Origin of the sequence: Roseateles amylovorans, assembly GCF_025398155.2 — a bacterium.
In the GTDB taxonomy this organism is placed as follows: Bacteria; Pseudomonadota; Gammaproteobacteria; order Burkholderiales; family Burkholderiaceae_C; genus Roseateles; species Roseateles amylovorans.
Genome location: NZ_CP104562.2, coordinates 2869763 through 2927433, shown reverse-complemented (window position 1 = coordinate 2927433; position 57671 = coordinate 2869763). Strand labels below are relative to the sequence as shown.

46 protein-coding genes (2 of these 46 running past the window's edge) are annotated in these 57671 nt (G+C 68.2%); 18 read left to right on the top strand and 28 right to left on the bottom strand.

Annotated elements, in window-relative coordinates; all coding sequences use genetic code 11:
* The 15 genes from tssH to N4261_RS12285 form a co-directional block, all read right to left on the bottom strand.
* Window positions 1–194 carry the 5' end (the start) of a type VI secretion system ATPase TssH gene (tssH, locus tag N4261_RS12355; RefSeq protein WP_261760435.1) on the bottom strand. The gene continues 2458 nt to the left of window position 1, outside the view, so only the first 194 of its 2652 coding nucleotides appear in the window; it begins with the start codon at window positions 192–194; its stop codon lies beyond the left edge, outside the window.
* Window positions 191–1480, bottom strand: a complete 1290-nt coding sequence (gene tssG / locus N4261_RS12350; RefSeq protein ID WP_261760434.1) for a type VI secretion system baseplate subunit TssG — start codon at window positions 1478–1480, stop codon at window positions 191–193. Before tssG ends, tssH begins: the two co-directional genes overlap by 4 nt.
* The gene (gene tssF / locus N4261_RS12345; RefSeq protein ID WP_261760433.1) at window positions 1477–3381 is read right to left on the bottom strand and encodes a type VI secretion system baseplate subunit TssF; all 1905 of its coding nucleotides are present in this window, start codon (window positions 3379–3381) and stop codon (window positions 1477–1479) included. The genes tssG and tssF overlap by 4 nt, the downstream gene beginning before the upstream one ends.
* Window positions 3382–3384: 3 nt before the next feature.
* Window positions 3385–3879 carry a type VI secretion system baseplate subunit TssE gene (gene tssE / locus N4261_RS12340; RefSeq protein WP_261760431.1) on the bottom strand — a complete coding sequence of 165 codons (495 nt, stop codon included), beginning with the start codon at window positions 3877–3879 and terminating at the stop codon, window positions 3385–3387.
* Between the two features lie 4 nt (window positions 3880–3883).
* Window positions 3884–4399 (bottom strand): hypothetical protein, encoded by a 516-nt coding sequence (locus tag N4261_RS12335; RefSeq protein ID WP_261760430.1) that lies wholly within the window; start codon window positions 4397–4399, stop codon window positions 3884–3886.
* Entirely contained in the window at window positions 4384–5001 is a 618-nt protein-coding gene (locus N4261_RS12330; protein ID WP_261760429.1) for a hypothetical protein, read from the bottom strand. Before N4261_RS12330 ends, N4261_RS12335 begins: the two co-directional genes overlap by 16 nt.
* A complete protein-coding gene (locus tag N4261_RS12325; RefSeq protein WP_261760428.1) occupies window positions 5002–5793 on the bottom strand; it encodes a type VI secretion system accessory protein TagJ in 792 nt (263 codons plus the stop codon).
* Window positions 5794–5801: 8 nt separating this feature from the next.
* Window positions 5802–6299 (bottom strand): Hcp family type VI secretion system effector, encoded by a 498-nt coding sequence (locus tag N4261_RS12320; RefSeq protein ID WP_261760427.1) that lies wholly within the window; start codon window positions 6297–6299, stop codon window positions 5802–5804.
* 109 nt (window positions 6300–6408) lie between these two features.
* Entirely contained in the window at window positions 6409–6888 is a 480-nt protein-coding gene (locus N4261_RS12315) for an Hcp family type VI secretion system effector (RefSeq protein ID WP_261760426.1), read from the bottom strand.
* Window positions 6889–7100: 212 nt separating this feature from the next.
* Window positions 7101–8600 (bottom strand): type VI secretion system contractile sheath large subunit, encoded by a 1500-nt coding sequence (tssC, locus tag N4261_RS12310; RefSeq protein WP_261760425.1) that lies wholly within the window; start codon window positions 8598–8600, stop codon window positions 7101–7103.
* A 38-nt stretch (window positions 8601–8638) separates the two neighbouring features.
* Window positions 8639–9142, bottom strand: coding sequence for a type VI secretion system contractile sheath small subunit (tssB, locus tag N4261_RS12305; protein ID WP_261760424.1), 504 nt, complete (start codon window positions 9140–9142; stop codon window positions 8639–8641).
* Window positions 9143–9318: 176 nt separating this feature from the next.
* Complete coding sequence (tssA, locus tag N4261_RS12300) at window positions 9319–10344, bottom strand: type VI secretion system protein TssA (protein WP_261760423.1); 1026 nt, start codon at window positions 10342–10344, stop codon at window positions 9319–9321.
* A gap of 173 nt (window positions 10345–10517) precedes the next feature.
* Window positions 10518–12296, bottom strand: coding sequence for an ATP-binding response regulator (locus N4261_RS12295; RefSeq protein ID WP_261760422.1), 1779 nt, complete (start codon window positions 12294–12296; stop codon window positions 10518–10520).
* Window positions 12297–12361: 65 nt separating this feature from the next.
* Window positions 12362–13066, bottom strand: coding sequence for a response regulator transcription factor (locus N4261_RS12290; RefSeq protein WP_261760421.1), 705 nt, complete (start codon window positions 13064–13066; stop codon window positions 12362–12364).
* Between the two features lie 475 nt (window positions 13067–13541).
* The gene (locus tag N4261_RS12285) at window positions 13542–14042 is read right to left on the bottom strand and encodes a DUF4148 domain-containing protein (RefSeq protein WP_261760420.1); all 501 of its coding nucleotides are present in this window, start codon (window positions 14040–14042) and stop codon (window positions 13542–13544) included.
* 509 nt (window positions 14043–14551) lie between these two features.
* Here N4261_RS12285 and N4261_RS12280 point away from each other — a divergent pair.
* Together N4261_RS12280 and N4261_RS12275 are read left to right on the top strand one after the other, a co-directional pair.
* The gene (locus N4261_RS12280) at window positions 14552–15904 is read left to right on the top strand and encodes a glycoside hydrolase family 53 protein (protein ID WP_261760419.1); all 1353 of its coding nucleotides are present in this window, start codon (window positions 14552–14554) and stop codon (window positions 15902–15904) included.
* Window positions 15905–15983: 79 nt separating this feature from the next.
* On the top strand, window positions 15984–18656 hold the full coding sequence (locus N4261_RS12275) for a TonB-dependent receptor (RefSeq protein ID WP_261760418.1): 2673 nt from the start codon (window positions 15984–15986) through the stop codon (window positions 18654–18656).
* A 261-nt stretch (window positions 18657–18917) separates the two neighbouring features.
* Here N4261_RS12275 and N4261_RS12270 read toward each other — a convergent pair whose 3' ends face one another.
* The 8 genes from N4261_RS12270 to N4261_RS12235 all read right to left on the bottom strand — a co-directional run bounded on the left by N4261_RS12270 (window position 18918) and on the right by N4261_RS12235 (window position 30372).
* Entirely contained in the window at window positions 18918–20087 is a 1170-nt protein-coding gene (locus N4261_RS12270) for a beta family protein (RefSeq protein WP_261760417.1), read from the bottom strand.
* Between the two features lie 424 nt (window positions 20088–20511).
* Complete coding sequence (locus tag N4261_RS12265) at window positions 20512–21654, bottom strand: glycoside hydrolase family 53 protein (RefSeq protein ID WP_261760416.1); 1143 nt, start codon at window positions 21652–21654, stop codon at window positions 20512–20514.
* Between the two features lie 198 nt (window positions 21655–21852).
* Window positions 21853–22911 (bottom strand): galactose-1-epimerase, encoded by a 1059-nt coding sequence (locus tag N4261_RS12260; protein WP_261760415.1) that lies wholly within the window; start codon window positions 22909–22911, stop codon window positions 21853–21855.
* The gene (gene malG / locus N4261_RS12255) at window positions 22911–23801 is read right to left on the bottom strand and encodes a maltose ABC transporter permease MalG (protein ID WP_261760414.1); all 891 of its coding nucleotides are present in this window, start codon (window positions 23799–23801) and stop codon (window positions 22911–22913) included. Before malG ends, N4261_RS12260 begins: the two co-directional genes overlap by 1 nt.
* A 21-nt stretch (window positions 23802–23822) precedes the next feature.
* On the bottom strand, window positions 23823–25382 hold the full coding sequence (malF, locus tag N4261_RS12250) for a maltose ABC transporter permease MalF (protein ID WP_261760413.1): 1560 nt from the start codon (window positions 25380–25382) through the stop codon (window positions 23823–23825).
* Window positions 25382–26683 carry a maltose/maltodextrin ABC transporter substrate-binding protein MalE gene (malE, locus tag N4261_RS12245; protein WP_261760412.1) on the bottom strand — a complete coding sequence of 434 codons (1302 nt, stop codon included), beginning with the start codon at window positions 26681–26683 and terminating at the stop codon, window positions 25382–25384. The genes malF and malE overlap by 1 nt, the downstream gene beginning before the upstream one ends.
* Window positions 26677–27834 (bottom strand): ABC transporter ATP-binding protein, encoded by a 1158-nt coding sequence (locus N4261_RS12240; RefSeq protein WP_261760411.1) that lies wholly within the window; start codon window positions 27832–27834, stop codon window positions 26677–26679. Before N4261_RS12240 ends, malE begins: the two co-directional genes overlap by 7 nt.
* Before the next feature lie 3 nt (window positions 27835–27837).
* Window positions 27838–30372 (bottom strand): beta-galactosidase, encoded by a 2535-nt coding sequence (locus N4261_RS12235; RefSeq protein ID WP_261760410.1) that lies wholly within the window; start codon window positions 30370–30372, stop codon window positions 27838–27840.
* Window positions 30373–30744: 372 nt separating this feature from the next.
* Here N4261_RS12235 and N4261_RS12230 point away from each other — a divergent pair, with 372 nt between their 5' ends.
* The 4 genes from N4261_RS12230 (at window position 30745) to N4261_RS12215 (ending at window position 36305) form a co-directional block, all read left to right on the top strand.
* Window positions 30745–32811, top strand: a complete 2067-nt coding sequence (locus N4261_RS12230; protein WP_435532062.1) for a beta-galactosidase — start codon at window positions 30745–30747, stop codon at window positions 32809–32811.
* Between the two features lie 133 nt (window positions 32812–32944).
* On the top strand, window positions 32945–34009 hold the full coding sequence (locus N4261_RS12225) for a UDP-glucose--hexose-1-phosphate uridylyltransferase (RefSeq protein WP_261760408.1): 1065 nt from the start codon (window positions 32945–32947) through the stop codon (window positions 34007–34009).
* Window positions 34010–34059: 50 nt separating this feature from the next.
* Window positions 34060–35283: a galactokinase gene (gene galK / locus N4261_RS12220; protein ID WP_261760407.1), complete on the top strand. Its 1224-nt coding sequence runs from the start codon at window positions 34060–34062 to the stop codon at window positions 35281–35283.
* Window positions 35280–36305 carry a LacI family DNA-binding transcriptional regulator gene (locus N4261_RS12215; protein ID WP_261760406.1) on the top strand — a complete coding sequence of 342 codons (1026 nt, stop codon included), beginning with the start codon at window positions 35280–35282 and terminating at the stop codon, window positions 36303–36305. The genes galK and N4261_RS12215 overlap by 4 nt, the downstream gene beginning before the upstream one ends.
* 186 nt (window positions 36306–36491) lie before the next feature.
* On the opposite strand, the gene N4261_RS12210 is transcribed toward N4261_RS12215, so the two are convergent.
* The gene (locus N4261_RS12210; RefSeq protein WP_261760405.1) at window positions 36492–36935 is read right to left on the bottom strand and encodes a DUF4148 domain-containing protein; all 444 of its coding nucleotides are present in this window, start codon (window positions 36933–36935) and stop codon (window positions 36492–36494) included.
* 324 nt (window positions 36936–37259) lie between these two features.
* Here N4261_RS12210 and N4261_RS12205 point away from each other — a divergent pair, with 324 nt between their 5' ends.
* Window positions 37260–38738 (top strand): heavy metal sensor histidine kinase, encoded by a 1479-nt coding sequence (locus N4261_RS12205; protein ID WP_261760404.1) that lies wholly within the window; start codon window positions 37260–37262, stop codon window positions 38736–38738.
* 139 nt (window positions 38739–38877) lie between these two features.
* The gene (locus tag N4261_RS12200) at window positions 38878–40290 is read left to right on the top strand and encodes a 3-oxoacyl-ACP reductase (protein ID WP_261760403.1); all 1413 of its coding nucleotides are present in this window, start codon (window positions 38878–38880) and stop codon (window positions 40288–40290) included.
* 255 nt (window positions 40291–40545) lie between these two features.
* Here N4261_RS12200 and N4261_RS12195 read toward each other — a convergent pair whose 3' ends face one another.
* Window positions 40546–40701 (bottom strand): DUF3309 domain-containing protein, encoded by a 156-nt coding sequence (locus N4261_RS12195; RefSeq protein WP_261760402.1) that lies wholly within the window; start codon window positions 40699–40701, stop codon window positions 40546–40548.
* Between the two features lie 333 nt (window positions 40702–41034).
* Between N4261_RS12195 and N4261_RS12190 the strand changes: the two genes are divergently transcribed.
* Entirely contained in the window at window positions 41035–43017 is a 1983-nt protein-coding gene (locus N4261_RS12190) for a RecQ family ATP-dependent DNA helicase (RefSeq protein WP_261760401.1), read from the top strand.
* 195 nt (window positions 43018–43212) lie between these two features.
* On the opposite strand, the gene N4261_RS12185 is transcribed toward N4261_RS12190, so the two are convergent.
* Window positions 43213–44322 (bottom strand): NAD(P)/FAD-dependent oxidoreductase, encoded by a 1110-nt coding sequence (locus N4261_RS12185; RefSeq protein WP_261760400.1) that lies wholly within the window; start codon window positions 44320–44322, stop codon window positions 43213–43215.
* A gap of 309 nt (window positions 44323–44631) precedes the next feature.
* Between N4261_RS12185 and N4261_RS12180 the strand changes: the two genes are divergently transcribed.
* The 7 genes from N4261_RS12180 (at window position 44632) to paoC (ending at window position 52207) form a co-directional block, all read left to right on the top strand.
* On the top strand, window positions 44632–44901 hold the full coding sequence (locus N4261_RS12180) for a type II toxin-antitoxin system TacA family antitoxin (RefSeq protein ID WP_261760399.1): 270 nt from the start codon (window positions 44632–44634) through the stop codon (window positions 44899–44901).
* Window positions 44902–44927: 26 nt separating this feature from the next.
* Window positions 44928–45410: a GNAT family N-acetyltransferase gene (locus N4261_RS12175; protein ID WP_261760398.1), complete on the top strand. Its 483-nt coding sequence runs from the start codon at window positions 44928–44930 to the stop codon at window positions 45408–45410.
* 144 nt (window positions 45411–45554) lie between these two features.
* Window positions 45555–47645 carry a sensor domain-containing diguanylate cyclase gene (locus N4261_RS12170; protein WP_261760397.1) on the top strand — a complete coding sequence of 697 codons (2091 nt, stop codon included), beginning with the start codon at window positions 45555–45557 and terminating at the stop codon, window positions 47643–47645.
* Between the two features lie 114 nt (window positions 47646–47759).
* Window positions 47760–47942, top strand: a complete 183-nt coding sequence (locus N4261_RS12165; RefSeq protein ID WP_261760396.1) for a DUF3606 domain-containing protein — start codon at window positions 47760–47762, stop codon at window positions 47940–47942.
* A 316-nt stretch (window positions 47943–48258) separates the two neighbouring features.
* Window positions 48259–49041, top strand: coding sequence for an aldehyde dehydrogenase iron-sulfur subunit PaoA (gene paoA, locus N4261_RS12160; protein ID WP_435532038.1), 783 nt, complete (start codon window positions 48259–48261; stop codon window positions 49039–49041).
* Window positions 49038–49994, top strand: a complete 957-nt coding sequence (locus N4261_RS12155) for an FAD binding domain-containing protein (protein ID WP_261760395.1) — start codon at window positions 49038–49040, stop codon at window positions 49992–49994. The genes paoA and N4261_RS12155 overlap by 4 nt, the downstream gene beginning before the upstream one ends.
* Window positions 49991–52207 carry an aldehyde oxidoreductase molybdenum-binding subunit PaoC gene (gene paoC, locus N4261_RS12150; RefSeq protein ID WP_261760394.1) on the top strand — a complete coding sequence of 739 codons (2217 nt, stop codon included), beginning with the start codon at window positions 49991–49993 and terminating at the stop codon, window positions 52205–52207. The genes N4261_RS12155 and paoC overlap by 4 nt, the downstream gene beginning before the upstream one ends.
* A gap of 71 nt (window positions 52208–52278) precedes the next feature.
* Here the strand turns inward: paoC and N4261_RS12145 are convergent, their stop codons facing one another.
* Both N4261_RS12145 and N4261_RS12140 read right to left on the bottom strand, forming a co-directional pair.
* On the bottom strand, window positions 52279–53658 hold the full coding sequence (locus N4261_RS12145) for a hypothetical protein (protein WP_261760393.1): 1380 nt from the start codon (window positions 53656–53658) through the stop codon (window positions 52279–52281).
* A gap of 102 nt (window positions 53659–53760) precedes the next feature.
* Window positions 53761–56040: an ATP-binding protein gene (locus N4261_RS12140; RefSeq protein ID WP_261760392.1), complete on the bottom strand. Its 2280-nt coding sequence runs from the start codon at window positions 56038–56040 to the stop codon at window positions 53761–53763.
* A 127-nt stretch (window positions 56041–56167) separates the two neighbouring features.
* Between N4261_RS12140 and N4261_RS12135 the strand changes: the two genes are divergently transcribed.
* Both N4261_RS12135 and N4261_RS12130 read left to right on the top strand, forming a co-directional pair.
* The gene (locus N4261_RS12135; protein WP_261760391.1) at window positions 56168–56860 is read left to right on the top strand and encodes a heavy metal response regulator transcription factor; all 693 of its coding nucleotides are present in this window, start codon (window positions 56168–56170) and stop codon (window positions 56858–56860) included.
* Window positions 56861–57179: 319 nt separating this feature from the next.
* Window positions 57180–57671 carry the 5' portion of a Crp/Fnr family transcriptional regulator gene (locus N4261_RS12130; protein ID WP_261760390.1) on the top strand. It continues 300 nt past the right edge of the window, so 492 of the gene's 792 nt are visible here — the first part of the coding sequence; the start codon lies at window positions 57180–57182; the stop codon falls past the right edge of the window.

Sequence of the window (57671 nt, the reverse complement as noted above, 5' to 3'; positions counted from 1 at the left end):
GCCGCATCCAGGCCGTACTGCTTGACGATGCGGTGCACGTCCGAGTCCGGCGTGTTGAGGATCTGATAGAGCCAGTGCTGCAGCTCCACATACGGATTGCCGCGCAGCTTGCAGAAGACGGTGGCGCCTTCGATGGCCTTGTAGGCCAGCGGATTGAGTTTGCCGAACAGGCTGGTGCGCGAGATTTCGCTCATGGTCTTGCTCCCTGTGAGGGGCGTGGCTGCGCGCCGCCGGCACCGCCTGCCTGGGGAGCGGCGGCGGGCGTCGTCCTGGGCAGATGGTCCGGCCGCAGGCGCAGGTCGCCCCGGTCGTATCGTTGCGGGCCGTGTCCGGTGCGACCGGCCCAAGAGGTGTAGCCCAGTCGCACATGGCGACCCAGGGCGGCGGCCGGCACGGCCTCGCGCCGCAGCAGCGGGCGGATCTCCCACCACAGGCCGTGGCCCACGTACTGGCGGATCCAGTCGTTGAGCGGCCGCCAGGCGGAGCCATCCGGCAGGAATTGCTCGTACTTCTCGCGCGACAGCGGCCCCAGCACGACGCGGAACCGGAACTGCCGGTCCCAGGCCTTGTTGCCGATGCTGGTGTTGCGGCCCAAGGCCGCCGGCGTGGCGCCGATGCGCTCGCGCCGGTTGCGCGCATGGCCGAGCCGGGTGCGCTCGCTGTCTTCCACCGGCAACCAGTGCGGCACATGCTGCTCGATGCGCACCGGCACACCGAAGTGCTGGGACAGGATCTTGGCCAGGCCTTCCGGGTGGCGAGCCTGCCCGCCCATCAGGCCGGCATTGAACAGCCGCGCCGTCTGCGGCAGCGAGTCCTGCGGACGAAGCCGCCCATCCAGGCCGACCGCCGCGCCCAGCCAGGCCGCATAACGGTCGCTCTCCGGCCGGTCATGCTGCACCGCGGGCTGGGACTGCGCCCAGGCGCGATAGAAGAACAGCAGCAGCCGGTGATGGAAGACGTCAAGGAATCGGGTCAGCGTCGGATCGCCGCGCTGATGCAATCGCTCCCGCGCATATTCGGTCAGATGCAGCGGCATCGGCCCCTGCGGCCCCAGCAGCCCGAAGAAACGCACGCCCAGACGGGGCGCCGGTCCCTTGCCGGTGGTGAGACTGGCCAGCGCGGCCGGCGCGAAGTCCAGCTCAGGCTCCTCGCCCAAGCGGATGGCCTCCTGCGACGGCCGGGCGCCGCGGCCCAGGCGCGGTGCGTCCGGGGTCAAGCCCTCCACGCGGCGCAGCAACGCAAAGAAGTCATGCGCCCAGGGCGCGGCCTCCACCCGGGCGAACAGGTCCTGCAGCGCAGCCGCCTGCGCCGCCTTGGTGCCGGCCATCGACGCAGCCACAAAAGCGGCGGTAGAGGCAGACGCAGCCGCCGCGCCCACGGCTCCACCGGGCGCCTTGCCTGCGCCGCCGGGCGCCACGGCCGTTGCCGCTGCGGACGGCGGCATCGGCCCCGGTCCGGAAGCGGCCCCGCTCGCGCTCACGGCTGGCGCTCCGTGGTCACATCGTCCTGCCCCCCGACGCGCGGCGGCCACCGCTTGATCGGCCCGCGCTGGGTGGTGCGCAGGCTCAGCTGGGTGAAGGTGTTGATCGCCGCATGCCGAGCGAAGTAGCGCTCCAGCACGCTGGCGAACAGGAAGGCGCTGTGCCCCTGGAAGGCCAGTTCGTCCAGTTCCAGATCGATCTCCGAGCCGGTGCCGAAGGTCAGCGGTCCACCAAACGGCAGACGACGCACGACCGATTTCGCCACCACGGTGCGCACCCCGTCGACCTGCCGCTGCCAGGCCGCATCACCCGGCGGCCCATAGAGCAGCAGCAGGCGGCGCAGCGTGGCTGCGGCCTGCGCGGGGGCTTCATCGGCCCAGGGCAACTGGTTGAGGGTCAGCAGGCCGACCAGGCTCCAGCCCGGATCACCCGCCGGCTGGCGACTGACCGGACGCGTCGGGCCATGCATCGAATCGACCCGCAGCACCGGGCCCGCCGCATCCAGTCGCCAGGCCCCGGCGCCGCCGCTGCCGTTGTGGGGCAGCAGCATCGGCAGGTCGCGGTTGGTGACCAACGCCGACACCGACAGCTGCCGGATGTCTTCGCGATACGGCGCCTGTCGCGGATCAACCAACGAGAGGAACACCTCGTCGCCGATATAGGCGGTGCGCGGACCCTGGTCCTTCTGGCGCGAGGACATCAGCCGCGGTTCGCGCCGCGCGGTGTAGAAGCCGGGCGTGTCGGACGGGGCCTCGTGATAGGTGGCATAGAGCGGCCAGAAGCTCTGTTGTCCGATCTGGCCGGCCCCGTAGCCGATCACCGACTGCAGGCTGTGGACTTCGAAGTCCATCGGCCGGGTGCGGTCCGGCACCACGTGATATTCCCAGCTGCCCGGGCCGAGCTGGATGCGATCCAGCCGCTTCGGGAACAGGTTGATGGCCGGGGTGCAGTGCAGCGCCAGGCTGTTCACATCGACCAGGGCTTCCAGCGCCGCATCGCCGCGGTCGAAGAACAGCACCAGGTCGACCTCCTGGGCATCGATGCGGGCGAGCCGGTCGGCCAGGTCGGTGATCTCGAAGAACAGGAAGCGGCGCGGCATGGCGGCGGCTTCCTGCAGCAGCCGGCATCCGGAGAACGACCGGTGGGCTTCGGGCAGCAGCGCCTCGTCCGAGCCGAAACCGACCGGCTGCACGCTGGTCGCGGCACGCCACTGGGCCGACACGGTGGTGGCATCGATGCCCTCCCCGTACACCAGGCTGCCCATGGCGTGGCCCAGCACCAGCTCGTGCAGGCGGAAGGCGACATCGTCCGGCGCGCTGAGGTAGAGCGGCAACCGATCCAGCCGCAGCTGACGGAAGGTCAGACCGCCGCCAGTGCGCAGCCGCAGCCGCAGGCCGCCACGCTGGCCGGCGGCCTCGTACAGCCGAGCCATCGGCAGATCGGGCGCATGGGTGAAGTACTGGGCGCTGACCAGCTCGATCGGCCAGAGCGTGACCGCATGGGCGGTGCGGAATTCGCAGCGGGTGTCCTGGCCGCGCGCCAGACCGGACTGCAGCACGCTGTCGCGCGGCACCGGATAGCCCTTGGAGAGATTCGGATCGGTGGTGTCCACCGCAAAGCGGGCCACCATCATCGACGGCACCGGCGCGAGGAAATTCGGATAGATCGATTCGAGCAGGTGCGAGATCAGCCGCGGATGCTCGGCATCCAGCTTCAGTTGGACGCGGGCGGCGAGGAAGGCGAAGCCCTCCATCAGGCGCTCGACATACGGGTCCGCGACCTCGTTGTCTTCCATGCCCAACCGGGCAGCGATCTTGGGGAATTCGCGCGCGAACTCGGCCCCCACCTCGCGCAGGTGGGTCAGTTCATCGCTGTAGAGACGCAGCAGGCGCGGGTCCATGGCTCAGGCCTCCCGCACCTCGACCTGGCCGGCTTCGAGATCCATCTGCGTGCGCAGCAGGATCTCCAGCGGCACCGGCTGGGCCCAGAGGTGACCGCGGATATCGAACTCGATCACGTTGTGGGTGTCCAGCACGCTGCTGGCTTCCAGCGCGCGCACCTCCAGCGACTCCGGCAGGATGCGCGGCTCGAAGCGCAGGATGGCCTGGCGAATCGTCTTCTCCAGCAGGCTGACGTCCACCTTCGATGCCAATTGCCCCGACAGCGCCGGCAGGCCGAAGTTCAGCACACTGTCACCCACCTGCGGATGCTGCTCCATCAGGCGGCCGAGCGGCTGCACCGCATTGAACAGCCAGCCCAGGTCGCGCAGCACCGCCTGGCGCAGCTGCGACTTGGTCATCATCCGACGCTCTTCCGCCTCTTCGCGGCGGTAGGGGTCGTCATCGGTCAGCCGGTCCAGCAGGGCCGGTTGCAGGCGATCGCGGGTGATCGTGTTCACGCGATCACTGGCCTGCGGCGGTGTCCAGGCGCCAGAACTTCACTTCGGCGAACTTGGCGTCGTTGGCCCAGGAATCCCACACGGTCTTGTCGCCGTTGCTCTTGGCGCCGGCCCAGCCGCCCAGCGAGGTGGACATGGCCCGTGCGTACATGCCGCGCGAACGCATGGTCTGCGAGCGACCACCCGAGGTGTAGGCATAACCGCCCGCTGGCTTGGGCTGACCCGGATAGACCACGATCACATGGCCGTTCGGATTGGTCTTCAGCCCGCCGACGATCAGCTCGCCGCGGCTGGCGCGCTCGGCCAGCTCGGCCACCGGCACCGACTTCCAGCGACGGTCCTGGTCCAGCGCATTGACCAGGTCATTGGCCGTGCGATAGGGCTGATCCGGCACGAAGGCCTTGATCACATGCCAGGCGGCGTGGCTGCACGACGCCGGGTACTTGGAGACCGCTTCGGCGGCCGCCGTCTTGAGCTTGTCGACGGCGTCTTGTTGGGGAGCGCTCAGGGCGTCGGACATGTGGGATCCTCGTCGGTCTTGGGCCCGGAGGCCTGGTAGAGATGTTGTTGGGCGTCCCAGCGCAGCACCGGCAGCGCGTAATCGCCGCCGACGGCCGGGTTGGAGACCTGGACGCGGATTTCCTGCGGCACACCGGCCTTCCACAGGCCGTGCCGCAATTGGAGTTCGCGCGGCTGGTCGTACGGATAGAGCTCCCGCAAGCCGCCCAGGCAGCGGAAATCGCGGTCGACCAGCATCGGCTTGGGGAAGTTCTCCCACGGGGCGTTGTCGGGCTTGCCGCGATAGAAGTCTTCAACAAAGACCGAAATCAGCGACACCTGCGCCGGGCCGCCGGCCGGGGTCAGGTCGCAACGGCGTGCCGCGCCCAGGTACGGGCCCCACGCATCCGGCATGTGCTTGCCTTCTTCAGCGCTCAGCGGCTTGCAGCTGGTCGGTGTCAGGGTGCGCCAGGCCGAGGCCTTGGTGCCGGCCTTGGCAGAAGCCTTCGCCGGCGCGGCATCGGCCATCGCGGCGCTCGGCGCCAGTCCGGCCGCCAACGCCACGGCGCTCACCAGGGAAGCAACGGCCAGGGCGGCCACGGGACGGGGAGACGGAGCGCGCATTCAATTCCTCAATTCGATGAGACGGACATCCAGCAATCCTGCCTCACCGTGGTCGGTCATCAGCACGCGCTGGCCGACGCCGGCGAAATGGTCATCGGTGATGGGTTGCCACTCGGTCAGCCGCGCCATCCAGGCGCGCTCATCGCCGAGTGCGGCGCTGCGCGGATAACGCGTCGGAATCAAGGCGACCGAGGCTCCACCGTTGGGGAATTCAAGGTGTGCCGGGATCCAGACCAGGTCGCGCAGATCCTCCGGCGGCTCGATCTGGATCTTTGCGAGCGCCGCATACGGCACCCAGCAATAGCGTCCGTTGATGACCGCCTCCAGCAAGGGGCCGAGGCGGGAATCGCCGTCGCACAGCCATTCGAAGGGCTGTCCGTCCAGCGTGCCCGGCGTGGCGGGCGCCTGCGCCAGGGCCTGCGCGCGCAGCGTGGCCGCGGCGGCGGTGTCGCCGTCGGCATCCATCTTCAGCGACTGGATCAGCGAGACCACCCATTCGGCGGGCTCGCCCATCACCATCGGCGTGGTCTTGCCCTCGAACACCGCCTCGCGGACCAGCTCGCACTTGAGCGCCTCGCGGTAGGTGTTGACCATGGCCAGGGTGCTGTCGTCCAGCTCACCGCAGACTTCCAGCTGCGCTGCGGCGCGCGGCCATTGGCCGGACACGGCCAGCAGCTGGAACAGCAGCACGCGCAGCTTGGCGTCCTGCGGACGCTGGCGCACCAGCTGCTGCAGCTCGGCCAGCGCGGCCGTGGGCTGCCCGGCAGCGATCAGTTGCTCGACGGCGCTCATCGCAGTCCTCAGGTCAGGTCGTCGTTGAAGCTGTGGGTGCCGCCGACCTGGCCGGTCATGCCCTGCACACGGTATTCGATGGCGACCTTCTGGAAGCTCAAGGTGATGCGTTCGACGGGTGAGCCGTCGTCCGCGGATTCGATGTCATAAGCGGCCACACGGGCCTTTTCCAGCGTCAGGGTGAAGTAGTCCTGCTGCTCGCCGCCGGCCTTGCGCAGGCACAGCTTGGCGCTGCGGACTTCGTCATTGCTGGCCACGGCGCTCATCAGCGCGGTGCTGGCACTGTCCAGCCCCTTGGTAATGACCAACTGGCGATAGCTGCGACGTCCGGTGCCTTGACCGACGACCGCATCGCCCGCCGCACCCACGCCCCAGCTGAAGCCGTGCACGACGATGTCGTTGGCATGGCCGGTGGAGGTGGACTCGCCCTTGACCTTGCCGGCCCGCTTGAGGGTGAGGTCCAGGTACATGTCGGCGCTGGCGGCGCCGCCGGTATTCATCAGCATGTCTTGCTCCGGCACGGCGACGCGAGGCCGCCATGCGCGAGGGCGGCCCGCCCGGTGGGGCGGGCCGCATGGGGTGTCGTCCAGGGCCGCTCACGCGGCCCCGCCGTCATCAACGGGTTTCGGTGGTGGCGACGTTCCAGCCGAACTTCACCGCACCGCCCAGGCCGCCCTTGGGGTCCTGGGCCTTGTATTCGAACTCGATGTCGGCGTAGCTCAGCGAGACGCTTTCCGAGATGTCGCCGCCGCTGCTGGCGGACGGGGACACCGAGGTCACCAGCACTTGCTTGAGCGTGACCTTCAGGAAGTCCTGCTGGCCTTCACCGGCCTTGCGGCAGGTGATGACGGCGGTGTCGAAGTGCTTGCCGTTGGCGCAGAACTTCGCCAGGACCGGGGAGGCCTTGTCGTAGTAGTGCGCGAACACCAGTTGGCCGGGAATGCCCTTGCCCTTGCCCGAGCCGGAGCCCGAGGCAGCCGTGCTTTCCTGGCGCACGTCCCAGGACCAGGCGAGCAGATCGATCTCGCCCTTGTGGTCCTTGTGGGTGGATTCGCCTTCAACACCGGCGAGCTTCAGATTGGCGTCGATCGTCATGGTCGGTCTCTCCTTGATGGACTCGTGGGAACGAGCCCCGCGTCAACGCGTGCGGGGCTCAAAAAACGGGCCGGGGGGCCCGGAACCTTGAACATGCCCGGACCGGAATGGCCGGGCATGAGGGGAAGTGTGGAAACGTCGTCGTCAAACGGGGGCGGCAGCTGCCGCCGGGTGAAGCCACGGCACGGTCACGATGCGACCGCGCCCTCGCCTCACTTGCCCTTTTCCGACGGCAGCTTGGAGACCAGTCGCAGCGACACGGTCAGGCCTTCGAGCTGGTAATGCGGACGCAGGAAGAATTTCGAGGTGTAGTAGCCGGGGTTGCCGGGGATCTCCTCGACCAGCACTTCGGCCGCGGCCAGCGGCTTCTGTGACTTGGTGGTCTCGGACGAATTCGCCGGATCGCCGTCGACGTAGTTCATGATCCACTTGTTGAGCCAGCGCTCCATCTCGCTGCGCTCCTTGAAGGAGCCGACCTTGTCGCGCACGATGCACTTCAGGTAGTGAGCGAAACGGGTGCACGCAAACAGGTAGGGCAGCCGCGCCGCCAGATTGGCATTGGCGGTGGCGTCCGGATCGTCGTACTCGGCGGGGCGCTGCAGCGACTGGGCGCCGATGAAGGCGGCGAAGTCGGAGTTCTTGCGGTGGACCAGCGGCATGAAGCCGTTGCGCGCCAGCTCGGCCTCGCGGCGGTCGCTGATCGCGATCTCGGTCGGGCACTTCATGGCCACGCCGCCCTCGTCGGTCGGGAAGGTGTGGGCCGGCAGGTTCTCGACCGCGCCGCCCGATTCCACGCCGCGGATGCGGGTGCACCAGCCGTAGCTCTTGAAGGACCGGTTGATGTTGGCCGCCATCGCATAGGCCGAATTGGCCCAGGTGTAGGCGTTGTGGTTGCCGCCGCCGGTCTCTTCCTCGAAGTTGAACTCCTCGACCGGATTCGTCTTCGCGCCATAGGGCAGGCGCGCCAGGAAACGCGGCATGGCCAGGCCGATGTAGCGCGCATCGTCGGATTCGCGCAGCGACTTCCAGGCGGCGTATTCCGGCGTACCGAAGATCTTGGTCAGGTCACGCGGATTGGCCAGCTCCTGCCACGAGCCCATCTGCATCAGTGACGGATTGACCGCTGCGATGAAGGGCGAATGCGCGGCCGCGGACACCTTGGCCATTTCGCCCAGCAGCTCGACATCCGGCGGGCTGTGGTCGAAGTAGTAGTCGCCGACCAGGCAGCCGAAGGGCTCACCGCCGAACTGGCCGTATTCCTCTTCATAGACCCGCTTGAACAGCGGGCTCTGATCCCAGGCCGCGCCCTTGTAGCGCTTGAGCGTCTTGCCGAGGTCGTTCTTCGAGATGCTCATCACGCGGATCTTGAGCTGCTCGTCGGTCTCGGTGTTGTTGACCAGATAGTGCAGGCCGCGCCAGGCGCTTTCCAGTTGCTGGAACTCGGCATGGTGCAGGATGGCATTGACCTGGTCGGACAGCTTCTTGTCGAGCTCGGCGATCATCGCCTCGATCGAGACAATGATGTCGCTGCCGATGAGTTGCGTCTGCGACAGCGCTTGCTGCGCCAGCGTCAGCACCGCCTGTTCGACGGCGGACTTGGCCTCATCCGTCTTGGGCTTGAATTCCTTGTTCAGCAGCTGCGCGAACTCGCCGCCTTCGTACTCGATGCCTTTGAGTGAGGCGGCTGATTGGGCGAGGGTCTCTTCGGCCATGGTGGGTGCTCCCGATGCGTGCAGGGGGATGGTGGGCGTTATTGCGCGTCAGGCTTTTGCGGTGCGGAAGCCAGGGACTTCAGCAGCGCCTCGTCCTTGACGACCTTGGCGATCAGTTGCTCGGCGCCGGCCTTGCCATCCATGTAGGTGATCAGGTTGGCCAGTTGCTGACGCGCTTCCAGCAGTTGCTTCAGGCCGTCGACCTTGCGCGCCACGGCGGCGGGCGAGAAGTCGTCCATGCTCTCGAAGGTGACGTCCACCATCAGGTTGCCCTCGCCGGTCAGCGTGTTGGGCACGGCAAAGGCGACGCGGGGCTTCATCGCCTTCATGCGGGCGTCAAAGTTGTCCACGTCGAAATCGAGGAACTTGCGGTCCGACACCGGCGGCAGCGGCTCGGACGGCTTGCCGGACAGGTCCGACAGCACGCCCATGACGAAGGGCAATTGCACCTTCTTCTCGGCGCCATACAGCTCCACGTCGTATTCGATCTGAACGCGCGGGGCGCGGTTCCTGGCAATGAACTTCTGGCTGCTGGTGGCCATGGCTGCTCCTTGGGGTGGGTGTCGTCGGGCGGCGTTGTTGTTGGAAGGGTGATCGGTCGCGGGTCGGCTATCGAATCGGGCGGTCGGGCGGTCTGGGTTGAGGTCGTCGCTGGGTGCGTGATCCGGGAGGCGGGATCAGCACGCGGCGCCGCTCAGGCACAGGACCGCGGTTCGGCTCATTCGGGACTGCCGGCCAGCTTCTCGATCTCATGCAGGCCGTCCGGCACGAGATCTCGAATGATGTCCATGAAGTTCTTGCTCATCAGGCGCTGTGCGCGGCGGATCAGCAGCGGCGCCGGATTGCTGGGCTCGTTGTGTTCGATCCATTCGCAGACGCGCTGCAGCGCCCGCATCGCATCCTCGCGGCTGGCAATGACGCCACTGCCGCCGGCCACGACGCGTCCCGGCGTGGCCACGACATCGGCAGCGCCAACGCCGTCCGCGCCACCGTCGGTCGCGGCCTGGGCGGCACCGCCACCCAGTTGAGCCGCCACCGCAGCCAGCGGCTTGAGCAGGCGCACCAGCGGCGCGATGTCCGGCCCTTGTCCAGGGCCGAGGTGTTGTTCAATGGCCGCGCCCAGCGCCTGCGCCGCGGCCACGCCGGCGGACAGGCGATCCACCAGCGAGGGATCCTGCGCGGCCTGGGCGGACAGGCCGTCCAGCAGGCCTTGGGGAGACGGCACGGATTCACCGTCCATCGGATCGGCGCCACCGAAGGCGAGTTCGATGTCGCGCACCCGGGGACCGCCGCGCTGGCCGGTCAGGCTGGCGGCACGCAGGTCGGCCAGGGCGCCCGCGTTGCTGACCAACGGCAGCAGCGCATTCAGACGCATGGTGGGATCGTTGCCATCGCTGGCATCGAGCTGCGGATGGACATGGGCCCAATGCTGCTCCAGCAGCCCCTGGGTCAGTCGCAGGGCCTGCAAGGCAGCCCCGTAGCCCTGAAGCCGGGCGGCGCTGCGGACCAGGTAGACCGCGATGCGCAGGTCGCGCGTGCGCTGGGCCAGGGCCAGGGCTTGTTCCTGGACCTTGATCCAGTCGGGCTCTTCGGCGGGGATGACTGTGTCGCCGTACTGCTGTTCGGGTTTGCCCTCACCGGCGGTCTGAAGCGCCAGGAAGGCAGCGTCGTACTCCAGGTCCGGGCCGCAAGGGGCATCGTCCTGGAGGGAAACCAGCAGCGCGTCGAGATCAAGGTCAGCCATTGGAGGCGATAAGCACAGGTCAAAGAGGATGTGCTGGACTCTATTGATCCCGGCCGCAAAGCGCAGTGGTCGAAAGTCACTTTCTGAGGGGATCACCCCTGACAGGGTGGTCAATCAGGCGACAAGAGGCCCCGCCTCGCCCCGTTCCGGGGCCGAATCAGGCCCGGCACCGCTCAGGAGACCATGCCCCGGAGCGCATTGAACAGCTTGCGCGGCTGCAGCGGCTTGAACAGCACGGTGTGTCCGCTGTCGGTCGCGCGGCGCAATTCCTCCCGGCTGGTGTCGCCGGTGACCAGGATGGCGGGCACATCGCGGCCCAGCAGACGCCGCACGCCCTGAATGGCGGAGATGCCGTCCGGCCCCTCCCCCAGGTGGAGATCGGACAGGATCAGGTCCGGCACCATGGCGCGAGACCGCACGATCTGCTCGGCTTCCTCGGCCGTGGCCGCCTGTCGGGATTCATAACCCCACTCTTCCAGCAGGATCCGCAAGCCCTCCCGGATTGGCTCCTCGTCATCGATCACCAACACCGAGCGCGGCTCCATCACCGGCATGGGGATGGTGTCGGCGGCGCCGATCACATCCTGGATCTCGGAGAGTTCCCCGATCGGAATGCCGATCCGGAACATCGTGCCCTTGCCCGGGCGCGACGAGACCATCAGCGGATAGCCCAGCAGATGGGCCAGTCGCTTGACGATCGCCAGGCCCATGCCCAGCCCCTGCGCGCGACTGCGCTCGCCATGACCGATCTGGTAGAACTCCGCAAAGATGCGAGGCAGGTCGGCCGGCTTGATGCCGATGCCGGTGTCCCAGACCTCGACATTGATGTGCGTCGCCGTGGTGCGAGCCACCACCACCACGCCGCCGTGTTCGGTGTATTTCAGCGCGTTCTGCACCAGGTTGCCGAGGATGCGCTCCAGCAATTGCGGATCGCTGCTGATCGATTTGCCGCCCGGCGAAAACCGCAGCCCCAGGCCGGCGGCTTCCGCCTGACCGGCGTAATGCATGTGCAGCCGGCGAAACAGGTCCCGCAAGGGGAAATGCTGGATGTTGGGCTCGACGGTGCCGGCGTCCAGTCGCGAGATGTCCAGCATTGCATTGAACGAGCGCTCCAGCCCTTCGATCGAGCGCATGACATTGCGCACCAGCGGCTCTTCCGCGCTGCCCTGCAGGCGGCGCTCCAGCGTCGCGGCAAACAGGCCCAATGCGTGCACCGGCTGGCGCAGGTCATGGCTGGCAATCGCCAGGAAGCGGCTCTTGTCCTGATCGGCCCGCAGGGCATCGTCGCGCTGCTGCCCCAGCTCGATGACCTGGTCATCCCGTTGCATCACCCAATGCTGATTGCGGTGCCAGCGGTGGTGCTCCAGCAAGGCCAGTCCGGCCACTGCCGTCGCTGCGGCGAACCACGCCGCGCCCTGAAGTGGCCGTTCCAGACCGCCGTCCTGCATCAGCCGGGCCAGGCCTTCGGAGGCCGGCAGCAAGGCCACTGCCGCCGCGCCGCGCCCCATCGGCGCCAGCAGGACCGCCATCACCGTGGAGGCGGCGGCCAGCAACGGCCCGGCCAACGGCGCCCGGGCGCCAGGCATTTCGGCGACCCAGGGATGCAGACAGAGCAGCGCCAGACATCCGGCGCCCTGCAGCAACATCAGGCGCCGCCCCTTGGGCGTGTGCAGCGACGCGCGGACACCCGGGCGCGACAGTCGATGAGACATGTCCCGCGCGGTCCAGACACATCCGCTGGCCAGCAGTGCGACGCCCACAAACCAGAGCAGTAGTCCCGACGAGATGGTGCGGCCCGCCGCAGAGACGACGAGCGGCAAGGCCACCGCCGCGAGCAGCCAGGGCCAATGGGCCCAGGCCTCGTCAAAGGCGGCATCCTCCAACCGGCGCGCCAGGGCGCGCCGTTCCTGCTTGCGACCCTCCTGCAACGATTCATCGCTGTCGCGGGACACGCCCGCGACCGCAACAAAGACACCGTCAGGAGAAGGTCGACCCTCCCGCTTCGAAGCCAAGCGGCTCAGCGGAACAGGCTGATCATGTGCGAGCGCGACTTCACGTCCAGCGCCAGCAGCAGCGAGGACACATAGTTCTTCACCGTGCCCAGCGACAGCAAGGTGGAATTGCTGATCTCCTGATTGCTGCAGCCCGACAGCACCAGCTCGAGGATTTCCAGATGGCGCGGGCCCAGTTCAGCCACCCGGTCGTACATCGCCGAGGACGGGAAGCGCGGGAACAGCGAGCCGCCTTGGGTCGCGGCGCGACGCTGTCCATCACCCAGCAGCGCCCGCAGCGTGCTGCGCATTTCCGACATCAAGGCACCCTTGGGCAAATAGCCGACGGCGCCCAGCGCCCTCGCCTGCCGCACCACGAATTCGTCCTGCGTGCCGCTGAACACGACCACGCGAGCATCAGGAAAGGTTTCCATGAACTGGCGCAGGCCCTGCAGGCCCTTGCAGTCGCCCAGGTTCAGGTCCAGCAGCACGGCGTCCACGCCGGCGCCTTCCATGCAATCGGTATACGCCTGAAGGCCTTCCTGCAGCGAGGATGCCTCGACCCAGTCGATGCTGATCTCATCCAGGGACTGATAGAGCGTGCGGATGCCCGCGCGGACCAGTTCATGATCGTCAACCAGCAACACACGACGCTTCACCGGCACCGCGGCCAACGCCGACATCGCGTAACCGGTGTTTCCGCCCAAAGCGAACACTCGTGGATCGGACATGACTTCCATACGGCCTCCCTGCCTGTCGTGGCTGATCTCGTTGCCCGGCCAGATCGCCACATTTCCTGCTTCACCGGGACCGGAGGCATCTTAGGCCGGTGGGGTCACAAGACACCCCCTAAGAAGGGGGAAGTCCGGAAGGGGAGACGCAACAGTTGTTACTGGATTTCTCTCGGACTCATCTCTCGCACAAAAACCTCGGATAACTCTCACTGGAAAATGATTGAAAACAGGTTTTTTAGTGGGTTTTTGAGCTTACGGTGTAGAGCAAAAGGTGGGGTTGCAGCGGACTGGCGCTGTCTCTCGCACTGCTGATCGTGTAAGGGCTGATTCGGTGTGCCTGAGCCGGCGCTGCGACCCCAAAAAAAGCGACCGAAGTCGCTTGAGGGATTGGAGAAGGCAGGATCAGGACGGCGGTGTCACTCGTCGTTCAAACGAGGTGACGGATGTCGCCATCCGTTCGATCTCCATGCGTTCAACGGCGATCCGCCACGGCACGAGACCGCTGGGCCGGGCGCCGGGTCGCTGATTCGAACTCCGGGGCGTAGCCGCCTTCGCTGTGGATCTGGTCCAGCGAGCCATCGGCGCGGGCACGCGCCAAGGCTTCCAGTACCTCTTCGCGGGACAGCCCGCCATCGGTGCCTTGAGCGGCGGCGACAAACTCGGGCGCATAGCCGCTGTCGCTCTGCATTGCGGCCAGGCTGCCATCGGCACGCGCACGTTCGGCGGCATGAATGACTTCTTCGCGGGATTTTTTGATGGTCGAACGCTTCGTGGCGCGCTCGAATTCCAGGGCATAACCGGCTTCGCTCTGGATCTTGGCCAGAGAGCCGTCCGCGCGAGCGCGGGCGATCTCGTCAATGACTTCGGCGCGCGTCTTGGCGCCGTCCGGCTCCGGCGTCGCCGCCAGGACGGCGAAGGGGGCGCCAGCGACCGACAGGACCAGCATGGACAGGGACAGGGCTTTCTTGTACATCAGGGGGAACTCCATGGTTGAGGCAACAGAAACAACAACAGCCGCCTCACAAAGCAAGGCGATTGACGTGGTGTAGTCACCTGTTCCGCCGCTCCGTGTCGCCCCGAGCGCCTGTGCCAAGTCCGTAACCTGATTTAGATCAACGCATGGCGTCGCGCGCCGGAACCCGGCACCTCACTGGCGCGACCGGTCGCGTCTGGTTACCTGGCGGGCACCGCGGTTGACCGACACTTCACGGCCCTGACGCGCCCTCCCCGACGGCGCACCGGGCGCTGCGACGCACGTCAGCGAGCTCTTGCCGCGACGCGCCCCGCCCGTCACTAGCCCCGCCAACACGGCGCTGGCAGCGGGTGCGAGCACAGTCCTCCGCCGCCTGCCTTCCGGGAAAGCCCTCACTGCCGACGAATGACAAATCAACGACACTACGATCAGGTTAAGCGATTAACCTATCGAACCGAAAAGCAACTACAAGGGGCCCGTCCACGGGCGAGCTCCGGAGTGAGACAGACTTGAACGACCCCCGCCTACAGGACGGCACTCCCTTCGGCGCCGTAACTCGACGAAACTTGCTGCTCGCTGGCGCGGCACTGCCCTTCGCCGTTCCGGCGTCGGCGGATGTCGTCCCCGGCGGCGCCACTGCCACAGCCTCCGGCCCCGGCCTGGCATCTGCTGCGGGGAGCGCCCCTGTCGCGGCGGCCTGCACCCCAGGGCCGGCCACGCGCCACGCCCGTGACTTCATCCTGGGCGCCGATGTGTCGACCCTGGACGTCGTCGAACGTGGCGGCGCCCGGTTCACCACGGCGGACGGTCGATCCGGCACCGCCCTGCAGATCCTGCGCGCGGCGGGCGTCAACTGGGCCCGGCTGCGGCTGTGGCACACACCGGTGAATGCGGCCGATGTGATCGAGGGCGACCGCATCATCTCCCGACACGGCGAACCGGTCGGCGGCGGCAACAACGGTCTGGCGCTGACGCTGGCCTTGGCCAAGCGCATCCAGGCACAGGGCATGAAGTGGCTGCTGGACATCCACTACAGCGACTTCTGGACCGATCCCGGCAAGCAGGCGAAACCGGCAGCCTGGGCCAAGCTCAGCGGCAAAGCCCTTCAGGACGCGGTTGAACGCTATACCGTTGAGGTGCTGACCGCCCTGCACCGCCAAGGCACCGATCCGGACATGATCCAGGTCGGCAATGAAATCAATGGCGGCATGCTCTGGCCGGATGGCAAGACCTGGCGCGAAACGCCCGACGAAAAAATCGGCGGCCACGACGCGTTTGCGGCCCTGCTGGCTGCCGGGATTCGCGGCGTTCGGGCCACCGACACAATGCGCGGCAAGCGCCTGCCGGTGATGCTGCACCTGGCCCACACCGGGGACGGCAAGAGCGGCGAGCTGTTCCGCCGCGTCTACGACCAGTTCGAAGCGGCCAAGCTCGACTACGACATCATCGGCCTGAGCTGGTACCCCTACCACCACGACGACTTCACGCAACTGCGCGCCAATCTGCGCGATCTGTCCGACCGCTACCGCAAACCGCTGGTGGTGGTCGAAACCGCCTATGGCTGGCAACCGGAAAATCCCGGCGGCGGCCCGGCGGTCTTCAATCCTGAAGGCGCCCAGCGCGGCGGTTATCTCGCCACCCCACAAGGCCAGGCCGACATGCTGCGTGACCTGGTGCAGGCGGTGGCCGCCGTGCCCGAGGGCCTGGGCGTCTTCTGGTGGGAACCCGCCTGGCTGAATGTCCCCGGCGCCGGCTGGCGCACCGGCGAAGGCAACGGCTGGGCCAACCAGACCTTGTTCGACGCCCAAGGTCGCGCCCTGCCGGCCCTGAAGGTGTTCCGCGATTCAGCCCCTTGCCGGTGAACTGATCCGCCTTCGTTCTGCGCGCCGTCCGCGCCACCGCGTCACCCATACCAACGATCAACAATTTCGGAGACCTCCCATGACCCGTTCCACCTCCCGCACCCCCGGCGATCACGTCCACCAGCCCTCCCCGGCCACCCTGCTGAGCGTCGCGCCGGTGGCGCTGGCCTGCGCGGCCCTGATGTCCCCGTTCGCCGCCGCCGCACAGCAGGCCGCCACGCCGCCCGCGGCAGCCGCCTCCGAGGCCGGCCAGTTGGACACGGTGGTGGTTCAGGGACAGCGCTCCAGCCTCATCAAGGCCCAGGACATCAAGCGCAATGCGGAACAGGTGGTGGACTCGATCGTGGCCGATGACATCGGCAAGCTGCCGGATGCCAACGTGGCCGAAGCGCTGCAGCGCATCACCGGTGTGCAGATCTCGCGCAACCGCGGCGAGGGCGACCGTGTCCAGGTCCGCGGCCTGCAACAGACCCAGACCCTGCTGAACGGCCGGGTGATCTTCTCTGCGGGCAAGGAACGCGGCCTGTCCTTCCAGGACGTGCCGGCCGAGCTGCTGGCCGGTGCGGACGTCTACAAGACCCCGACGGCCGAGCTGATTGAAGGCGGCATCGGCGGCGTCATCGACCTGCGCACCCGTCGCCCCTTCGACTTCGCCGGTTTCAAGCTGGCCGGCTCGGTCAAGGCCACCCAAGCGGAACTGGTCGACAAGAACAATGCCGAAGGCTCGGTGCTGGTGTCCAACCGCTGGCGCACCGCCAGCGGCGAATTCGGCGCGCTGCTGAGCGTCTCCGCACAAAAGCGCAATTACCGTTCCGACACCCAGGAGCTGGACAACCCCGCAGCGCTGGCCGACGGCTCCGGCACCGTGGCCCCGCTGGGCCACTGGCTGGCCTATGAGTTCGGTGAGCGCGACCGCAAGGCCGCCAGCGCCTCGCTGCAATGGCGCCCCGACGCCCGCAGCGAATACACGCTGGACCTGAACCATACCCGTCTGAAGAGCCGCACCGATGTGTTCGGCCATTACGCGTCGCCGTTCTGGGCCAACTTCAGCGCGACCGCCAACCAGGGCCAGCTCTGGCCCAACGGCGAGATCAAGATCGACAGCAACGGCCGCTTCGTCTCGGGCACCTTCTGGGGCGCGAGCATGAGCACCTCCGGCTCGGTGGCCGACGAGGACACCCGCATCAACCAGATCGCCCTGGCCGCGAAGTGGAAAGTGGCCGATGCCATCGTGCGCAGCGACCTTAGCCACACCACCAGCAAGTTCGACCGCTTCTACCAGGAAGTGCGCCTGGGCACCTTCAGCGACGATCCGGCCACCTACAGCTATGACCTCAGCACCAAGCTGCCGTCGGCCGGCTCGGCCACCTCGCAGCTGAGCAATCCGGCGAACTACTGGGCCGACAAGGCGCTGTACTTCCGCATCAAGAACACCGGCCGCGAAACCGCCTGGAAGACCGATGTGGACAAGCCGGTCGACCTGGGCATCGTGACCAAGCTGCGGGGCGGCGTGCGTCTGGCCGACCGTCGCGCCGACAGCGCCGAGATCAACACCATCGACGATCTCTGGATGTTCAACCTGTCGTCGATCCCGAACATCGGCCTGCTGCCCTACAACGACCTGCTGAAAGACGCGGGCCACGGCAACATCGCTCGCCAATGGCTGACGGTGACCAACACCGACTGGCTGCGCGACGCCGCCGCGGTGCGTGGCACCTTCAACCTGGGCATTCCGGACTTCGACCCGGCCCAGACCTTCAACTACAAGGAACGCAGTGGCGCGTTCTATGTCGCGAGCGACTTGGACACCAGCCTGGCGGGTCTGCCGCTGACCGGCAACGTCGGTCTGCGGGCCGTCAAGACCAAGACCGCACGGGACTACTCGACCGTGGCTGGCGACCGTGTGAGCCTGGACAAGAGCGATACCGACTGGTTGCCGTCGCTGAACCTGCGCTTGGAGTTGCGTCCGGACCTGCAAGCGCGCCTGGGCCTGTCGCGGGTGGTGACCCGCCCGAACTTTGACCAGCTCACGCCCAGCCTGAGCCTGAATGTCAACGATCGCACCGGCTATCAAGGCAATCCGGAACTGGACAAGCTGCGGGCCAACCAGGTCGATACGACGCTGGAGTACTACATCAGCCAGAGCGACAGCGTCTACGGCGCCGCGTTCTACAAGGAGGTCTCCGGCTTCATCCAGACCTCCAGCACCCAGAGCACCATCAACGGCACGACCTACACCGTCACCACGCCGACGAATGGCCGCGACGGCCGCATCCGCGGCCTGGAGCTGGGTTACCAGGGCTTCTTCAACAAGCTGCCGGGCCTGCTGCGTGGTCTGGGCCTGCAAGCGAACGTGACCTATGTGGACAGCGCCGCTCCCAGCCCGATCGACGGCCGCAGCGCGCCGCTGGAGGGCTTGTCCAAGCGCAGCGCCAACCTGGTCGGCATGTATGACCTGGGCGACTTCTCCGCACGGCTGGCCTACAACTGGCGCAGCGCCTACGCGATCGGACCGCGCCTGAGCTATCCGACCAACGACGGCGTGACGGTGCAGACGCCGGTGTCGATGAAGGCCTACGGCATGGTCGATGCGTACTTCAGCTATGCCCTGACGCCCAAGCTGCGCATCGCCATCGAAGGCAACAACCTGACGAAGACGGTTCGCCGCAGCACCTACACCGACTACAACCTGCCGCGCGGCACCTACACCGACGATCGCCGCTTTGCGATCAGCCTGCGCGCGGAGCTCTGAGACGAGGCCCGGCGGAGAACAGGCCGCATCGAAGGAGCGGCGGTGGAGGCCTGCCATCAAGCGGCCTCCCTTCACGAAACGGCCGCGACACCGCTCACCAGCGGGGTCGCGGCCGTTGTCATTGCGAGGTTCCTTGCGCCTTCGGCGCGCGGACGCCGACTGCTCACCGCCAGCCGCCAGCCGCAACCGCAACAGCAACAGCAACAGCAAGCGCAGCCTGAAACCGGCGCCTCCCGAAGCCACGATGGGCGGGCGTCCCGCTCAGGCCTCCAGCAGATCCTCGACGCCGCACTCGTGCCACTCCAACGGCTCCTGGCCTCTCCCTCCGATGATGCGGGCGGGGGACGGCCGCATCGACAGCTCCACCTGACGCGCCAGGTGAATGTTGATCCGCACCGCCAACCAGGCCGCCGGACCGCGGGCGAACACCTCACCCTGCGCCGCCTCGACGATCATCCGTTCCCCCCAACAATCCAGCTCGCCCATGCCGGGCTCTGACGCCATCAGCGCGCTGGCCACCATCGCATAGCCCGCACGGCTCTGGTCATTCAAGCGGCGGTGGAAGACCCAGCTCGTCTCCTTCGGATAGTCGATGCGGGCGGTCCAGTCGCTGCCGTCCGCCGTGGGGCGCGGCTGTGGATGCAAGGCACCATAGTCGCCGTAGGCCACCAGGGCATTCCCACCCAGGCGCGCGTGCAGGCTGCGCTCCTGGATCTCCAGCACCCCGCGCTGCGCGCCGCCCGTGCCCATCGTCCCCATCGTCCCCATCGCCCCCATCGGGCCCAGCGCGCTCAGGCTGAACTGCTGCACCGATGCCGGGAAGCTCGTCCCCAGCATCACCACGATCAAGTCCGGATAGGCCATGCGCAGCCGGATCAAGGCCTGGGTCAATACCCGCCAGCTCTCGAACAGCGCGCCGCGCAGATACCCGCAGTCGAGATAGACGACCGCGTTGTCCGTATCGTCCAGCGCATGCAGCGCGCCCAGCACCTGCTCGATCTCGGTTTCGGGATGGCGCACCCGAAACGCCAGGCGTCCCAGAACCCGCTCCACCAGCACCGCCTGCCGCACCAGCGCACGCCGGTCTCCTCGCGTCTCGAACTGCATCACGGGAATCGCGCCCTCCAGGTCGCCGACAAAGCTTCGCCACGCGAGGAAGGCCTGTGCCGGATCGAACAAGGGGGCGACCGAATCTCCAGCGGGCTGATGCGGGCTGCCCACGTTCAGCAGATAAGGTCGACCCCGCATCAGGTCACCGATCCGATCCACCGCCCGTCGGGTTTCCTGGGCAGGCACCCAGCCGCCCAAGGTCATCATCGGCAAGATCTGGTCCAGCCGCTCGTCATCCATCTCGGTCAGGGCTCGCATCTCGGCCTGCCGGGCCCGCAGCGCGGGAAAGTAGGCGAAGTCTTCGAATCTCATGTCCAGCATCGTGATCTCCTTGCGTCAACCGCCACACCATGTCGCGGTCTTCGCACCGTAGAGAACGACGCCTCGCCTGTGGAAAAAAGCGGGCCGCGCATTGACGCACCACGCCTGCACCCCCTCCAGGGTCGGATCGAATCGGTCCGCTGAGCGGCCGTGTGTCCCCCGCACAGGGGTAACTCGGCGGCATGGATTCGCGCGCGCCCCACAGGAGCGCCGAGGGAAGCCGCCGGAAGAACGGCCGTCTCCCGACGGCCGCTCGACAGGATCAAGGCGGTATCGGCGGGCGCCACGGCCACAACAGCCACAACGGCCACAACGGCCACCGCAGCCACAGCGGGCTCGACAGTCGCAACTGCCGCAGCGCCCACGAAGGACCCGCAGGCCACGACCGCCTCGGCCTCAGCCGTCAGCCGTCAGCGGTCAGCCCTCAAAACGGATCCAGCGCCGTGGTGAATCGTCCCGATCCATCCAGCGCGCCCCAGGTATAGCCCTGCCAGCCCGGATAAGCCTGCGGCTCCCAGTACAGCACGCCCAGTCCCTTGGCACCGAGTGCGGACACGCGGGTCAGCACATCGGCCAGCATGGCCTTGGAGGCCGCCGCCTGCTGCCAGTCCATGCCGGTCTCGGCCACCACCACCGGCTTGCCATAACGCGAGACCATGTCGGCCATGTTGGTCGACAGCGCCGCATTGCGGCTGCTCCAGTTGCTGGCGGTCGGATAGTGGGACAGGCCGATCACGTCGTAGCGGGCACCGTGGTTCTTCATGCCGTCGAAGAACCAGCGGAACAGCGCGTTGTCATGGCCGTTGGACAGATGCAGCACCACCTGGGCGCCGGAGAACACCGCCTTGGTCGCCTCAAAGCCACTGTTGATCAACTGCACCAGGTTGCCGAAGTTGCTGCCGGAGGCTTGTCCGGTGGGCCACAACATGCCGCTGTTGATCTCGTTGCCGACCTGCACATAGTCGACATTCACGCCGTTGTTCTTCAGGTAGCTGAGGATGCCTTGGGTATGCGCATACACATCGGTGACCAACTGGCTCAGCGAATGGCTGGACCAGGCGGCCGGCTTGGTCTGCTGCCCGGGGTCGGCCCAGCTGTCGCTGTAGTGGAAGGTCAGCATGATCTTCTGACCCTGCGCCATGGCGCGCTTGGCTTTGTAGAGCGTGTCCGCGCCGTCGCACCAGCCGCCCGAGGGATTCACCCACACCCGCAGCCGGATGGTGTTCACCCCCAGGTCCTTGAGCAGCTTGAACGGATCGGTCTTGGTGCCGGCGGCGTTGTAGAAGCTGTAGCCGGCCGATTCCTCCTGGCTGACCCAGCTGACATCCGCGCCCTTGAGCAAGGTCGCCGCGAAGGCCGGAAACGCGGCCAGGCTGCCGGCCAGCCCGAGGCCGGCCCCCAGGCACTGGCGCCGGGTCAGTCCCGCGGCCGAGGAGGCCGCCGGTCCCCCGTCGGCCGATGGATGGCCCGTGGCATCGAGGGCGCTGATCGCGCTGTTGGCCGTCATCACGCCCGCAGGGCCGTGCGCTGCCGTGGATGGGTGCTTGAGTTCCTTCGTCTTCTTCATTCCCCTGTCTCCTTTCATGGTTGTGGTGAGGGAATCGCGAGTCTCCGAAAGTGAAATCAAATCAAATCAAGGCGACGCCGGGCAGTGGCAGTGGCAGTGGCAGTGGCAGTGGCAGTGGCAGCGGTGGCAATGGCAGTCGCAGTCGCAGTCGCAGTCGCAATGGAAACCGAACCTCCCAATGCACGGCCGATGCGGACCTCAAGCCCGGAAGCGGTAACGGATCCGATGGCTCCAGAGGCCGCCCGGTTGCAGCCAGCAATCGGGTTGCGGCCATTCCGGATGGTGCGGACTGTCGGGCAGGTACTGCGGCTCCAGGGCAATGCCACCGAAGGCCGGCCAGCACGGTGAGCAGTGCTGCGTTCCGGAGGCCAGGAACTCGCCCGTATAGACCTGCATCGCCGGCAGCGTGGTGAAGACATCCATGGCCACCAGGCCGTCGGCGGACTTCAGCGTCGCGGCCGGTCGCGCCATGGGCGTGGCAGAGGGATCGAGCAGGAAGGCGTGGTCCAAGGGCTTCTCAATGGCCCGCAAGGTGCGGAAATCGAATCGCCCGGTCGACCCCTCCTGAACCACACTGACAGGCCCACCCGTCGGCAGGCCGTGGCCGTCCACCGGCAGCACCTGCGAGGCCGCGACCTGCAGCCGTTGATGCCGCACATCGACGTCGCCATGACCGTCCAGTTGAAAATACGCATGATTGGTCATGCCCACCGGACAGGCCCGCGGCCCGCCCAGTCGTGCGCGGAGTTCGATCTCCACGCCCAGGCCGCCGAGCAAGGTGTAGAGCACCTCCACATCCAGCGCCCCCGGAAAGCCCTGATCGCCTTCTGGCGAGTGCAGCCCCAGGCGAATGCGGTGATCGGTCTGCTCAAGCAAGGTCCAATCCCGCTGATGAAAGCCGCCGGGGCCGCCATGCAGTTGGTGATTGAGGCCCGGCTCGCTGGCCAGCGTCCAGGCACGCTCCTCACGGCGCAGCTTGAGCCCGGCGATGCGGTTGGCCCAGCGGCCGATGGTGGCGCCGACATAGGCCAGATTGCGGCGCTGCGAATCCAGGTCATCAAAGCCCAGCAGCACCTCGCGCGAGGTGCCGTCACGCAGCGGCACGCGGCAGCCGACCCAACTCGCGCCGTAGCCCAGCACCCGGATCTGCAGCCCGTCCGGCCCGGTCAAGGTCCAGGCATCCGCCGCATCGGCACACCGCGTGCGCGCACCCGCGGCGTCAGGGGCCGCCGGTCCCGGCTCAAGCGTGTCGGCCATCATTCCTTCACCCCGCCTGCGGTCAGGCCGGCGACCAGCCAGCGCTGCATCAGCAGGAACATCAATGTCAGCGGCAGTCCGGCCAGCAGCGCGGTCGCGGCGAAGTCGCCCCACAGATAACGCTGATTGAACAGGAACAGCCGCGAGCCGACCGCCAGGGTCAGTTGTTGCTCATCATGCAGCAGCACCGAGGCCACCGGATACTCGATCATCGCGCCCAGGAAGGCCAGCACGAACACCACCGCCAGCACCGGCTTGGCCAGCGGCAGCAGCACCATCACGAAGGACTGCCAGCGGCTCGCGCCGTCCACCGCGGCGGCCTCTTCCAGGTCGGGCGGAATGCTCTCGAAATAGCCCTTGACCAGCCAGATGTGCTGCGCCACCGCGCCGGTGTAGGCCAGCGCCAGGCTCCAGTGGCTGTTGAGGCCCAGCCAGGGCACCCAGTCGCCCAGCCGATCGAAGATCGCGTAGATGGCCACCAGCGCCAGCACCGACGGGAACATCTGCAGCAGCAGCATCGCTGTGAGCGTGCCCTCCCGTCCGGCGAAACGCAGACGGGCAAAGGCATAGGCGCTGGTCACCGACAACGCCAGGCAGACCGCCGCACTGATGATCGCCACCTTCAACGAATTGAAGATCCACTGCAGCACCGGGAACGGCGGTGGCGTCACATTCCCCTGGGCGTCGACCACCGACAGGCCCAGCGCCAGCCGCCAGTGCTCGAAGCTGATCTCCTTCGGAATCAGGCTGCCGCCGGCGAAGTTGCCCGGCCGCAGCGAGATCGAGACGATCATCACCAGCGGCAACAGGCTGATCACCACGAAGGCGATCAAGAAAGCATGCAAAGCCAGCACGCGCCAGCGTTGCGAGGAGGTCATCACCATGGCCATGACGGTCCGCTCCTGCCCGGCTCAGCGCCGGGCCGATTTGGCGCTCGCGAAGAAGCGCAGGTTCACATAGGCCAGCAGCGCCACGATCACGAACACGATCGAGGAAATGGCGCAGGCCAGCGCGTAGTTCTGTCCACCGTCGTTGAACGCGATGCGATAGGTGTAGGACGCCAGCAGATCGGTCGCCCCCACCGGCACCACCGTGTCGAGGTAGTCCGGTGCGCCCTCGGTCAGCAGCGCGATCAAGGTCAGGTTGTTGAAGTTGGCCGCGAACGAGGCCACCAGCAACGGCGCCATCGGCCGCGCGATCAAGGGCAGCGTGATGCGGAACAGGTTGGTCAGCGGTCCGGCGCCGGCCAGGGCGGAGGCCTCATACAGATCCTCCGGGATGGCCTTGAGCAGGCCCATCGCCAGGATCATCATGTAGGGATAACCAAGCCAGGTGTTGACCGTCAGCACCATCGCGCGGGCCAGCGTCGCATCACTGAACCAGCCGGGCCGCACGCCGAAGAGCAGGTCCAGCACCAGGTTGATCTCGCCCAGGTTCTCGTTGAACAGGCCGCGAAACACCGGAATCGAGATGAAGGCCGGCACCGCATACGGCAGGAACAGCGCGATCCGATAGGCCGATCGCCCCTTCAGCGCCGGCCAGCTCAAGGCCACCGCAAAGAACAGCCCGAGCGCGAAGGTCAGCAACGTGTTGAGCGTGGCGAAGCTGACGGTCCAGGCGAACACCCGTCCGAAGGGCTCCAGGAACTGCCGGTCGCCGAAGATCCGCACATAGTTGGCCAGGCCCACTCCGGTGCGGAAACCCGGCTCCAGGGCGCGGCCCGAGGCATTGCGCCAGACGCCGGCCGCATGGTCTGCGGTCACCAGGCGACCGTCGCGCAGATCGGTCAGGTGATCGTCGTCGACCGCCACATAGCGCGGCGACTGGTCGCTGATCCGATGCAGGCTGGACAGGCGCCACTGCCGCCCCTCCGGCGTGCGCATCACCAGCACCTGCAACTGCGGCAGCAATTCGACCAATGCCCGGCCGTCCAGTCGCTGGGTGGTGGCCAGCCCCTCGGCCGGCAGCTCGCCGGCCAGCAGCGGGACACCCGCCTTCGGATCGGGGGTGATGGTGTCGGCCGCCTTGGGCAGGTCGAACAGATCGCTGTGCCAAGCCTGCCCATCGTCGCCCATCAACTGCACCCGATAACGCGGCTGCGCCGGATTCGCCCGGTCGCGCAGCAGCGCCAGGTCCATGCCCAGGCCTTCGCTTTCGGTGCGTTGCAGCAGGATGCCGGTGGCGCGCTCGAACGACAGCAGATGGGCCGAGCTGTAGTTGGTGAAACCGATGCCCAGCGTGAAGCCCATCGGCAGCACGATGAACATGATCACGGCCAGCAGCCCCGGCATCACATAGCGCCAGGCCTGCAATCGCCGCGAGAACTGCAGCAGCACGAGCAGGCCGGCCGCGCCGAGCACCGCCATCGCCCACAGCGACTCATGCGCGCGAAGCAACTGCTGGCTGATGAACAGCAAGCCCAGCACCGCCGCCAGGTTCAGGCCGTGCAGGCCCCAGGTCACCGCGCGCATCAGCTGGACTCCTTCATGTCGCCGGCCGCACGGGTGGCGAGCTCAGCGCCCTGCCCTGCCGCGGACGAACTTGCGCCATCGCCGCCTTGCGTGCCCTTGTCGCCGGCCACGCGGCGGGACGCCCGCGCCAGTCCATCGGCCACCGTCTCGCGGCCTTGGGTCACGCTTTGCACGGCGGCATTCATGGCGGTCCAGAAACGCGCCATCTCCGGAATGTTGGGCATCGGTTCGCCCTGCTGCGCCGCGGCGCTGGTCCCCGCCACCAGCGGATCGCTCTTGAGCGCGTCCAGCACCCGCAAGTTGGCCGGCACGCCCAGCGGCACATGCGCCTGCATGGCCATCAGACCGGCCTCGCTCAGGAGGTAGTTCTCGATGAATTCGGTGGCCAGCAGCGGTTGCCGGCTGGCCGCGCAGACCATGGCGCCGAGCACACCCACCATCGGTCCACCGGGGCGCCCCTTCAGCGACGGCAGCGGCGACGCCGCCACCCGCAAGCCGCTCTTCTTGAGGTTGTTCCAGCCCCACGGACCGTTGATCGTCATGGCCACGCGGCCTTCATTGATCGCAGCCTCGCTCTCCGCGTAGGTTGCGGTGCGGGGCACCAGGCCCTCGTCCACCAGACGCTTGAGCAGACTCATGCCCTGGCGGGTGCCGGCCGTGTCGATGCCGTTGTCCGCAGCGTTCCAGCTGCCGTCCTCGCGCCGGGCGAAGGCATAGCCGCCGCCGGCCGACATCAGCCCATAGGTGTAGTAGAACTCGTTGTAGGGCCACATGATGGCCCGACGCCCCTGCGGCCGCAGTCGGCGGTCCAGCTCGAAGACCTCGTCCCAGGTGCGCGGCGGGCGCGGCACCAGATCCAGGTTGCAGATCAGCGCGACCGATTCGATGGCCATCGGATAGCCCCAGGTCCGACCGCCGATGCGCCACGGCGACCAGGCCAGCGGCGCGATCTCCTCGCGCAGCCGACGCGACGGCGCCACCGGACGGATCAGCCCGGACGCGGCCCAGCCGCCGGCGCGGTCATGCGGCCAGATCCACACATCCGGCCCCTTGCCGGCCGCGGCGGCCTGCTCGAACTTGGAGACGCCGTTCTCCGGATGCTCCACCCGCAGCGCCACCCCGGTGTCACGGGTGAAGTCCTCACCGATGCGGGTGATGCCGTCATAGCCCTTGTCGCCGTTGATCCAGACACGCAGCGGTTCCTGCCGGCCCAGCAGTCCGGCGCGGGCCGGCCCCGAGAGGGCCGCTGCGCCCAGCCCGACACCCGCGGCCAGCGCCTGTCGACGCGAGCGATTCAACATGCCGGCGCCTCCTCGTGCAGACGCAGCACGGCCTCGCCGCGCGCATCGAACACATGCAGTTGGTCGCGCAAGGCGGCCACCGGCACCGATTCACCGATCGACGGCGAGGCGGCACCTTCCGGCAGGCGCAGCACCAGCGCGCCGCCGGGGCCGCTGAGATAGGCCAGGCTCTGGTCGCCGAGATGCTCCAGCCACTGGACCTGGGTCTGCAGCGGCTCGGTCAGGCGCGGATCGTCGCCACGGACGGGACGCAGATGCTCGGCGCGGATGCCCACGGTCACGGTCTCGCCGTCGGCCAGGCCGTCCGCCCGCATCGGTGCGGTCAGGGTCGTGCCGTCGCCCAGCGCAAGCACCACGCCGTCGGCCCGGCGCTCACGCACCTGCGCCGGCAAGAAGTTCATCCGCGGCGAGCCCAGGAAGCCCGCGACGAACAGGTTGCGAGGCCGGTGATAGAGCGTCAGCGGCGCGCCGCACTGGGCCACGCTCGCACGCGCCTCAGTGGCGCCGGGGGGCGGCGGCTGCAGCAGCACCATGCGGTCGGCCAAGGTCATCGCCTCGACCTGGTCATGGGTCACGTAGATCGAACAGGCGCGGTCCTGGCTGCGATGCAGTCGGGCGATCTCCAGCCGGGTCTGCTGGCGCAGGGCCGCATCCAGGTTGGACAAAGGTTCGTCGAACAGGAACACCCCGGGCTGGCGCACCAGCGCACGACCGATGGCCACGCGCTGACGCTGGCCGCCGGACAGCTCCCGCGGCTTGCGCTGCAGCAGATGGTCGATCTGCAGCAGACGGGCGACCTCCTCGATCCGACGCCGGGCCTCGGGCTTGGGTACCCGGGCAATGCGCAGGCCGAAGCCGAGGTTCTCCGCCACATCCAGATGCGGATAGAGCGCATAGCTTTGGAACACCATGGCCACGTCGCGCTCGCCTGGGGCCAGCTCATTGACCCGGCGTCCGCCGATGCGCAGCTCGCCGGTGCTGATGGTGTCCAGGCCGGCGATCATGCGCAGCAGCGTCGACTTGCCGCAGCCCGACGGGCCGACGAAGACGCAGAACTCGCCTTCCGCGATGTCCAGCGAGACCTCATGCACCGTGGGCACACCGCCCTCGACATAGGTCTTGCCGATCCGATCCAGTTGCACGGATGCCATGCGTCAGCTCCAGGCTCGTACGTCGGACCAGGCCTCGCCCAGCACCCGCACGGTTTCGCGCCGTTCCACGGTCAACACCGCCGCGCGCAGATGGGCGCCCTCGCCGGCCGCGTGTGCCGCCGGTTCGCGGAAGACCGGCAGGTCCGCCGCCATCGGCACCACGCTCAATTCCAGGGCGGGCCAGCCGCCCTCCTGATGCCAGCGGTCCAGGCCGATCAGCCAGGGGCTGCCGTCGCAGAAGCGGTCGTCCACCACCGTTCCGTTGGCCGAGAGCCGGGCCACATCGCCCACCAGGTCCAGGCGCAGCCACAGCCGCGAGCGACCCGCGTCCGCGGCCAGCGCCGCGGTGGCTTCGGCCGGCACGGTCAGGGCCCAGCGCGCCGCCGTCAATTGGGCGGACTCGTCGGGCACCAACGGCACCGGGCCGTCACGCCAGCTGATGTGCGGTCCCCACTGGATGGCCGGCGGCGCACCGGCGATGGCCAGCACCTCCTGCTGCAGCGTCCAGGTGCGACCGGGTTCGGCCGCCCAGTGCCAGGCGGCCCAGTCCACCGCAGCCGACTCGCGCTCGCCGCCCAGTTGATCGGCCGGATACAGCCGCACCCAGCCCGCCTCATGCGTGGCGCGGTGCAGCGTGACGCTGCCTTCCGCCTCGTTCCAGGTGGCAGCGTGGCTGGACCACAGCAAGCGGTCCCGTCCGCCCAGACGCACCCGCACCGCATTCGCCGCGTCGGCCTCGGACAGCACCAGCACCTGATGGGCCCGACCCAGCGCATCGCGCAGGGTCACGCGTTGAGGCCGATGGCCGGCGGCGAAACGCAGACGCCAGCCACTGCCGTCGGACAGGCATTCGGCATCGGCGCCGTCCACCTCCAAGGTCGACAGGCCCAAGGCGTCAACGATCATTTCGGCGGTGACGCCATCGATGCGCAGGCCCACCCAGGTCACCGCACCGTCGGCATCGGTCCAGCGCGTCAGCGGCTGCACCGTGGCCTGGCGCATGCGGACCTCGCCCAGACGCTGGCCGATCGGCCAGATGAAGGACAAGCCCGGAATCAGGTCCACTGTCCCCTGCGACGGCAGGCGCAGCGGCTCGCCCGAAGCGGGCTGCAGCACGATCTGCTGGGCCGGCATCGCGGGCAGCGGATGGTGACGCACATGCTGATTGACGAACACGAAGCCGGTCATCGACGCCGCATCCGCTCCCGCAGCGCGCAGCGACACCCGCGGGCGCTCGCGATCGGCGGGATCGAACGGACCCTGCGCCGGCAGCACCGCCTCCAGCGGCGCCAGCGTGTCGCCGAAGGCCTGCATGAACTGATGCAGCATCCGCAGCCGGCCCCAGGACGGCCGCACCTGGCCGTACTGGCCCAGCGGGGCATGGAAGTCGTAACCCCATTGCGGCACATCGTTGGGATAGCCGCTGGCCTGGGTTTCATTCAGCGGACCGGTCTCGCAGACCGGGTTGGTCCCGCCGTGGTACATGTAATAGCCGTACAGGTTGGCGCCCGAGCCCAGCTGGACCAGGGTCGTCGCGTACACGTCTTCCGCGCTCACCACCGGCCGGCGGTGATAGCTCTGATGCATGCCGCCCCCGGCCTCCGCCAGGCAGAACGGATAGTGCGCGGTGTCGATCAGGCCGGCGGCGGGTGTGCCGTCCACATTGCCCATCTCGCCGATCACCCGCCGGGTGTTGAACAGGAACACGCCAGAGGGCGGCAGCGCCTCCCGCGATCCCTGCCAGAACCCGTCGGCATAAGCGCCGGACACCGGCAGCACTTCCTGCGGCGGGATGTCCAGCGTGGGCCAGCCGGTCACGGTGTAGATCGGCACCGTCATGCCGGCCTCGATCGCCAGCCGCTTCAGCGCGCTGATGTGCTCATGGCCCTGACCCGGACCGGTGGCGCCGTATTCGTTCTCCAGCTGCAGACCGATGACCGGCCCGCCGTCCGCCCACAGGCGACCCTTGACCTGCGCCGCAATCTGGCCGAACAGCCGCTTCACATGGCCCAGATAGATCGGATCGTTGCAACGCAGCGGGCCCGTCGCCGGCAGCCAGCGCGGGAAGCCGCCCAGCAGCACCTCGGCATGCACCCAGGGCCCCGGGCGCAGATAGACCAGCAGCCCGGCCTCCGCCGCCAGATCGACGAAGCGGGACAGATCACGCTGTCCGGACCACAGCCACTGTCCTTCATGCGGCTCGTGGTGATTCCAGATCACATAGCTGGCCACCACATCCACGCCGCCGGCGCGCATCTTGGCCAGCTCCGACGCCCATTCCGACTCCGGGAACCGGCTGTAGTGGAACTCGCCCATCACCGGCATCCAGGGACGCCCGTCGCGGGTGAGGTAGCGGCTGTTGACGCCGATCCGCGGCGCGCCGGCCGGGCTCGTTGCCGCATCAGCACCCGGTTCGGCGCCCGCAGGCAGCGCCTGTGATGCGTCCGGCTGGTAGTGGCCCAGGTTCAGAAAGCCGGTTTCCGGCACGGAAACGGCGGTCGGCACAGGCACGACCACCGGATGGATTGTCTCGCTCACGTTTGTACAGCCCGTCCGTTGCAGACAGGTTAATCGATTAATTTGAGGCAGTAGACCAAGCGTCCGAGGCCCCCGCAATGCGGGTAACCACCAAGATGCCGGAATGGGGTGACGTCAGCGTCGGCGATCGACGGACGGACGCCAGATGCCGCCAAGGCGCCAAACGCCGTGGCCGCTCTCTGTGGGGCGCGCCCGTGATTCTATGCGGGCGGCGCCGGACTGACCCGACCGACGGGCTGCCCGGCGCGCCCGTCGGTCGGACATTACGCCTGCGCCCGATTGACAGCATCCGGGACGCTTGCTCCAATCGGATTAATCGCTTAACTCATTCCACCCGACGCTGCCGTGAATCCTTCCCATCCGTCGACCCCGCTGCGCCTGGGCGTGTGCTACTACCCCGAACAATGGCCCCGTGAGCGCTGGCGCGACGACGCCCGCGCCATGCGCGAGCTGGGCCTGTCCACGGTGCGGATCGCCGAATTCGCCTGGTCCCGCATGGAGCCCGAAGCGGGCCGCTTCGACTGGTCATGGCTGGACGAGGCCATCGAGGTCCTGGCCCAGGAAGGCCTGCAGGTGATTTTGGGCACGCCCACCGCCGCCCCGCCGCAGTGGCTGGTGGAGGCCCATCCGGACGTCTTGCCGATGGATGCGAACGGTCGCGTCAAGGCCTTCGGCGCCCGGCGGCATTACTGCTTCTCCAGCCCGTCGATGATCGAGGCTTCACGCCGCATCGTCACCGCGATGGCGGAGCGCTACGGTCGCCATCCGGCCGTCATCGCCTGGCAGACCGACAACGAGTACGGCTGCCACGACACCATCCTGTCCTACACGCCGGCCGCCCTGGCGGCGTTCCAGCGCTGGCTGTCGGACCGCTACCGCAGCATCGAGGCCCTCAACGAGGCCTGGGGCACCGCCTTCTGGGGGCTGCAGTTCCTGAGCTTCGAGCAGGTGGGTTTCCCGGTCGGCCAGCCGACCGATCCGCTGCCGAGCCATGCCCTGGACTTCCGCCGCTTTGCCTCGGACGAAGTCATCCGCTTCAACCGGATGCAGGTCGAGATCCTGCGGGCCCATGCGGTGGATCGACCGGTGCTGCACAACTTCATGGGGCTGTTCGGGGATTTCGATCACCACACCCTCGGCGCGGAACTCGACATCGCCGCCTGGGACAGCTATCCGCTGGGCCATGTGGACACCGCCGCCCGATTCCTGACCGAGCCGGAGCGCCAGCAATGGGCCCGCACCGGTCATCCGGACCTCAGCGCCTTCCATCACGACCTCTATCGCGGCATCGGCCATGGCCGCATGTGGGTGATGGAACAGCAGGCCGGCCCGGTGAACTGGGCGGCCTGGAACGCCCTGCCGCTGCCGGGCATGGTGCGGGCCTGGACCTGGGAGGCCTTTGCCCACGGCGCCGAGCTGGTGTCGTATTTCCGTTGGCGCCAGTTGCCCTTCGGTCAGGAGCAGATGCATTCCGGCCTGAACCGGCCGGATGGCGTGCTGGACCTCGGCGGCCATGAAGCCGCTCAGGTGCGCGCCGAGATCGAGCAACTGCTCGAGGCCGGCGGCCCCGACGCGCTGACCACCGCACCGGCCCGCGTCGCCCTGGTGGTGGACTATCCCTCGCTGTGGATGAGCCAGATCCAGCCGCAGGGCGCGGACATGGCGGGCTTCGGCATGGCCGTCCGCTATTACTCGGCGCTGCGACGCCTGGGCCTGGATGTCGACGTCGTGGGCCCGCAGGACGATCTGCGCGCCTATGCCCTGGTGGTGCTGCCCGGCGTGCTGCACCTGCCCGAGTCGCTGACCCGACAGCTGTCCGGCCTGTCCGCCGTGGTGGTGGCCGGCCCCCGCACCGGCAGCAAGACGGACAGCCTCGGCATCGCCACCCCGCTGCCCCCGGGGCCGCTGTGCAAGTTCCTGCCCATCCGCGTGCGTGCGGTCGAATCGATGCGTCCGGGTCGCCGTTACGCCGTGGCCACCTCGCTTGACGACTTCGACTACCGCGTCGATGTCGCCCAGCACAACGGCCCGCAGGGCGGCCCCACCGGCGAACTGGTCGGCCACGGCCAGCAGTGGCGTGACCTGATCGAGCCGGAGGTCGACCTGCCGCCGGTCATGCGGGTGCATGAACGCTTCGAGGACGGCTGGCCGGCCCGCGTCAGCCATGGAACCTGGCACTATCACGCCGGTCTGGTCGACGAGGCCCTGCTCCAGCGCTGGATGGCCGAAGCCGCCCGCGCCGCCGGCCTTCAGCCGGTCGCCCTGGACCCGAATGCCGCCGGCCTGCGCCTGCGCCGCCGTGGCCGCTGGCAGTTCGCCATCAACCACGGACCGCAACCGGCGACCGTCCCGTCACCCGAAGGCGCCACACGCCTGCTCGGCGATGCGACACTGCCGGCCGGTGGCGTCGCCGTCTGGCGCCTGGCGGACGGCACCTGACCCCAGGGGCCGCCCGCGCTTGTCCTCATTCCACCGGCACGCTGCGTGCCGTAAGGTTCCGCCCGCGACGCCATGCCGCGCCCTGTCCGGCAAGGCCAAGCACCCGGGCTTCACCGTTTCACCGATCGATCCGATGTCCTTCGACCGCAACCGCCATTCGCACCGCCGCTACAACCCGCTCGCCGGACGCTGGGTCCTGGTGTCCCCGCAGCGCAGCCTGCGCCCGTGGCAGGGCCAGACCGAAAGTCCGGACACCGCGCTGCGGCCCAGCCATGATCCGAGCTGCTACCTCTGCGCCGGCAACACCCGCATCAACGGCGAGCAGAACCCGGACTACACCGGCACCTTCGTCTTCGACAACGACTTCGCCGCCCTGATGGCCGACGTCCCGGCGCCCGACGCGGCCGGCACCGGTGCGCCCGAAGGCGCCGACGGCCTGTTCGAGGCCATGCCCGCGCGCGGCACCAGCCGGGTGATCTGCTTCTCGCCGGACCACAGTCGCAGCCTGCCGGAGCTGGACGAGGCGGCACTGCGCCAGGTCGTCCAGACCTGGTGCGACCAGAGCGAGGAACTGGGCCGCCAGTGGCGCTGGGTGCAGGTCTTCGAGAACAAGGGCGCGATGATGGGTTGCTCCAATCCGCATCCGCACGGCCAGATCTGGGCCTGCGACTTCCTGCCCGAACTGCCGAACCGCGAGGACCAGCAGCAGCGCGACTGGCTGGCCACCCGTGGCGAGCCGATGCTGCTGGCGCTGGCACGCGCCGAGGCAGCCTCCGGCGAGCGGGTGGTGGTCCAGAACGACGACTGGCTGGCCATCGTGCCGTATTGGGCCGAGTGGCCGTTCGAGACCCTGCTGCTGCCGCGCTTCCCGGTGCAGCGCCTGGAGCAGATGACCGAATCGCAACGTGCCCGCCTGGCCGACGCCCTGCGCGAGCTGACGACCCGCTACGACAACCTGTTCCAGTGCAGCTTCCCCTATTCGATGGGCTGGCACGGTGCCCCGTCCGGGCCTGACGCACCGGACGGCGCCCATTGGCAGCTGCATGCCCACTTTCATCCGCCGCTGCTGCGCAGCGCCACGGTCCGCAAGTTCATGGTGGGTTTCGAGCTGCTCGCAGAATCCCAGCGCGACCTGACGCCTGAGCAGGCCGCTGCCCGACTGCGCGAGCAGTCCACCGTTCACTACCGCCAGCGCTGATCCGCGCGGCCTCACCGACTGCACCTCCGATGGCTTCGACCTCCACTTCCATGACCGCCCCCCCCGTCTCCGCGACCACCGGGCTGCCGCCGACCGCCGAGTCCGTCATCCGCGCCTTCACCGCGCGTCACGGCGTGGCGCCCACGGTGCTGGCCCGCGCACCGGGTCGCGTCAACCTGATCGGCGAACACACCGATTACAACGACGGCTTCGTCCTGCCCGCCGCGATCGACCGCGACACCTGGGTCGCCGCCGGCCCCCGCACCGATGGCCTGGTCGACGCCCTGGCGCTCGACGAGGAACAGGCCGACGACCGCTTCCCGCTCAGCGCCGAGCCGCCGCACTATCCCGGCGGGGGCTGGCGCGACCATGTGCGCGGCACGCTGGCCCAGCTGGTGCCCTCGCTGATCTCGATAGACGGCATGAACCTGGTGATCGCCGGGGATGTGCCGATGGGCGCGGGATTGAGCTCGTCGGCCTCGCTGGCCCTGGCCCTGCTGCGGGCGGCACAGAAGCTCGCCGGCGATCCGGAACTGAACGGCAAGCAGCTGGCGCGTCTGGCCCAGCAGGCGGAGAACCGCTTTGTCGGCTGCCAGTGCGGCATCATGGACCAGCTCGCCAGCGCCGAGGGCCGCCCCGAACATGCGCTGCTGATCGACTGCCGCTCGCTCGATACCCGTGCGGTGCCGCTGCCCGAGGGCACCACCCTGCTGATCGCGCATTCGCGGGTCAAGCGCGGGCTGGTCGACAGCGCCTACAACGAACGCCGCGCCCAGTGCGAGCAGGCCGCTCGTGCGCTCGGCGTGCCGGCGCTGCGTGACGCGACCCTGGACATGCTCAATGCCGCGCAACTGCCCGACAAGGTGTTCCGCCGCGCGCGCCACATCATCACCGAGAACGAGCGCGTGCTCGCCGCCACCGAGGCCTTGCGCCAGGGCGACCTGCCCCGTCTGGGCGAACTGATGGCCGCGTCCCATGCCTCCATGCGGGACGATTTCGAGATCACCACGCCCGCCGTGGACCAATTGGCCGCAGTGCTGCAACAGGTGGCGGGCCAGGACGGTGGCGCGCGCATGACCGGCGGCGGCTTCGGCGGCTGCTGCATCGCGCTGCTGAAGAAGGAACTCGTGCCCAAGGCGCTGGAAGCGCTGGAAGCCGGCTATCGCTCGCCGGAGGGCCTGCCCGCCCTGGTCTACCTGTGCGAGGCCGGTCCCGGCGCACGGGCGGACGCCTGGACGGACGGCACGCCGGCACGGAACGCGGCGTCGGCATGACGACGCTGGTCGAGGTGGCCCAGGCGGCGGGCGTCACGGCCGCCACCGTCTCCAATGTGTTGCGCAACCGCGGCAAGGTGGGTGAAGAGACACGCCGCCGGGTGCTGGCGGCCGTCGAGGCGCTGGGCTATCGGCCCAACCTCATGGCGCGTGCGCTGGTCGAGGGCAAGCCCCACACCATGGCGCTGGTGGTCAGCAGCATTGCCAACCCGTTCTACCCGGAGTTCGCACTCGAGGTGGAGCGGGCCGCGCGCAAGCTCGGCTACTTCCTGCTGGTCTGCAACACCAATGACGATCCGGCGCAGGAGCGAGCCTATCTCGACGCGGTCGGCGGCGCCCTGGCGCAGGGCGTGATCGTCATGAATGCGGACTTCGTCCAGCTCGACGCCTTGCAGGACCTGCGCCGACGCGGCGTGCCGGTGGTGCTGTGCATGTGGGAGCGGCCGCAGGAACCGCCGCCGCTGCCCTGCGTGGCGGTGGATCTGTACCAGGCCGGCGTGCTGGCGGCAGAACATCTGCTCCGCCTGGGTCATCGACGGCTGGGCGCGGTCTCCGGCAGCGAGCCCAGCGGCAACCACAAGTGGCGGCTGCAGGGATTCATCGACACCCTGCACAAGGCCGACGTCGACCTGCCGCAGACCCACATCCGCTTCGGCCACGACACCATCGATGAAGGCCGCAATGCGGCGCACAGCCTGCTGGCCGGCGTGCCGGGCCTGACCGCGGTGTTCGCGACCAACGACCTGCCGGCACTGGGCGTGTTGCAAGCAGCAGCAGAACTGGGCATGGAAGTGCCGCGCGACCTGTCGGTGATCGGCGTCACCGACATCCAGCTGGCGCATCAGATGCGTCCGGCGCTCAGCACCGTGGCCATGCCCACGGCGGAAGCCGCCTCGCTGGCGGTGCAATTGCTGCAGTCGGAGATCAAGGCCGAACCGGACCGCCCGCTGCCGATGCTCGTCACCGAACCGCCCAAGCTGGTGGTGCGCGGATCCACCGGCAAGCCCCGCGCTGATCGCTAGCACCTTGCCGTGCCTGCTGGCGGCCCTCTTGCAGGAGCGGCAGTTGCAAGAGCGGCACTTGCAAGAGGGGACTTGAAAGTGGGGCCGCCTGCACCGCTTTCAAAACGAACGGGGCCCCGTGAGGGGCCCCTTCATCCGAGGATGAGCACGCCGTGATGGCGGCTCCGTCGGCTCGCCGATGTTTGATCAGCGGCCCGACATCTGCGCCGTCTCCAACTCCGGCGCATAACCCGATTCGCTCCAGATCTTGGCCAGCGAGCCGTTCTCACGGGCTTGCTGCAGTTCGTCCATCACCTGGGCACGCGACTTGCCACCTGCGGCCGTCGGCGCGAATTGCAGCTCGGCCGCGCTGTTCATGCTGACCGAGGTGTCAGCCTCGGGCTGGGTGTTGGAGTAGATGACGCCACGTCCCAGGGCTTCGTCGAAGTCCGGCGCATAACCGGCTTCGCTGTTGACCTTGGCCAGCGAGCCGTCGGCGTGGGCCTGCTCCAGCTCGGCCATCACCTGATCACGTGTCTTCGGGCCCGACATGACCTCTTCTTCCACCTGCGCAAAAGCCGGGACGCTCATGGCGGCGGCGATGGCCATTGCACTCAACGGAATGGCCAGACGATTGCGGATCTTGTTCATGATGGATCTCCTGAAGGAAGTTGAAGGCAGTGCGACGGCGGTAGCGATTCAGCGAATGCGGCTGAAGCTCTGTGTCCATCGCGTTGGGATTGAATTTAGTCTCAGCACACCGACAAGCAACCAACGCGCACATGACAGTTTTGTCATCCTGGCGCGATGGCAGGCGTACCCAGGATCGGGGCCGCAATGAGATCCCTGGGCGCGCGTTGGGGACGACACGCACCACCGGTCGATCACGCGCGACCGGCGGCACTCGGCGCGAGATCCTCCGCACGACGGCGTCTGCCGTTCGCAGACAGCCTCGGCGCTCGGCTCTCCCTGTGGTTGGCCACGCAGACCTTCACCGGCCTGGCGCTGGTCTCGCTCGCCGCCTATCTGCTCACCGCCGCCAGCCTGGAACGCCGACAGGACGACACGCTCGCGCAGAACCTGGCGCAGGTGCGGCATCTGCTGGCGGCGCATCCCGACCTGGATCCGCCGGCCTCGACGATCGATCGCGATGGCGCACTGTCCCCTCCCCGCGCCCTGTCGCGGCCACCCGCGCGATCGCCTTCACCGACCACACCGCCCCCCGCCCGCGTTCAGCAGCTCGCCGACTTCCTGGATATCCACCAGGAACTCCGCCTTCGGCTGACCGATGCGGCGGGCAAGGTGCTGGTCGACCATCCCATTCCAGCGCAAGCGTCGCTCGCCGGGCGAGCGTTTCGCCCGGCCGCATGGCGGGCGCTCGATGTCGACCCGGCAGCCACCGGACTGTCCGGCACGCTGTGGCTGGATGTGCGCCGCGATGCAAGCTTTCTCCAGCGCCTGGGGCTGACCTTGATGACCGCCTCGCTCATCGGCGCGCTGCTGGTCTCGGTGGGCTGTGTGCTGCTGGTGCGGCTGGCGCTGTCGCCGATGCGGCTGCTGGTCGATCAGACCCGACAGCTCGCTGCGGAAAAACTGCATGAACGATTGGACGGCTCCCAGCAGCCCGAGGAGCTGATGCCGCTGGTGGACCAGTTCAATGCGCTGCTGGAGCGGCTCGGGCGCAGCTATGCGCAGCTCGAGGGCTTCAATGCCGACGTCGCGCATGAGCTGCGCACGCCCTTGGCCACGCTGATCACCGGCACCGAGATCGCGATGCGCCAACCCGGCGTCCCGGCCGCCACCCTCGACCAGTTGGGCTCCAACCTGGAGGAACTGCGCCGGATGGCGGGCATCGTCAACGACATGCTGTTCCTCTCCCATGCGGACAGTGGCGCCAGCGCCCGGCGACAGGCGGTCGGCAGCCTCGCGGCGCTGGCCGCCGATGTGGCGGACTATCACGAAGCGGCCATCGCCGAGGCCGGGCTCCGGCTTCGCATCGACGGCGATGCCTCGGGCGAGTTCGACGCCCCGCTGCTCAAGCGCGGACTGTCCAACCTGCTCGGCAATGCCACCCGCTACGCCACCGCCGACACCGAGCTGCGGGTGTGCATCGAGTCCGATGCGGCCGGGGTGGTGCGCCTGTCGGTGAGCAACCTCGGTCCCTGCATCCATGCCGATCACCTGCCCCGCCTGTTCGACCGCTTCTATCGCGCGGATCCTGCTCGCAGCCGCGGCGCCGATCACCACGGGTTGGGGCTGTCGATCGTGGCGGCGATTGCCCGCATGCATGGCGGCGAGCCGTTCGCGCAGTCGGCCGAGGGCGAGAACCGGATCGGCATCGCCATCGCCGGCGGCACCAAGGCCCCCGCGCGCTCGCGGCTGCGGATGCACCTTCGACCACGGCCTCGACTGAAGAAGCTGCGCCGTCGCTGGCTGCTGGCCGCGCGCCGATGAGTGCGCAGCCCTCTTTCACGCGGCGTTCTCTGAAGCGGCATCCTGTTAGGGAGGCAGTTCCACAACCGACCGCTGCGCCAGCGCCTCAGCCCTGCGCCATCGACCTACACTCCGACGCCCTCCCCTGCGCCTGACCACCATGCCTGACGACCGCCTGCTTGCCTTTGCCAACCATCCATGGGGTCGCCCGATCGTCGAGGCACTGGGGCTGCCGCAGCCTCGACCCCTGCCGCGCCGCGCCGATGCCTATGGCGATCGCGAGCTGGAAGGCCGTCGGGTGCAGATCGTGGCCATCGGCGAGGCGCCCTTGCGGGAGGCCTTGCGGCATGCCGTGGCGAGTCAGGGCGGTGAACTGATCGACAGCGGCGGAGTGCAGACGTTGATCGTCGACGCCACCGCCTGTGTCGACATCGCCGCCTTGCGCGCGCTGTTCCAGCAGGTGCAGTCGGTGCTGCCCCGGTTGAGCCTCGGCGCGCATGTGCTGCTACTGGCGGAGGATGCGGGCGATCTGGCCGTGCCCCTGCGGGCTGCCTGCGCCCAGGCGCTGCATGGCTTCACCCGATCCCTGTCCAAGGAATTGGGTCGACGCGGTGCCACGGCCAATCTGCTGGTGCTGCCCTCTCGGACGCTGGCCACGCCCGTCGCGCCGTCGTCCCTGGTCGGCGCCTTGCGATATTTCGGCAACGATCGCTCCGCCTACATTTCCGGACAGGTGCTGGCATGGCGACCGCATGAACACGCGACGGACCCGGCCGAGCCTCAGCGGCCCCTGGGAGCGACCGCGGCGCCAAGCGCCACCACCCCCGCCGCCGGCTCGAACCCGCGCCCGATGAAGACCGCCTTGGTCACCGGCGCGGCCGGCGGCATTGGCGCGGCCACGGCACGGCGCTTGGCGCGCGAGGGCCTGCGGGTGCTGTGCGTTGATATGCCGGCCACGAAGGACGCCCTGATCGCCCTCACCAGCGAGATCGGCGGAGAGTTGTTGGCGATCGATCTGGTCAGCGCCGAAGCGCCGCACAAGATCGCGGCCGCAGCGGCCCGCTTCGGCGGGCTGGAGGTGCTGGTGCACAACGCCGGCATCACCCGTGATCGCACCCTCACCCGCATGAGCGCGGCCGAGTGGGACAGTGTGATGGCGGTGAACCTGTCGGCGATTGCGACGATCGACGATCGGCTCGACATCGATGGCTTGATCGTCGACGGTGCGCGGGAGATCTGCCTCTCCTCCATCAGCGGCATCGCCGGCAATGCGGGCCAGACCAACTACAGCGCCAGCAAAGCGGCATTGATCGGCTATGTGCGCGCCCGGGCCGACGAGCTGGCCACCCGGGGCATCACGGTGAATGCGGTGGCGCCGGGCTTCATCGAAACGGCCATGACCCGACGGATTCCCCTGATGCTTCGTGAAGCCGGACGGCGGCTGAACGCCCTGAAGCAAGGCGGTCGACCGGAGGACGTGGCCGAAGCCATTGCCTTCCTCGCCGCGCCGGAGTCAGGCCCGATCAACGCCCAAGTGCTGCGGGTGTGCGGGCAGTCCTTGCTGGGCGCCTGAGCGGCCTCGAGGTCCCGCGTTCATCGGCGAGACCTGGATCACCAGAGCGCGTGAGAGCTGGAGCACGTCAGAACGTCAGAACGTCAGAACGTGAAAACGTGAGAACGCGGTCGCATGACACAGCGACCGCGCATCTGCATGTCTGGGTGTGCGCGCATCCACGGGCGCCAACGCTGCCGTACGAATGGCTTCGGACGCGGTGACGCTGTGGCGACCGTCCGGACACTGGCCGGCCCGATTCACCACAGCGGTGGGTCAGATGTAGCCCATCAGCAGCAGGATCACCAGGATCAGCACCACCAGGCCCAGACCGCCGCTGGGGTAGTAGCCCCAGCTGCGACTGTGCGGCCACGACGGCAGTGCGCCGATCAGAAGCAGGATGAGGACGACAAGCAGGATCGTGCTGATCATGAAATTTCTCCATTCGCGTTGTAAGCGGAGGGACGCGCCACTGCGTCCCGGCTAGGCTGCTGATGGCAACCGATGTGCCCGTCGACGACCCGGCGGCGGCACCCGGCGCGGCTGTCCCCTTGATCCTCGACGTGAGGGCCCCGCGATCACGGGAGCGCAGATTGCTTGACGGAGCGACATCAGGGGGCTCGGATCGGTCGCGATGGCCGATCCCACCGGCCGGGCGCAAACGGCGGTCGGTCCAGCCCATGTCCACCGCTTGACCACCGCTTGATTGCTCCGCCCATGCCGATCGCCCAGCCTCGTCCTGTCCAGCCGTCCCAGCCGTCCCAGATGTCCTTCCGTCCCGGTCGCCTCCCCAGCGCGCGCACCCTGCAGCAGCAGTTGCGACGATTCGGCCTGCGACGTTGGCGGGCCGGCCAGCAGGAAGTGGTGGAACGGGTGCTCCGAGGCCTCAACACCTTGGCGGTGATGCCCACCGGCGCGGGCAAGTCGCTGTGCTATCAGTTGCCTGCCAGCCTGCTGCCCGGACGCACGGTGGTGGTGTCGCCTTTGATTGCCCTGATGGAGGACCAGTGCCGCCGGCTGGAGGCCATCGGACTGTCGGCCGCGCAGTTGCACAGCGGCCTGGATGCCGCCACGCTGGCCCGGGAAAGCGCCGCGGCGCTGGACGGCAGCGCCCGCGTGGTGATGATCACGCCGGAGCGCCTGGCCGATGCCGACTGGCTGGCCGCGCTGCAAGCGCATCCCACTGACCTGCTGGTGGTCGACGAGGCGCACTGCATTGCGGAATGGGGCCACGACTTCCGGCCCGCCTTTCTTCAATTGGGCGAGGCGGTGAAGGCGCTGGGCAAGCCGACGGTGCTCGCACTCACCGCTACGGCCAGCGACGAGGTCATCGCGGAGATCGCCGAGCAGTTGAACATCCCGCGCTCCGGCCGACTGGTCGCCGGCAGCTACCGCCCCAATCTGCACTACCGGGTCGAGCCGCTGGCGGACGACGAAGACAAATGCCGCCGCCTGCTCGCGTTGCTGCAAGCCCCGCCCGATCAGGCGGCGCCCGGCGCGTCCATCGTCTACACCGCCACGGTCAAGGCCGCCGAGGCGGTCCATGCCAAGCTGCGTGACAGCGGCATCGAGGCCACGCTCTATCACGGCCGCCTGCGCGCCAGCCTGCGACACGCGGCCCAGGACGCCTTCATGACCGGCCAGGCCTCGGTGATGGTGGCGACCAATGCCTTCGGACTCGGCATCGACAAGGCAGAGATCCGACAGGTGATCCACTACCAGTTGCCGGCGGGCCTGGATGTCTACTACCAGGAGTCCGGCCGCGCCGGCCGCGACGGGCTGCGGGCGGACAACACCCTGCTGTTTGTGCCCAGCGACCGCGCGGTGCAGCAGTTCTTCCTCAATGGCCGCTATCCGGTGCCCGAGGACGCCCAGGCCGTGCTGAATGCGCTGGCCACAACCGCGCCGGACCCTGCAGGCTGGACCCTGGACGCCTTGCGTGACCGACTGAAACGTCCGCTCAACAAGCTGCGGGTGCTGTGCGGCTTGTTGCGACGAGAGGGCTGGGTGGCCGTGAACGATCAAGGCCATTGGCAGCTCACTGACCGCACCGACCACGACCTGGCCGAACTCACCGACGCGCTGCGCCGCTACGAGGACAAGGCTGCCCTGGACCATCGGCGGCTTGAGCAGATGGTGTTCTATGCACAGAGCGGCCTGTGCCGATGGCGCGTGATGCTGGAAGCCTTCGGAGAGAGCGACGGATTTGACCGCTGCCACGGTTGCGACAACTGCACCCGCATGGATCAGCATGAACAGGCGTTGCAGCGCGCGGCCACCGCTGGCGCCGCCCAGGCGGAGCACCTGCAAGACAGCGATAGCGACGCCGCGCAGGAAGCGACAAGCGCGACGAACAAGGACCGGCGCGGGGACGCGAACCGGGCCGCAAGCAGGGAAGCGAGCAGCGAATCGAGCAGGGAATCGACGCCAGCCGCCAAGCCCGTCCCCATTGCACCGGTGTTCGACATCGGCGAGATGGTTCGCGTGCCGCGCTATGGACTGGGCCGCGTGGTGGCGGCTTCCAAGGACAGTGTCACGGTGGCCTTCGGCGACGCCGCCCAGCCACCCGCCGAGGCACCGCAAGCGTCAACCATCGGACAGATCGGAATGGATGCGGCGGAGGCAGTCACCGGCCTCGCAGTGGCCAGTCGCCGATCAGACCAGAAGTCGGCGGAGACCCGTACCTTCCTGCCCGCCTATGTCCGCAAGGCGCGCCCGCGCGCGCCGAGGACCCCGAAGGCGGCGTGAACGCATCGCACGGCATGCGGGCCATCTCAATGGGATGGCCGCGCGGTCCGAGATCACGCGCACCCGCCTATCCCGCCTATCCCGCTTATTCCGCTTATTCCGCTCATCCCGCTCATCCACGTCATCCCGGCTACCGGACCGCTCTTCGATGAGCCCTTGGCTTCGCCGTTCGATGCGGCACCGCCCTTCCCCGATCTACACCGCGGCAGACACCGCCTCGGCAATCGCCAGGCAAGCGGTCAGTCCCGGCGATTCGATGCCGAAGAGGTTCACGAGTCCCCGCACCCCATGCGCTGACGCGGTCTGGATCATGAAGTCGGCCGCGGGCTCCCCCTGGCCGCTGAGCTTGGGCCGAACGCCCGCGTAAGCCGGCTGCAGCGCCCCATCAGGCAAAGCGGGCCAGTACCGGCGAATGGCGCCGTAGAAGGCATCGGCCCGTCGCGAATCCACGCGGTAGTCCAGGCGGTCCGGATCCGGCGCCACCCACTCGACATCCGGACCGAAACGCGCCTGCCCCGCGAGGTCCAGGGTCAGATGCACGCCCAGCCCACCGGGCTCGGGCACCGGATAGATCAGCCGAGAAAACGGCGAGCGCCCCGCCAAGGCGAAATAGCTGCCCTTGGCCAGATGCAAGGCCGGCACCTGCAGCGCAGGCATGCCGGTCAACGCCTGCGCCACCGCCTGCGCGTGCAGACCCGCACAGTTGATCACCAGACCGGCGGCGATCTCCATCGGCTGCTCGCCACCGATGTGCAGGACCAGGCCATCCGGACCAACATCCCCACCCAGCACCGGGGCGTCGAAGGCCAGCATGGCGCCATCCGCCTCGGCGTCTCCCTGCAGCGACAGCATCAGCGCATGGCTGTCGACAATCCCGGTAGAGCCGCTCTGAAGGACAGCCACGCCCTGGAGCTGTGGCTCCAGCGTCGCGGCGGTCGCGGCACTGATGAGCGTCAAGTCCTCCACGCCGTTGGCCCGCCCGGCGTCCAGCAGCGCATGCAGCGCCTGCTGCTGTCCGTCGCTCGTGGCCACGATCCACTTTCCGCAGCGACGGTGCGCAATGCCGCGCGCAGCGCAGTAGGCATACAGCAACGCCTTGCCCCGCACACACCAGCGGGCCTTCAGCGAGCCTTCCGGGTAGTAGATGCCGGCATGGATCACCTCGCTGTTGCGCGAACTGGTGCCGGTGCCGATGGCGCGCTCGCGCTCCAGCACCACGGTCTCCAGCCCACGAGCCGCCATCGCCCGCGCCACCGCCAGGCCCACCACCCCGGCACCGATCACGATGCAGTCCACGCGTTCCATCAGCCGGTCTTCCTTTCGATCCTCGTCACGCCCGAGCGCCCACCGTCCTGTCTCGGCCCACCGGCAACGATAACCGACGCCCTGCGCCCGGCACCCCGCCTGGAAGCCGCTCGACCGGCGCGCCGGGCCCGCACCCGAGCCCGCGCCCGCGACCACCATCACGCCTGAATGGAGGCGCCGAACGACTCAATGAGGTCAGTGCCCCACGCGATCAAGCGTATTGACAGTGTACGTACAAAGCTCGGAAGATCAGGCTCTGACAAATCGGGTTACAACCCCGCCTGAACCCCTTGAGGACGGAGCCACACCATGACGGCATCTACCACCACCATCAACTTCCGAGCCACCACGGACTTCCGCGATCTGATCGATCGCGCTGCCACCGCCCAAGGCAAGACCCGCACGGACTTCATCATGGCCGCGTCGGAGGCGGAGGCACAGCGCGTGCTGCTGGACCGCGCCTTCTTCCAACTGGACGAAGCGCAGATGCAGGCCTTCCAGGCCGTGCTGGACCAGCCGATCGACCAGAACGCGGCCGTCAATCGGTTGCTCGCGAAAAAAGCGCCATGGGATCAATGAGGCATCCATCACTCCGTCCACCGACCTTGATCACCGCCGCGCATGATTGCTCGGCCTTCACCTGCACCCATACCCCGCTGACTGATTGGCTGCAGCGCCGCGCACTGCCCAATCAGGCGGCCGGCGCATCGCGGACCTATGTGGTCAGCACCAGCGATCAGCAGGTTGTCGGCTACTACGCCCTGGCGCCGGGTGCGGTGGCTGCGGACGCCACACCCGGTGCCCTGCGCCGCAACATGCCGCAACCCATTCCGGTGTTCGTGCTGGGTCGGCTGGCGGTGCATTCAGCCTGGCAAGGCCTGGGCATCGGCAGCGGACTGCTGCGGGACGCGGTGCTGCGCAGCGCCGAGGCCGCTCAGATCGTCGGGGGCCGCGCCCTGCTGTGCCATTCCATCGATGAGCAGGCCAAGGGGTTCTACTGCAAGCACGGCTTTGTCCAGTCCCCGATGGAGCCGCTGACCGTCATGCTGGGCCTCAAAGCATCATCGACCGCACCGCCCAACGCCTGACCGCCGTGCGGGTGCGGGTGCGGGTGCGGGTGCGGGCGGGCACGGGCCCTGCCTCGATCGGTCTCGGCCCGTCATGCCGTTAGGATGGGTGCGATCAACTCCCGCGCCCCGATGGACCGCCTGCATCTTCCCGCCCCCCGTCCCTTGCGACGCCTCGCTGCCTGGTTGGTGGCCGGCAATCTGATCGTGGCCCTGTCGGTGGTGCTGGCCACGGTGCTTGCGCTGCGGGCCAGCCGGGAGGCGGACGAGGTCCGCGCCCGCGAGACCACCGAGAACCTGGCCAGCAGCCTGTCGATCGAACTCGGCGCCGAACTCAAGCAGGTGGACAACGCGCTGGCCACCATCGCCCTGCAGTACCGTCGCGTCCGCGGCACCGAGGCCGAGCTGCGTCGCGCGATGGAGCGCGCGATTGCCGACCAACGCAGCCTGCTGCCGCAGGTGGACGTCATCCGGATCACCGACGCCTCCGGTCAGGTCGTCTACGGGCTGGCGGCCGAAGAACACCAGCTCAACGTCGCCGACCGCGATTACTTCTCCCTGGCGCGCAACGGAGCGGGCATGGTGGTGTCCGAACCCTTGTACGGGCGGCTGCTGGCGCAATGGGGCATCGTGGTGGCGCGTCGGCTGGAAGGCGAGAACGGCCAGTTTGCGGGCGTGGCCTACACCGTGCTGTCCACCGATCACTTCGTCGACAACTTCCGGCATCTCGCCATCGGGCCGGAGGGCGCCATCTCGCTGCGCTCGTTGTCGATGCGGCTGATTGCTCGCTACTCGGCGGCCGAGCCCCAATCCAACCGCGGGCTGGGCGAGATCATCGTCTCCGAAGATTTTGTCCGGCAGTTCGCCCGCGACCCGACCCGTGGCTGGTACCTCACCCCTACCCGCATCGACAACATCGAACGCATCACCGCCTACCGCCAAGTGCGGGGTTATCCGCTGATCATCCTCACCGGCACCAGCACCGCCGATTTCCTCACCGCCTGGCGCAGCGAGGCCCAGCAGCAGAGCCTGCTGGCGGCCATCGTCATCCTGACCGCCCTGGCCTGCTCCTATGTCGTGTACCGACAGCAGCGCCGCGAGCTCCGTGCCCGCGAACAAGTCTCGCGGCTGGCAGCGGAACAGAGCCTGATGCTGGACAACGAGCTGGTCGGCATGGCGCGGGTGCGCGGCGAGCTCATGACCTGGAAGAACCGCGCCCTGGATGCGCTGTTCGGCTATGACAGCCAGGCGTTGATCCAACAGCCCACCCGTGCGCTCTACCTGGACCAGGCCTCCTACGACCACGTCGCACAGCAGGCGCAGGACGCCTTCGCCCAGGGCCGGCGCTACCGGCAACAGCTGCGCATGCGGCGCAAGGATGGCTCCGCATTGTGGATCGACCTCAGCGGCGCGCCGGTGTCGGCACAGGAGTCGATCTGGATGATGGTCGACGTCAGCGCGCTGAAGGAGAGCGAGGTCAACGCCCAGCACCTGGCGGTGCATGACGCCCTGACCGGTCTGCCCAACCGCGTCCGTTTTGCCGACCGGCTCACCGGTGCGCTTTCGCTGCTGGACGACCGCAGCAGCCTGCTGGCGGTCTGCTATGTGGACCTGGACGGCTTCAAGGACGTCAACGACCAGTTCGGCCATGACGCCGGCGACCTGGTGCTGCGGGTGGTGGCCCAACGGCTTCAGGCCGGCGTCCGCAGCCATGATCTGGTGGCCCGGCTGGGTGGGGACGAGTTCGGCGTGCTGCTGGCCTCGCTGCGCAGCGAGGCGGAGGCCGAACCCGCGCTGCACCGCCTGCTCAACGCCTTGCGCGAGCCGATCCGGTTGCCCGACGGCGGCGAAGCAGCCGTGGGCGCCAGCATCGGCATCGCGTTTGCCCCTCGACATGGCCGCCAGTCCGACTTGCTGATGCGATCGGCAGACGCCGCCATGTATCAGGCCAAGCGCAACGGCAAGCATCAGTTCGCAATGGCCACCACCGGGGCTCCCGTCATGACCTCATCGTCCGATTTCCCTGCCGCCACCCGACCCACCGAGGATCCCGCTGCCGACCGCGCCGACCCGCCACATGCCGCTGGCCCCGCACCCGCCGCCCCGTCCCCCGCACCCAGCGTCCGTCCGACACCGGTGCCGGAGCACGCCTTCGAGGAGTCGGTCGCCGGCGAGGAAGACCCGGGTGCAGGCATGGACAACGATGAAAATCGCGTGCCGCCGTCCACGCTGGTGCGCGACGATCCCTCGCATTGAGCCCGACGGTCATGACGATCACATCATGATCGACAGCGATGCCGGGGGTCGTGACAATGCCGCTCAGCCGGTACGTCGATGGCTGCGCTGCGGCTCACCCTACGGGAGACTGTCATGCCTGAAGAGACCTCCAACACCCACGGCTCCGACCGCAACCATGTGAACGTGCTCGACGACTACGAGCTGCGCTACTGGGGCGAACGCTTCGGCGTCTCCGACACCCTGGTCAAGCATGCGGTCGACGCGGTTGGCACCAGTGCGAAGTCGGTGGAGGAGTGGCTGCAGGCCCATCGCTGACCGCCCGCCGCAGGGCCGGCAGGTACAGGGATTGCCATCTTGGCGAGGTGCCGCACGACGGCCACACCTCGGCCGCAGTTCGGCCGCCTCCAGGAGAGCCATCGCCATGCCATCCGCATCTGCCCCGGACTGTGTCCGCTGTGACGCCAGCCCCTCGCACGGCCCTGAATTGCCGTCAGATCCCCTTCACGCCGCTTCCACCATGGCGACCGGTGCGGGCGATCCATCGTCGCCCATGTCGCCCATGTCGCCCATGTCGCCCATGTCGCCCGTGTCGCCCGTGTCGCCCGTGTCTTCCGCACCGACGGTGTGGCCTGTGACGTACGGCGCCGCCCCGCACAGCAGCGAGAATGCGCCGACCCTCGCGACGGACGGCGCGGCCGACGTGGCCCTCGCCGTGTGCGGCAACGGCGATCGCCGGACCGCCGCCGCTCCCCGCGATGGGTTCGAGATGCTCGATCCGCAGCTCTCCCGGCGACACCTGCTGATCGCCGGAAGCGCCTGTGCGGCGGGTGTCGGTCTGTCTACCGAGGTGGTCGCCCAGGGCGGCCCCCGCAACGCCCACCCGGCGCAGGAGAAGCTCGTGGCCATGTCACGCGTCACATTGCAGGTCAACGGCCAGTCGCACACGCTGGAGTTGGACAACCGCACCACCTTGCTGGATGCCCTGCGCGAACATCTGAAACTCACCGGCACCAAGAAGGGCTGCGACCACGGGCAATGCGGTGCCTGCACCGTGCTGCTGGACGGTCGTCGCGTCAATGCCTGTCTCACGCTGGCGGTGATGCATGAAGGCGCCCAGCTCACCACGATCGAAGGCCTCGGCCAGCCCGACAAGCTGCATCCGATGCAGGCGGCCTTCGTGCGCCATGACGGCTACCAGTGTGGCTACTGCACCCCCGGCCAGATCTGCTCGGCCGTGGCGGTGCTGGATGAACTCCGGGCCGGCGTGCCCAGCCATGTCAGCCAGGACCTCACCGCCCGGCCGCTGCTGTCCGCCGAGGAATTGCGCGAGCGGATGAGCGGCAACCTCTGTCGCTGTGGGGCCTACGCCAACATCATCGATGCGATCACCGAGGTCGCCGGGAGGCCCGCATGAAGCCCTTCACCTTCGAACGCGCCAACAGCCCGGCGCAGGCCGCCGCCGCAGCGGCCCGCCAACCCGGCGCCCGGTTCATCGCCGGCGGCACCAATCTGCTGGACCTGATGAAGCTGCAGGTCGAGACGCCGCCCCACCTCATCGATGTGAACGGCCTGGGCCTGGACAAGATCGAGCCCACGCCTGAGGGCGGCCTGCGCATCGGCGCGCTGGTGCGCAACACCGACCTGGCCGCGGATGACCGGGTGCGGCGCGATTACGGCGTGTTGTCGCGGGCGCTGCTGGCCGGTGCCTCCGGCCAGTTGCGCAACCGCGCCACCACCGCCGGCAATCTGCTGCAACGCACTCGCTGCCCCTACTTCTACGACACCCACCAGCCCTGCAACAAGCGCCAGCCCGGCAGCGGTTGCGGCGCGCTGGACGGTGTGAGCCGCCAGCATGCGGTGATCGGCGTGAGCAACCGCTGCATCGCCACCCACCCCAGCGACATGGCGGTGGCGATGCGGCTGCTGGATGCGACGGTGGAGACGGTGCGGGCCGACGGCCAATCGCGCCGCATCCCGATCGCGGATTTCCACCGCCTGCCGGAGCAGACGCCAGAGGTCGAGACCCAACTCGCGCCCGGTGAGCTGATCACCTCGGTCACCCTGCCCCGGCCGATCGGCGGCATCCATCTCTATCAAAAGGTGCGGGACCGAGCGTCCTATGCCTTTGCCCTGGTGTCGGTGGCGGCGATCGTCCAGCGCGACGGCAGTGGCCGACTGGCCGTGGGCGGCGTGGCGCACAAACCCTGGCGCGTGGAGGCGGCCGAGGCCGAACTGCCGCGCGGGTCCCAGGCCGTGGCCGCCCGGCTGCTGGCAGGCGCCAGCCCCACGCCCGACAACGCCTACAAGCTGCCGCTGGTGGAACGCACCATCGCGGCCGTGCTCCATCAAGCGAGGACGCCGGCATGAAGTTCGATACCCCCGCCACCACCAACCCGATCGATCAGCTCAAGGTCATCGGCCGACCCACCGACCGCATCGACGGCCCGCGCAAGACCACCGGCACCGCGCCCTATGCCTATGAGCGCCACGATGTGGCGGCGAACCCGGCGTATGGCCACATCATCGGTGCCGGCATTGCCAAGGGACGGATCCTGCGCATCGACCTGACAGCCGCGGAAGCGGCGCCGGGCGTGCTGACCATCGTCACCGCCGACAGCGCCGGCAAGCTCGGTCACGGCAAGTTCAACACCGCCAAGCTGCTCGGCGGGCCGGAGGTCCAGCACTACCACCAGGCCGTGGCCATGGTGGTGGCCGAGAGCTTCGAGCAAGCCCGCGCGGCTGCGGCGCTGGTCCGCATCGAGTACGCCCCCACCGCCGGCTCGTTCAGCCTGGATAAGGCCAAGGGCGACGCCAAACCGCCCAAAGGCGATGACAGCACGCCGCCCTCCACCCAGGTCGGCGACTTCGACGGCGCCTTCGCCAAGGCGGCCCTGAAGATCGACGAAACCTATACCACGCCCGACCAATCGCACGCCATGATGGAACCCCACGCGACCATCGCGGTGTGGGCCGGCGACAAGCTCACCGTCTGGACCTCCAACCAGATGATCGACTGGGGACGCGGCGACCTGGCCCGGACCCTGAACCTGCCGCGCGCCAATGTGCGCCTGATCTCGCCGTTCATCGGCGGTGGGTTTGGCGGCAAGCTGTTCCTGCGGGCGGATGTGGTGATGGCTGCGCTGGGCGCCAAGGCCGCCGGCCGGCCGGTGAAGGTGGCGCTGCAGCGGCCCCTGATCATCAACAACACCACCCACCGGCCCGCCACCATCCAGCGGCTGCGCATCGGGGCCGAGCGCGACGGCAAGATCACCGCCATCTCGCATGAAAGCTGGTCCGGCGATCTGCCAGGTGGCGCGCCCGAAACCGCGGTCGCCCAGACGCGATTGCTGTATGCCGGCGCCAACCGCTACACCGCGATGAAGCTGGCGGTCCTGGATCTGCCGGAGGGCAATGCGATGCGCGCCCCCGGCGAGGCGCCCGGCCTGATGGCGCTGGAGATCGCGATGGATGAGCTCGCCGAGCGGGTGGGCATGGATCCGGTGCAGTTCCGCATCGTCAATGACACCCAGGTCGATCCCGAGAAGCCGGAGCGGCCCTATTCGCAACGCCATCTGGCCGAGTGCCTGCGCACCGGTGCGGAGCGCTTCGGCTGGGGCCGTCGCGCCAGCCGTCCGGGTGAGCGCCGCGAGGGTGACTGGTGGATCGGCATGGGCGTGGCCGCGGCCTTCCGCAACAACCTGGTGATGAAGTCCGCCGCCCGGGTCCGTCTGGACAGCCGGGGCATGGTCATCGTCGAAACCGACATGACCGACATCGGCACCGGCACCTACACCATCATTGCGCAGACGGCGGCCGAGATGATGGGGGTGGGCCTGGACCAGGTGATCGTGCGACTGGGCGACTCGGCGCTGCCCGTGTCCGCCGGTTCCGGCGGCCAATGGGGCGGCAACAGTTCCACGGCCGGCGTGTACGCGGCCTGCGTGAAACTGCGGGAGATGGTGGCGCGCCAGCTCGGCCTCGATGCGAAGGAGGCGCAGCAAGCCGTCTTCGCCGACGGTCAGGTGCGCGCCGACCGCAAGTCCTTCGCCCTGGCAGACGCTGCCGGGCCGGACGGTCTGGTCGCCGAAGACCACATGGAATACGGCGACCTGGACAAGAAGTTCCAGCAATCCACCTTCGGCGGCCATTTTGTGGAGGTGGGGGTGCATGCCTATACCGGCGAGGTCCGCGTGCGCCGCATGCTGGCCGTGTGCGCCGCCGGCCGCATCCTGAATCCGAAAGCGGCCCGCAGCCAGGTCATCGGCGCGATGACCATGGGCGTGGGCGCGGCCTTGATGGAGGAGCTGGCGGTGGACGAGAAGCGTGGCTTCTTCGTCAACCACGACCTGGCGGGCTACGAAGTGCCGGTGCATGCCGACATTCCGCATCAGGAGGTGATCTTCCTGGACGAGACCGATCCGCTGTCCTCGCCGATGAAGGCCAAGGGCGTGGGCGAGCTCGGCATCTGCGGCGTGGCGGCCGCAGTGGCCAATGCGGTCTACAACGCCACCGGGGTGCGGGTAAGGGACTATCCGGTCACGCTCGACAAGCTGTTGGCCAAGATGCCGAAGGTCGCCTAGGCGCGCAGCCGAACGACCGCCAACTCATGGCGCCATCTGATGGCGCCTTCCTCATGGCGCCTTCCTCATGGTCACCTCCCCGCAGGGGGGCTTTGGAAGGCGTCCATCATGCCCATCGCCAGGGCCAGCGGCGGCAGCTGACGCATCCGGATCCGCCACCCCTGTCCCGGGTGGTCGGCAGGATCCGACGGCTCCAGCAGGTCGATGCGGTCGAGCACGTCCTGGACCTGCTGAGGACTGACGCCGCTGCGTCGGCACATGTCTTCGGCATCTTGCTTCAGTTGGGGATCAACGTCCCATGCGCGGAGGTTCAGGGCGGTTCCCACCAAGGCGGCCAGTCCCGCGGCGCGCTCCTCCACCGGACACCGCCGATGACGAGCCACCACCGTATCCACCGAGACCCGCTGCAGTTCCCAGAGCATGGCTTGTCCCAGGAGCCAGATCAGGTGCAGACGGGTCCCGTCGCTCACCTCATGAGTGCCTGATGCCGTGCTGCGAGGTTGGCAAAGTTGCCTGGCCGCACGCAGGCGACTGCGGTGCGCGCGCTCGGTCACCTCCCTCAGATCCGGGATGTTCAAGGTCCGCTGCACCTCGTCTGACTCATGCAGGAGCCGGGAGACAGGTGGCGTGAAGGGGATCGGTGCCATGCCGGACTGGCGCAGCAGCGCCACACCGGCCGGCAATGAGTTCTCGATCACCGCATCGCGATGCGCCAGCAAGGTCAGCGGGCGCCGGGCCTGAACCTCGACAATCCGCACGCCTTCATCCAGCACGATGGTCATCGGCGAGCGCTTGGCCGCGTGCGGTGCGCCGGGCGGGAGGTCCGCATCCAATGTGGGCTCAGCGCGCAGCACGTCGACGGTGGTGCCCCGCCCCAGCCTCACCTCGCCGCCATACAGCCTCAGCCGACCCTGGATGGTCGCTCCGTGGGTGTGCAGGCGGGCGGTGCTGCGCACCTGCACATCGCCGCAGATGGCCGAACCGCGACCGAGAAAGATCTCGCCGCCGCTCGCGCCCAGGCCGCCCTCGATGACGGCGCCGCACAGATGCAGCACCCCGTCATCCACCACCACGGTGGGACGCCCCAGTGGCGATGTCGAGGTGACGCGGGCACCGTCCAGCACCTGCAGGTGACCGCGTGCCGTCAGCAGCCGGCCTTTCAGCTCGGCGTTGGTCAACAGCAGCTCCCGGACGATCACCATGTCGCCAGTCACCCGGCCGCGGGTCACGGCCAGGTGGCGTCGCCACACCAAGGGGCCGTCGTGCGCCGCGGCCGGCAGGTCTTCAGCAGGCACCCAGCTGGGCGACGCGGTCAGGTTCCGCCGCCGCCCGGCCAGCATGAAATCACGCGCCTCGGCGATCGCGTCGGCGTCTGCGTCTGCGTCGGCGCGAGTCTGCTCCCGCAGCGAATCACTGCGGTTCAGCAACGCCGTCATCACGGTCCCGGACACCCTTGATCCAAACGTTGGCACCATCAAGCCTCGCTCCGAAAGCGGGCTCAGTCTGTGGGTCCCGACTCGGGTTCCAGGCTGAAACGCGCTGGGGGTCGCGGCTCAGGTCCCAGGCAAAAACTCGCCGGTGTTGGCCGCTACACCGGCCTGGTTCATCGCCTCGGCCAGCTTGGCCGCCACGGCGTGGATCTCATACGGTTTGGCGACGAGCGGAACATCGGGCGCCTCCTCGATCCGCACCGGATGGCCGCTGGCCAGCACCACCGGCAAGGTCGGCTTGAGCACCCGAAGGGTCCGCGCCAGGTCCACGCCGCTGCGGGTCCCGGGCATGACGATGTCGGACAGCACCACGTCCACCGGCGTCCCACCGCGCAGCAGGTCCAGCGCCTGGTCGGCGGTCGGCGCGGTCACCACGCTGAAGCCCAGGTCCTCCAGAGACTGCGCCGTCAGCTCCCGCACCGAGGCATCGTCTTCCACCAGCATCACCCGCCCGCGGTAACGGCGGTTCTGTCCCGGCGCCGCCGCAGCGGGTGCGTCGTCCAAGAGCGCCAGGGTCCGAGGCAGCCAGACCGCGACCTCGGTGCCCAGGCCGACCTTGCTGTGGATCGTTGCCGCACCGCCGGCACCGCGCGCCAGCGCATACACCTGCGCCAGCCCCAGCCCCGTGCCCTGGCCCACCGGTTTGGTGGTGAAGAAGGGTTCGAAGGCTCGGCTGATCTGTTCGGCATTCATGCCGTCGCCGTTGTCCGTCACCACGATGCGCACATACTCGCCCGGCGTCAGGTCATGCACCTGGCCCGCCTGGACACACTGGTTGTCCGCAGCGACCGACAGCCGACCGCGACCATGCATCGCATCCCGCGCGTTGAGCGCCAGGTTCAGCACCGCCAGCTCCAGCTGGACCGGATCGGTCTTCACTGACCAGAGCGCGTCGTCGACCTTGAAGTGGACCTCCACCGCGCTGCCCACCGCCCCGCCGACCAGTTCCATCAGATCGGGCAATTGCCGCCGCAAATCGATGACCGCTTCATGCCCGACCTGCTGCCGACCGAACGCCAGCAACTGACGAGTCAGTTGCGAAGCCTTGCCGGTCGCGCGCTGACAGGCGGCCAGGGCGGCATCGCCTCGCGGCTCTGAATTGAGACGGCGGGCCAGCTCCAGGCCGGTCGTCATGGTCTGAAGCAGGTTGTTGAAATCATGCGCAATGCCGCCGGTCAATCGCCCCAGCGCTTCCAGCTTCTGGCTGCGCAACGCCGCCTGCTGCGCGCTGCGCGTCTCGGCCACCGCCGCGTCGATCTCCGCCCTCAGCCGATGCTCGCTGCCGGCGCGCTCGCGGCTGGCAGTGGCCAAGGCATGCTGGACCGTGTCGATTTCTTCCACGCCGGTGGGACCGTCCGCCACCGTCTCGCCACCACCCATCCGGATGGCGTCCTCACGGAGCTTTTGCAGGGGCTCGACGATGTCGCGGGCCATCCGGCGCACCATCCACAGCGCCACCAGGATGAAGACGGTGGAGATCGAGAGGGTCAATGCAAATGCGGCCCAGGCGGACTTCGCCAGCTCCGCGCGGTCCAGCCCGATCAGCACCACCCAGCCGGAATCCGGCGCACGGCTGAACACGGTGAAGACCGGCACGCCGTCCAGCGTGCGGGCATCGACCACGCCGCGGTCGGTGGTGGCGATGGCCTGGCGCATCGCGTCGCTGGCCACCTGCCCCACCCGTCGCTCCGGATCCCGCGTCCGCGCCGCCACCCGGCCTTGGCGATCCAGCACCACCCCCAGCCAGCCTTCCGGCAGCGGCTGATCGCGAAAGATCTGCTGCAATTCCGTCGCCGGACTGCCGTAACCCAACAACATCGCCTGACCGTTGACCGTCACCGGCACCCGCACCGCAAAGGTGTAGCGCTCATCCACCGGGCCGTGGAAGAGATCGGACACGATCAGCCGCCGCCCGCTCTGCATGCCGGTGGCGAACGCCGGCGAGCGCGTCAGCGGCTGCCCCCAGGGAATCCGGGTGTTGATCAGTTGCTGCCCGTCGGGCGTGACCAGCACGATGGTGTTGGTGGAGCCGTCCGCCAGCCGAGCGGCCTCGCGGTAGAAATCCTGCAGGCGACCCTCTCTCAAGCTGGGAGAGACGGTCAACGCCTTTAGCAGCGCGGTGCGCACCGCCATCTCGCGGTCGGTGACCAGGCTGAGCGCCTCGGCGGTTTCCAGTGCGGCATTCACCACCGCGCGGCGCTCGGCCCGGAACACGGCGATGCCGGCAATCACCGACAGCAGCAGCGTCGGCAGCACCATCAGCCACACGATGGTGCGCAGTTTGGCGGTGATGGATCCCCCGGCGCGAAAGGACAGTGAGAACGGCGGGGACCAGATGGGCATCGGGAAATTCTAGAGCGAGGCACTGTCCTTGCAGTGCGAAGCTCAGTCCGTGCGCGATAGGGGTAAACGCGTGCGGATGACAAAACCGTCATCCACGAACTGATGCGTCGCCGGTAGGATCGGCTGCATGAAGCTTTTGGTGGTTGAAGACGAGATCAAATTGGCGGACTACCTGCGCAATGGCCTGACGCAGGAGGGCTTTGTGGTCGACGTGGCGCATGACGGCGTCGACGGGCTGCATCACGCCACCGAGGGCCAGTACGACCTGATGGTGCTCGACGGCATGCTGCCCGGCATTGACGGCATGGCGGTGCTGGCGGCGCTGCGGCAGTCCGACCGCACGCGTCGGCTGCCGGTGCTGATGCTCACCGCGCGGGGTCAGGTCGAGGACCGGGTGCGCGGCCTTCAAGGCGGCGCGGACGACTACCTGGTCAAGCCCTTCGCCTTCTCCGAACTCGTCGCGCGACTGCATGTGCTGATGCGCCGCGCCGACAGCGCTCCCACCACGTCGGCCACCGTGCTTCGCCTGGGCGACCTCGAGATCGACCTGCTGCGGCGCAAGGCCCACCGCGCCGGCCAGCGGCTGGACCTGACCGCCAAGGAATTCAATCTGCTGACCCTGTTGCTGCGGCGCACCGGCGAGGTCTTGTCCCGCACCGAACTGGCCGAACAGGTCTGGGACATGAATTTCGACAGTGAAACGAATGTGGTGGAAGTGGCCGTTCGTCGACTGCGGGCCAAGCTGGATGTGCCCTTCGAATCGCCGCTGCTGCACACGGTGCGCGGCATGGGCTATGTGCTTGAACAGCGTGTGACCTGAGACCGTCACCGGCACGGCGGACGAAGAGATTCCGATCTGGAGTGACCGTGGAGTCGCCGTGGAGTCGCCGTGGAGTCGCCGTGGAGTCGCCGTGGAGTCGCTTCTGATTGTCACGGCGCGCCCGGCTCGCTGGCCGCCAGCCCCGTCGCCAAGCGGGATGAGCGACGGATGGTCCTTCTCGACCGCACCGATGGCGATCGATGAAACGCCTTGAAACTCAATCGGGCACGCAGTTTGCCATCCTCTTCCCTTGGAACCTTTCGAATGGCGGCGACCGGCTGCCAGGGGGAAAGGCTCATGGATCCGATGGAGTTCGCCGATGGCGCTTTCACTTGCCTCTACCGCCCCTGCCGCGTCGATGCGCGGCAATCTTCTGCTGTCGCAATGGCCGCCGGAAGACCTGTCCCGCTGGATGAACCAGTTGGAAGCGGTGGAGCTCCTGAAAGGCCGTGTGCTGTTCGAGGCCGGATCTCCGTCGGCCCATGTCTATTTCCCCACCACATCGATCGTGTCCCTGATCTACACGACGCATTCCGGCACCTCGTCGCAGGTGGCAATGGTCGGTCCGGAAGGTGCGGTCGGTCTGGCGGTGCTGATGGGGGGGGAATCGCCGGCCTGCCGGGCAGTGGTTCAACGCTCCGGCCTGGCCTGGCGCATGCGCAGCCAGACCTTGCGCGACGAATTCCAGCGCGGTGGCGCACCGGCCCAATGGCTGCTGCGCTATCTGCAATCGCTCATCACCCAGATTGCGCAGGCGGCCGTCTGCAATCGGCATCACTCGCTGGAACGGCAGTTGTGCCGCTGGCTGCTG

Bases quoted from the DNA above. Each gene is read 5' to 3' on its own strand.
- N4261_RS12195 (WP_261760402.1), bottom strand. From the start codon at position 40,701: ATGATCAGCACGATCCTGCTTGTCGTCCTCATCCTGCTTCTGATCGGC.
- malF (WP_261760413.1), bottom strand. From the start codon at position 25,382: ATGCGCGCGGTGACCTGGGGCCTGCACGGCCTGAACCTGGCGGCGGTG.
- malG (WP_261760414.1), bottom strand. From the start codon at position 23,801: ATGGCCATGGTGATGACCTCCTCGCAACGCTGGCGCGTGCTGGCTTTG.
- N4261_RS12190 (WP_261760401.1), top strand. From the start codon at position 41,035: ATGTCCTTCCGTCCCGGTCGCCTCCCCAGCGCGCGCACCCTGCAGCAG.
- N4261_RS12140 (WP_261760392.1), bottom strand. From the start codon at position 56,040: ATGCCCATCTGGTCCCCGCCGTTCTCACTGTCCTTTCGCGCCGGGGGA.
- N4261_RS12260 (WP_261760415.1), bottom strand. From the start codon at position 22,911: ATGGCCGACACGCTTGAGCCGGGACCGGCGGCCCCTGACGCCGCGGGT.
- N4261_RS12180 (WP_261760399.1), top strand. From the start codon at position 44,632: ATGACGGCATCTACCACCACCATCAACTTCCGAGCCACCACGGACTTC.
- N4261_RS12225 (WP_261760408.1), top strand. From the start codon at position 32,945: ATGTCCTTCGACCGCAACCGCCATTCGCACCGCCGCTACAACCCGCTC.
- N4261_RS12165 (WP_261760396.1), top strand. From the start codon at position 47,760: ATGCCTGAAGAGACCTCCAACACCCACGGCTCCGACCGCAACCATGTG.
- N4261_RS12285 (WP_261760420.1), bottom strand. From the start codon at position 14,042: ATGTACAAGAAAGCCCTGTCCCTGTCCATGCTGGTCCTGTCGGTCGCT.
- N4261_RS12335 (WP_261760430.1), bottom strand. From the start codon at position 4,399: ATGTCCGACGCCCTGAGCGCTCCCCAACAAGACGCCGTCGACAAGCTC.
- N4261_RS12240 (WP_261760411.1), bottom strand. From the start codon at position 27,834: ATGGCATCCGTGCAACTGGATCGGATCGGCAAGACCTATGTCGAGGGC.
- N4261_RS12210 (WP_261760405.1), bottom strand. From the start codon at position 36,935: ATGAACAAGATCCGCAATCGTCTGGCCATTCCGTTGAGTGCAATGGCC.
- galK (WP_261760407.1), top strand. From the start codon at position 34,060: ATGACCGCCCCCCCCGTCTCCGCGACCACCGGGCTGCCGCCGACCGCC.
- paoC (WP_261760394.1), top strand. From the start codon at position 49,991: ATGAAGTTCGATACCCCCGCCACCACCAACCCGATCGATCAGCTCAAG.
- N4261_RS12315 (WP_261760426.1), bottom strand. From the start codon at position 6,888: ATGACGATCGACGCCAATCTGAAGCTCGCCGGTGTTGAAGGCGAATCC.
- N4261_RS12215 (WP_261760406.1), top strand. From the start codon at position 35,280: ATGACGACGCTGGTCGAGGTGGCCCAGGCGGCGGGCGTCACGGCCGCC.
- tssB (WP_261760424.1), bottom strand. From the start codon at position 9,142: ATGGCCACCAGCAGCCAGAAGTTCATTGCCAGGAACCGCGCCCCGCGC.
- N4261_RS12290 (WP_261760421.1), bottom strand. From the start codon at position 13,066: ATGTCCGATCCACGAGTGTTCGCTTTGGGCGGAAACACCGGTTACGCG.
- N4261_RS12135 (WP_261760391.1), top strand. From the start codon at position 56,168: ATGAAGCTTTTGGTGGTTGAAGACGAGATCAAATTGGCGGACTACCTG.
- N4261_RS12155 (WP_261760395.1), top strand. From the start codon at position 49,038: ATGAAGCCCTTCACCTTCGAACGCGCCAACAGCCCGGCGCAGGCCGCC.
- N4261_RS12320 (WP_261760427.1), bottom strand. From the start codon at position 6,299: ATGCTGATGAATACCGGCGGCGCCGCCAGCGCCGACATGTACCTGGAC.
- tssA (WP_261760423.1), bottom strand. From the start codon at position 10,344: ATGGCTGACCTTGATCTCGACGCGCTGCTGGTTTCCCTCCAGGACGAT.
- malE (WP_261760412.1), bottom strand. From the start codon at position 26,683: ATGTTGAATCGCTCGCGTCGACAGGCGCTGGCCGCGGGTGTCGGGCTG.
- tssF (WP_261760433.1), bottom strand. From the start codon at position 3,381: ATGGACCCGCGCCTGCTGCGTCTCTACAGCGATGAACTGACCCACCTG.
- N4261_RS12325 (WP_261760428.1), bottom strand. From the start codon at position 5,793: ATGAGCGCCGTCGAGCAACTGATCGCTGCCGGGCAGCCCACGGCCGCG.
- N4261_RS12270 (WP_261760417.1), bottom strand. From the start codon at position 20,087: ATGCTGGACATGAGATTCGAAGACTTCGCCTACTTTCCCGCGCTGCGG.
- N4261_RS12200 (WP_261760403.1), top strand. From the start codon at position 38,878: ATGCCTGACGACCGCCTGCTTGCCTTTGCCAACCATCCATGGGGTCGC.
- N4261_RS12275 (WP_261760418.1), top strand. From the start codon at position 15,984: ATGACCCGTTCCACCTCCCGCACCCCCGGCGATCACGTCCACCAGCCC.
- N4261_RS12265 (WP_261760416.1), bottom strand. From the start codon at position 21,654: ATGAAGAAGACGAAGGAACTCAAGCACCCATCCACGGCAGCGCACGGC.
- tssC (WP_261760425.1), bottom strand. From the start codon at position 8,600: ATGGCCGAAGAGACCCTCGCCCAATCAGCCGCCTCACTCAAAGGCATC.
- N4261_RS12185 (WP_261760400.1), bottom strand. From the start codon at position 44,322: ATGGAACGCGTGGACTGCATCGTGATCGGTGCCGGGGTGGTGGGCCTG.
- N4261_RS12330 (WP_261760429.1), bottom strand. From the start codon at position 5,001: ATGCGCGCTCCGTCTCCCCGTCCCGTGGCCGCCCTGGCCGTTGCTTCC.